The organism is Micromonospora sp. NPDC050695 (assembly GCF_040654415.1).
GTDB lineage: Bacteria > Actinomycetota > Actinomycetes > Mycobacteriales > Micromonosporaceae > Micromonospora.
In genome coordinates this window covers 1-49,388 of the sequence record NZ_JBFAHZ010000039.1, presented here as the reverse complement: position 1 = coordinate 49,388, position 49,388 = coordinate 1, and the positions used below count along the sequence as shown (strand labels likewise).

General features: G+C 72.8%; 46 protein-coding genes and 3 pseudogenes. 30 read left to right on the top strand and 19 right to left on the bottom strand.

Translation table 11 applies throughout. The features are described from left to right. Positions 1–303, bottom strand: a pseudogene (locus AB0H52_RS24045) (IS5/IS1182 family transposase); the annotation flags it as partial. 104 nt (positions 304–407) lie between these two features. Here AB0H52_RS24045 and AB0H52_RS24040 point away from each other — a divergent pair. From AB0H52_RS24040 to AB0H52_RS24030, 3 genes and pseudogenes are all read left to right on the top strand, one after another. Continuing rightward, positions 408–683: pseudogene (locus AB0H52_RS24040) on the top strand (transcriptional regulator); the annotation flags it as partial. Between the two features lie 138 nt (positions 684–821). Continuing rightward, complete coding sequence (locus tag AB0H52_RS24035; RefSeq protein WP_192580320.1) at positions 822–989, top strand: hypothetical protein; 168 nt, start codon at positions 822–824, stop codon at positions 987–989. After that, on the top strand, positions 979–2,160 hold the full coding sequence (locus tag AB0H52_RS24030) for a helix-turn-helix domain-containing protein (protein ID WP_225854584.1): 1,182 nt from the start codon (positions 979–981) through the stop codon (positions 2,158–2,160). The genes AB0H52_RS24035 and AB0H52_RS24030 overlap by 11 nt, the downstream gene beginning before the upstream one ends. 29 nt (positions 2,161–2,189) lie before the next feature. Here the strand turns inward: AB0H52_RS24030 and AB0H52_RS24025 are convergent, their stop codons facing one another. Then, entirely contained in the window at positions 2,190–2,573 is a 384-nt protein-coding gene (locus AB0H52_RS24025; RefSeq protein WP_151490737.1) for a PIN domain-containing protein, read from the bottom strand. Continuing rightward, positions 2,570–2,818, bottom strand: a complete 249-nt coding sequence (locus AB0H52_RS24020; protein ID WP_151490736.1) for a type II toxin-antitoxin system prevent-host-death family antitoxin — start codon at positions 2,816–2,818, stop codon at positions 2,570–2,572. Before AB0H52_RS24020 ends, AB0H52_RS24025 begins: the two co-directional genes overlap by 4 nt. A gap of 167 nt (positions 2,819–2,985) precedes the next feature. Between AB0H52_RS24020 and AB0H52_RS24015 the strand changes: the two are divergent. Both AB0H52_RS24015 and AB0H52_RS24010 read left to right on the top strand, forming a co-directional pair. Beyond that, positions 2,986–3,309, top strand: a pseudogene (locus tag AB0H52_RS24015) (uridylate kinase); the annotation flags it as partial. A gap of 175 nt (positions 3,310–3,484) precedes the next feature. After that, positions 3,485–3,859 (top strand): DUF805 domain-containing protein, encoded by a 375-nt coding sequence (locus AB0H52_RS24010; RefSeq protein WP_151490735.1) that lies wholly within the window; start codon positions 3,485–3,487, stop codon positions 3,857–3,859. 29 nt (positions 3,860–3,888) lie between these two features. On the opposite strand, the gene AB0H52_RS24005 is transcribed toward AB0H52_RS24010, so the two are convergent. Continuing rightward, positions 3,889–6,042, bottom strand: a complete 2,154-nt coding sequence (locus AB0H52_RS24005; protein ID WP_357950109.1) for a prolyl oligopeptidase family serine peptidase — start codon at positions 6,040–6,042, stop codon at positions 3,889–3,891. Between the two features lie 87 nt (positions 6,043–6,129). Here AB0H52_RS24005 and mshB point away from each other — a divergent pair, with 87 nt between their 5' ends. The 3 genes from mshB to AB0H52_RS23990 all read left to right on the top strand — a co-directional run bounded on the left by mshB (position 6,130) and on the right by AB0H52_RS23990 (position 8,072). Continuing rightward, on the top strand, positions 6,130–7,074 hold the full coding sequence (mshB, locus tag AB0H52_RS24000) for an N-acetyl-1-D-myo-inositol-2-amino-2-deoxy-alpha-D-glucopyranoside deacetylase (protein WP_192580319.1): 945 nt from the start codon (positions 6,130–6,132) through the stop codon (positions 7,072–7,074). Between the two features lie 17 nt (positions 7,075–7,091). Continuing rightward, positions 7,092–7,526: a hypothetical protein gene (locus AB0H52_RS23995; RefSeq protein WP_151490739.1), complete on the top strand. Its 435-nt coding sequence runs from the start codon at positions 7,092–7,094 to the stop codon at positions 7,524–7,526. Between the two features lie 81 nt (positions 7,527–7,607). Next, positions 7,608–8,072 carry a hypothetical protein gene (locus AB0H52_RS23990; RefSeq protein ID WP_357950105.1) on the top strand — a complete coding sequence of 155 codons (465 nt, stop codon included), beginning with the start codon at positions 7,608–7,610 and terminating at the stop codon, positions 8,070–8,072. A gap of 21 nt (positions 8,073–8,093) precedes the next feature. Here the strand turns inward: AB0H52_RS23990 and AB0H52_RS23985 are convergent, their stop codons facing one another. Next, on the bottom strand, positions 8,094–9,053 hold the full coding sequence (locus AB0H52_RS23985) for a GNAT family N-acetyltransferase (RefSeq protein WP_151490731.1): 960 nt from the start codon (positions 9,051–9,053) through the stop codon (positions 8,094–8,096). Between the two features lie 79 nt (positions 9,054–9,132). On the opposite strand from AB0H52_RS23985, the gene fdxA reads away from it, so the two are divergent. Genes fdxA through AB0H52_RS23960 form a run of 5 tightly spaced genes read left to right on the top strand, consistent with a single transcriptional unit; the run spans position 9,133 to position 12,917 of the window. Beyond that, positions 9,133–9,459, top strand: coding sequence for a ferredoxin (gene fdxA, locus AB0H52_RS23980; RefSeq protein ID WP_007464872.1), 327 nt, complete (start codon positions 9,133–9,135; stop codon positions 9,457–9,459). Continuing rightward, positions 9,456–10,562, top strand: a complete 1,107-nt coding sequence (gene dapC, locus AB0H52_RS23975; RefSeq protein ID WP_278127213.1) for a succinyldiaminopimelate transaminase — start codon at positions 9,456–9,458, stop codon at positions 10,560–10,562. Before fdxA ends, dapC begins: the two co-directional genes overlap by 4 nt. 16 nt (positions 10,563–10,578) lie before the next feature. Continuing rightward, positions 10,579–11,607: a prephenate dehydrogenase/arogenate dehydrogenase family protein gene (locus AB0H52_RS23970; RefSeq protein WP_151490729.1), complete on the top strand. Its 1,029-nt coding sequence runs from the start codon at positions 10,579–10,581 to the stop codon at positions 11,605–11,607. 9 nt (positions 11,608–11,616) lie between these two features. Next, complete coding sequence (locus tag AB0H52_RS23965) at positions 11,617–12,270, top strand: SIMPL domain-containing protein (protein ID WP_151490728.1); 654 nt, start codon at positions 11,617–11,619, stop codon at positions 12,268–12,270. Further along, positions 12,270–12,917, top strand: a complete 648-nt coding sequence (locus AB0H52_RS23960) for a nucleoside/nucleotide kinase family protein (protein ID WP_151490727.1) — start codon at positions 12,270–12,272, stop codon at positions 12,915–12,917. The genes AB0H52_RS23965 and AB0H52_RS23960 overlap by 1 nt, the downstream gene beginning before the upstream one ends. Positions 12,918–12,947: 30 nt before the next feature. Here the strand turns inward: AB0H52_RS23960 and AB0H52_RS23955 are convergent, their stop codons facing one another. Continuing rightward, the gene (locus tag AB0H52_RS23955; protein ID WP_151490726.1) at positions 12,948–13,586 is read right to left on the bottom strand and encodes a dihydrofolate reductase family protein; all 639 of its coding nucleotides are present in this window, start codon (positions 13,584–13,586) and stop codon (positions 12,948–12,950) included. A gap of 47 nt (positions 13,587–13,633) precedes the next feature. Next, complete coding sequence (locus tag AB0H52_RS23950) at positions 13,634–14,191, bottom strand: sugar O-acetyltransferase (protein ID WP_357950100.1); 558 nt, start codon at positions 14,189–14,191, stop codon at positions 13,634–13,636. A gap of 173 nt (positions 14,192–14,364) precedes the next feature. On the opposite strand from AB0H52_RS23950, the gene AB0H52_RS23945 reads away from it, so the two are divergent. Continuing rightward, positions 14,365–17,682, top strand: coding sequence for a S8 family serine peptidase (locus AB0H52_RS23945; RefSeq protein WP_357950113.1), 3,318 nt, complete (start codon positions 14,365–14,367; stop codon positions 17,680–17,682). Positions 17,683–17,733: 51 nt separating this feature from the next. Here the strand turns inward: AB0H52_RS23945 and dapD are convergent, their stop codons facing one another. After that, complete coding sequence (gene dapD, locus AB0H52_RS23940; RefSeq protein ID WP_151490724.1) at positions 17,734–18,693, bottom strand: 2,3,4,5-tetrahydropyridine-2,6-dicarboxylate N-succinyltransferase; 960 nt, start codon at positions 18,691–18,693, stop codon at positions 17,734–17,736. A 78-nt stretch (positions 18,694–18,771) separates the two neighbouring features. Here dapD and dapE point away from each other — a divergent pair, with 78 nt between their 5' ends. Continuing rightward, positions 18,772–19,845, top strand: a complete 1,074-nt coding sequence (dapE, locus tag AB0H52_RS23935) for a succinyl-diaminopimelate desuccinylase (protein ID WP_357950097.1) — start codon at positions 18,772–18,774, stop codon at positions 19,843–19,845. 44 nt (positions 19,846–19,889) lie between these two features. Here dapE and AB0H52_RS23930 read toward each other — a convergent pair whose 3' ends face one another. Beyond that, positions 19,890–20,057: a hypothetical protein gene (locus AB0H52_RS23930; protein ID WP_192580323.1), complete on the bottom strand. Its 168-nt coding sequence runs from the start codon at positions 20,055–20,057 to the stop codon at positions 19,890–19,892. A gap of 154 nt (positions 20,058–20,211) precedes the next feature. Between AB0H52_RS23930 and AB0H52_RS23925 the strand changes: the two genes are divergently transcribed. The 7 genes from AB0H52_RS23925 (at position 20,212) to AB0H52_RS23895 (ending at position 31,204) form a co-directional block, all read left to right on the top strand. Beyond that, complete coding sequence (locus AB0H52_RS23925; RefSeq protein ID WP_357950094.1) at positions 20,212–21,075, top strand: TIGR00730 family Rossman fold protein; 864 nt, start codon at positions 20,212–20,214, stop codon at positions 21,073–21,075. After that, complete coding sequence (locus AB0H52_RS23920) at positions 21,075–21,620, top strand: TIGR00730 family Rossman fold protein (protein ID WP_151490721.1); 546 nt, start codon at positions 21,075–21,077, stop codon at positions 21,618–21,620. Before AB0H52_RS23925 ends, AB0H52_RS23920 begins: the two co-directional genes overlap by 1 nt. A 143-nt stretch (positions 21,621–21,763) precedes the next feature. Next, entirely contained in the window at positions 21,764–25,330 is a 3,567-nt protein-coding gene (locus AB0H52_RS23915; protein ID WP_357950091.1) for an ATP-dependent DNA helicase, read from the top strand. A gap of 27 nt (positions 25,331–25,357) precedes the next feature. After that, positions 25,358–28,813 carry a UvrD-helicase domain-containing protein gene (locus tag AB0H52_RS23910; RefSeq protein ID WP_357950088.1) on the top strand — a complete coding sequence of 1,152 codons (3,456 nt, stop codon included), beginning with the start codon at positions 25,358–25,360 and terminating at the stop codon, positions 28,811–28,813. A gap of 226 nt (positions 28,814–29,039) precedes the next feature. Next, a complete protein-coding gene (locus tag AB0H52_RS23905) occupies positions 29,040–29,243 on the top strand; it encodes a cold-shock protein (RefSeq protein ID WP_007464836.1) in 204 nt (67 codons plus the stop codon). Positions 29,244–29,465: 222 nt separating this feature from the next. Continuing rightward, positions 29,466–30,779, top strand: coding sequence for a DEAD/DEAH box helicase (locus AB0H52_RS23900; protein ID WP_357950085.1), 1,314 nt, complete (start codon positions 29,466–29,468; stop codon positions 30,777–30,779). Between the two features lie 224 nt (positions 30,780–31,003). Next, a complete protein-coding gene (locus tag AB0H52_RS23895; RefSeq protein ID WP_278126531.1) occupies positions 31,004–31,204 on the top strand; it encodes a hypothetical protein in 201 nt (66 codons plus the stop codon). Between the two features lie 253 nt (positions 31,205–31,457). Here AB0H52_RS23895 and AB0H52_RS23890 read toward each other — a convergent pair whose 3' ends face one another. Genes AB0H52_RS23890 through AB0H52_RS23875 form a run of 4 tightly spaced genes read right to left on the bottom strand, consistent with a single transcriptional unit; the run spans position 31,458 to position 34,611 of the window. Continuing rightward, the gene (locus AB0H52_RS23890) at positions 31,458–31,895 is read right to left on the bottom strand and encodes an Rrf2 family transcriptional regulator (protein ID WP_151492542.1); all 438 of its coding nucleotides are present in this window, start codon (positions 31,893–31,895) and stop codon (positions 31,458–31,460) included. Between the two features lies 1 nt (position 31,896). After that, a complete protein-coding gene (locus AB0H52_RS23885; protein ID WP_151492541.1) occupies positions 31,897–32,781 on the bottom strand; it encodes an ABC transporter permease in 885 nt (294 codons plus the stop codon). Further along, positions 32,771–33,550 carry an ABC transporter ATP-binding protein gene (locus tag AB0H52_RS23880; RefSeq protein WP_151492540.1) on the bottom strand — a complete coding sequence of 260 codons (780 nt, stop codon included), beginning with the start codon at positions 33,548–33,550 and terminating at the stop codon, positions 32,771–32,773. Before AB0H52_RS23880 ends, AB0H52_RS23885 begins: the two co-directional genes overlap by 11 nt. Continuing rightward, the gene (locus AB0H52_RS23875; protein WP_357950080.1) at positions 33,547–34,611 is read right to left on the bottom strand and encodes an ABC transporter substrate-binding protein; all 1,065 of its coding nucleotides are present in this window, start codon (positions 34,609–34,611) and stop codon (positions 33,547–33,549) included. Before AB0H52_RS23875 ends, AB0H52_RS23880 begins: the two co-directional genes overlap by 4 nt. A 141-nt stretch (positions 34,612–34,752) precedes the next feature. Here AB0H52_RS23875 and AB0H52_RS23870 point away from each other — a divergent pair, with 141 nt between their 5' ends. From AB0H52_RS23870 to nudC, 4 genes are read left to right on the top strand one after another with little or no spacing between them, the layout of a single operon-like run. Next, a complete protein-coding gene (locus AB0H52_RS23870; protein ID WP_357950077.1) occupies positions 34,753–35,880 on the top strand; it encodes an LLM class flavin-dependent oxidoreductase in 1,128 nt (375 codons plus the stop codon). A gap of 10 nt (positions 35,881–35,890) precedes the next feature. Further along, positions 35,891–37,201, top strand: coding sequence for a pitrilysin family protein (locus AB0H52_RS23865; RefSeq protein WP_151492535.1), 1,311 nt, complete (start codon positions 35,891–35,893; stop codon positions 37,199–37,201). Continuing rightward, complete coding sequence (locus tag AB0H52_RS23860) at positions 37,198–38,520, top strand: pitrilysin family protein (protein ID WP_151492534.1); 1,323 nt, start codon at positions 37,198–37,200, stop codon at positions 38,518–38,520. The genes AB0H52_RS23865 and AB0H52_RS23860 overlap by 4 nt, the downstream gene beginning before the upstream one ends. Beyond that, the gene (gene nudC, locus AB0H52_RS23855) at positions 38,517–39,476 is read left to right on the top strand and encodes an NAD(+) diphosphatase (RefSeq protein ID WP_151492532.1); all 960 of its coding nucleotides are present in this window, start codon (positions 38,517–38,519) and stop codon (positions 39,474–39,476) included. Before AB0H52_RS23860 ends, nudC begins: the two co-directional genes overlap by 4 nt. A 123-nt stretch (positions 39,477–39,599) precedes the next feature. On the opposite strand, the gene AB0H52_RS23850 is transcribed toward nudC, so the two are convergent. The 3 genes from AB0H52_RS23850 to AB0H52_RS23840 all read right to left on the bottom strand — a co-directional run bounded on the left by AB0H52_RS23850 (position 39,600) and on the right by AB0H52_RS23840 (position 41,383). Next, complete coding sequence (locus AB0H52_RS23850) at positions 39,600–39,875, bottom strand: hypothetical protein (RefSeq protein WP_151492531.1); 276 nt, start codon at positions 39,873–39,875, stop codon at positions 39,600–39,602. Positions 39,876–40,088: 213 nt separating this feature from the next. Continuing rightward, entirely contained in the window at positions 40,089–40,328 is a 240-nt protein-coding gene (locus AB0H52_RS23845) for a DUF397 domain-containing protein (protein WP_278126538.1), read from the bottom strand. Positions 40,329–40,402: 74 nt separating this feature from the next. Next, the gene (locus AB0H52_RS23840; RefSeq protein WP_151492528.1) at positions 40,403–41,383 is read right to left on the bottom strand and encodes a helix-turn-helix transcriptional regulator; all 981 of its coding nucleotides are present in this window, start codon (positions 41,381–41,383) and stop codon (positions 40,403–40,405) included. 158 nt (positions 41,384–41,541) lie between these two features. Here AB0H52_RS23840 and AB0H52_RS23835 point away from each other — a divergent pair, with 158 nt between their 5' ends. Next, complete coding sequence (locus AB0H52_RS23835) at positions 41,542–42,894, top strand: MFS transporter (RefSeq protein ID WP_357950072.1); 1,353 nt, start codon at positions 41,542–41,544, stop codon at positions 42,892–42,894. Positions 42,895–42,961: 67 nt separating this feature from the next. Here AB0H52_RS23835 and AB0H52_RS23830 read toward each other — a convergent pair whose 3' ends face one another. Then, the gene (locus AB0H52_RS23830; protein WP_151492942.1) at positions 42,962–43,204 is read right to left on the bottom strand and encodes a mycoredoxin; all 243 of its coding nucleotides are present in this window, start codon (positions 43,202–43,204) and stop codon (positions 42,962–42,964) included. A 93-nt stretch (positions 43,205–43,297) separates the two neighbouring features. Here AB0H52_RS23830 and AB0H52_RS23825 point away from each other — a divergent pair, with 93 nt between their 5' ends. The 3 genes from AB0H52_RS23825 to AB0H52_RS23815 all read left to right on the top strand — a co-directional run bounded on the left by AB0H52_RS23825 (position 43,298) and on the right by AB0H52_RS23815 (position 46,332). Further along, positions 43,298–45,463, top strand: coding sequence for an ATP-dependent DNA helicase UvrD2 (locus AB0H52_RS23825; RefSeq protein WP_357950069.1), 2,166 nt, complete (start codon positions 43,298–43,300; stop codon positions 45,461–45,463). A 124-nt stretch (positions 45,464–45,587) separates the two neighbouring features. Then, positions 45,588–45,836 carry a hypothetical protein gene (locus AB0H52_RS23820; RefSeq protein WP_151492940.1) on the top strand — a complete coding sequence of 83 codons (249 nt, stop codon included), beginning with the start codon at positions 45,588–45,590 and terminating at the stop codon, positions 45,834–45,836. Positions 45,837–45,966: 130 nt separating this feature from the next. Beyond that, on the top strand, positions 45,967–46,332 hold the full coding sequence (locus AB0H52_RS23815) for a WhiB family transcriptional regulator (protein WP_151492939.1): 366 nt from the start codon (positions 45,967–45,969) through the stop codon (positions 46,330–46,332). Positions 46,333–46,640: 308 nt separating this feature from the next. On the opposite strand, the gene AB0H52_RS23810 is transcribed toward AB0H52_RS23815, so the two are convergent. Then, positions 46,641–47,987, bottom strand: coding sequence for an AarF/ABC1/UbiB kinase family protein (locus AB0H52_RS23810; RefSeq protein WP_151492938.1), 1,347 nt, complete (start codon positions 47,985–47,987; stop codon positions 46,641–46,643). Continuing rightward, positions 47,984–49,096, bottom strand: coding sequence for a TOMM precursor leader peptide-binding protein (locus tag AB0H52_RS23805; RefSeq protein WP_151492937.1), 1,113 nt, complete (start codon positions 49,094–49,096; stop codon positions 47,984–47,986). Before AB0H52_RS23805 ends, AB0H52_RS23810 begins: the two co-directional genes overlap by 4 nt. Positions 49,097–49,388: the final 292 nt, after the last annotated feature.

Genomic DNA, 49,388 nt, shown 5'->3' with positions numbered 1-49,388 from the left:
CAGGCCGATCATGCGGTCGTAGGCTTCGAGTGCCAGTTCGTGTAGTTGTTCGCCCAGGCCGGCCTCGGCCCACACGTGCAGGCGTCTGCGGATCGTTCGGTCCGAACACTGTGGGGTCGCTACCCGTTCGTAGCCCGATCCGTGGACCAGAGCGGCGATGAGCAGCTCGAACACGACCCGGTTCGGAATCTGGCGGCGGTGGCAGCCCAGCGGATGCGTCGGGTCGAACCCGGGCTGCTCGGGACACAACGCGGCGAACTGGACGAAGATCGGTTCGAGCAACGATGATGGGAGGGCAGGCACGGGACTCCATTGATCACTGAGCGTAGAGAACTCCGATGATCAACCTCCCGTGCCTGCTTGCTACCCCCGGGTATCCAACTGTCCGAATCTTGGATACCTATTGCCGGTCGCTCTTAGCGGAGTTGGACCCGCGCGGCGATGGTGGTGAGCGGCCGCGGCGCTCTGCTTCCGCCCGTCTTGATCTCGCGATGGCGCTGTTGGCCGCCGACCAGCCGGACGAGGCCAGCGTCGTCGCCGCCGATGCGGTCCGGTCGGGGCGAGTGGTGTCCTCGAACTGGTGGCGGGCGCGGGAGGTGCTCCGCAAGGTCGAGCACACCGGGGCTGCGGAAGCGGCAGCCCTCCGCGAGGTGTACGAGGCGTACCGGCCCGTGGCTCGATAGCGGACGGCACACGCGACCAGCGGACAATCGCTAGCTATCTGTCACCTCACGTTCACCAGATGCTGTGAGTGAGGGCGGGATCGGTGCGAACCAGGTCGTCAAAACGAGATCACCTGCCCCTGCCCAGCGGAGGTGGAAATGAGCGGTAAGGACGATACCGGTGCGCCCAACATGGGCGAGCAGATCGACGCCGCCGAACGGGAACAGGCCAAACGCCGGTTGCTCGCGCAGGCCGAGGCGGAGCGGATACCGGTGCAGGAGACGACTCGAGCGGTGCCGGATCGGCGGTGGCGTGGTGAGCCCTGAGTCGGTGCCGATCGGTCGACGGGTCGCCTACCTGCGGGTGCGGCGGAGGTTGTCGCAGCAGTCGTTCGCGGATCGGCTGGGGAAGTCGAAGAGCTGGGTGGACAAGGTCGAGCGTGGGGTCCGATCCCTGGAGCGGGTGTCGACCATCCGGGAGATTGCGGCGGTGCTGAGGGTTGACGCCGCAACACTGCTCGGTCGGGATGTCCAGCCCGCTGGGGTGGCTGAGCGGCGCCAAGGGGTCGCGCGGATTCGGGCGGCGTTGTCGGCGTACCCGATGGCTTTTGGTCGCCCGGCGGAGCGTGCGGGAATGTCGCCCGATCGGTTGGCGCGGGAGGTGCGGCATGCGTGGATGACCTACCAGCACGCGCGGTACGCGCGGCTGGTCGAGTTGCTGCCCGCGGTGGTGACCGAGGTGTACCGCGCCCAGGACCCGGAGGTTGGGCGCGCGGCGGCGGTGGATGCGTACCGGGTTACGGCGGCGCTCCTGGTCAAGCTGGGTGAGGGGAGTCTGGCGTGGTTGGCCGCTGACCGGGCCATGTCCGCCGCCGCCGGCGACCGGGTGTTGCTGGCCTGCGCGGCGGTGCAGCTCGGCCAGGTGCTGCGGGCGTCGGCGCGGGCGGGGGCGGTGATGCTCGCCGCCGCTCGCCAGATCGCCCCGTCCGATCGAAAGGCTGGCACGCCGGAGGAGTTGTCGCTGTGCGGATCGCTGCTCGTGCAGGCCGCTCTGATCGCGGCCAGGGCGGGGAACGACCGGGTGGTCGGTGACCTGCTGAGCGAGGCCGCCGAGCTGGCCGCTTACGTCGGCGACGGACAGGACCATTACCGGACGGCGTTCGGGCCGACGGCCGTCGAGCTGGCGCGAGTCACGGCGGCAATCGAGTTGGGCGACGGGCCGCAGGCGGTCGCCCGGCACGAGGAGGCGATCGGGCGGGACGGATGGCGGTGGCTGCCGGTCGAGCACCGTGCCGCGCACCTGATCGACGCGGCGCGCGCCTACTTCCTGACGGACGACCTGACCAACGCGGCCCGAGTCCTGTTGCGGGCGAACAGCGTCGCGCCCGCCGAGATCCGTCACCGGCCAGCCGCGCGGGACGTGGTCGCCCTGGTCGCCCGTGACCCGGACGCCCCACCGACTATCACCCAACTCGCCATCAGCCTCGGCGTGCTGTGAGTGATGACGGTCTCCCGTCGAGGTGGAGGTCAAATCGTGTGGATCGTGATGAGGTCTTCGAGACCTGCGAGATCGTCGGCGTTGCGGGTGTAGATGGCGGCGTCATGGGCGTGTGCGGTCGCGGCGATGAGCAGGTCCATCACTCTCGCTCGTGGCTGGCGGCCGATCTCGACGACGCGGGCTGCCAATCGCGCGTAGCTGTCGGTGATGGCTTCGTCGATGGGAAGCGGATCAAATCGGCGTTGGATTGCGCCCAACCGCGCTAGACGAAGGGCTCTCGCCTCGGCGGTCTTCGCGACCAGAACACCGAACTGGAGTTCGGCAAGGCTGGCGACGCTGATAGCCAGTTCGCCAGGAATCGGGGTTACGTCGGAGGCGATGAGGATGCTTGTGTCGAGGATGCCGCGGCTCACCGCTCAACCCACGGATCGGTGACAGTGTTGTCGAGGAGATCCCGATCGTCTGCCCAACCCGGGTCGGTGGGTTGGTCGAACACGCCGGCCAGGTCGCCCCATTCGCGCCAGCTCCGGGGACTGACCGGGCCGAGCACGGCTGCCGGGCGGCCGGCGACAGTGATTGTCACGCGTTCGCCAGCTTGTGCCCTGCGCACCAGGTCGCTGGCGTTCTGCCGCATCTCCCGCAGTCCAACTTCATGCATAAGCCCTACTGTAGCACTTGTGCTACCAGCGTGGAAGGTCGTTGGTGCTCGCTGTGGCCGAGGGTCTCGGGCGGCCCAAGTGCGTGCAGTTCACGCTCGAGCCTGGATCGAGCGCGATCTTGGGAGCGGGACGTGGCGGCCTTCACGAACACGGGATGGGGCGGGGCATGAACCAGGGCACGCGGAACGAGTTGATCGGTCACCTGGCTGAGGCGGTCGGGTCCGTCACCGTCGCGCATCCGACGCGGGTCGCCATCGACGGCCCGCCGGCCGCCGGCAAGACGACGCTCGCCGACGAGCTGGCCGTCGCCCTACGCGACCAGGGCCGCGACGTCATCCGCGCGACGATCGACGATTTCCTCTTCCCTCGCGCGCGGCGCTATTCGCGCGGCGAGTACTCGGCCGAGGGGTGTTGCTTCGACACCCACGACTACGACGCGCTGAACCGGGTCCTGCTCGATCCACTCGGCCCGGACGGAGATCGGCGCTTCCACCACTGTTACGCCGACATCGTCATGCACAACGACGACCCGCAGCGGCCGGTCTGGGAGTTCAGGCGTCGTGGCTACCGCACCTCGACCGCTTGAACCGTTGACCCCGCCGCGTCGGTCTGTTTGGCTGCCTCCGCGATGACCTTGAACACCCCTCGATGAACAGGAGATAGTCATGTCCTTCATTGCCGCAATCAAGTCCGTCTTCAGCCAGTACGTCGGCTTCAAGGGCCGGGCACGGCGGTCTGAGTACTGGTGGTTCGCCCTGTTCAGCGTCCTTGTCAGCATTGTCGCTGCCATTCTGGACAGCGCGCTGGGACTGACCTTCGGGGAGGGCTCCTCCACCGGTTTCATCGCCCTCATCGCCTACCTGGTGCTGCTGCTGCCGTCGTTGGCGGTCGCGGTGCGACGCCTGCACGACACCGACCGGACGGGGTGGTGGGTGCTGATCGGCGTGGTGCCGCTCGTGGGCGCCATCGTCCTGCTCGTGTTCTTCGTGCTGGACGGCACGCCCGGGGCGAACCGCTTCGGTGCCAGCCCCAAGGGCTGACCCGCTGTCCGTGCTCCAACGGGCACGGATCACACGCTGGGCACCAGGTGGGTGCGGAGGAAGTCCAGCTCCAGCGGGAGCAGACGTTCGGCGGTGCCGTTCGCGGCCATGTGGGTGGCGCCGGTCAGCGGCAGCACGGCGTGCGGGCGGCCGGTGCTCAGCAGCGCCGCCGAGAGCCGCAGCGTGTGCGCGGCCACCACGTTGTCGTCGGCCAGACCGTGCACCAGTAGCAACGGGCGGGCCTGGTCCGGCCCGGTGACCGGCTCGGCGGCCAACTCGATGAGCGAATGGTGCGCGTACACGTCCAGGCCGTCCTCCGGCAGCCCGAGATAACGCTCGGTGTACGCGGTGTCGTAGAGCGCCCAGTCGGTCACCGGAGCGCCCGCGATCCCGCACTTGAACAGCTCCGGGTGGCGCAGCACCGCCAGGCCGGCCAGCCAGCCACCGAACGACCAGCCGCGCACCGCCACCCGCTCGAGGTCCAGGTCCGGGTGCTTGCCGGCGAGGGCGGTCAATGCGTCGATCTGGTCGGTCAGGATCACGTCGGCGACCCGCCGGTGGATCGCCTTCTCGAACGACGGCGCCACGCCCGGCGTACCCCGGTTGTCGATGGTGACCACCGCGAATCCGGCGTCGGCCCACCACTGCCGTTCCAACCACGCGGCCCGCGCCGCCACCACCTCCTGGTGCCCCGGGCCGCCGTAGATGTCCAGCAGCACCGGCAGCCGCCGGCCCGTCACGTGGTTGTCCGGGTACAGCACCGCGGCCGGAAGCCGCCGGTCGGTCACCCGCTCCAGCAGCGGCAGCGGTGAGTACGGCGGGTTGGCGGCCAGCGACCGCAGCTCGGCCAGTTCCTGATCGCCGCGACGGACCGTCCAGCGCACCCCGGCGTGGTCCAGCGAGGCGACCCCGACGACCAGCACGTCCCCGCCCACGGCGGCCGTGTGCCAGCCGGAGTCGGTGGTGATCCGGCGCGCGTCCACCCCACCGCCGATCGTGGTGCGGACCCGGAACAGGTGCCGCTCGCTCGGCTCGCCGTCACTCGCCTCGACCAGCAGGTCCGCCGGGCCGGACACGGCCGGCAGCCGACCCACCACCCGCCGCACGTACAGCGACGGGGGAGTGAGCAGCGTGCCGTCGGCGAACAGGCACCGCGCGTCGTACCCGTCGTGGGCCAGCTCCCCACCGACCAGCACCCGGCCGTCCGGCAGGTGCGCCGGGGTGCCGGCGATCGGCTCCACCCAGCGCGGATCGGCCAGTTCGGCGTGCACCTGCGTCTCACCGGTGCGCGGGTCCACCGCGAGCACCAGCCCGTGCTGCTGCGAGCGGCGCAGCACGGTGATCAGCGGGCTGCCCTCACCCCAGCTGACCCCGGTCAGGTACGGGTAGGTCTCCCGGTCCCAGTGCACGTCGACCCAGCCGTCGTCCAGGTCCAGCAGGTGCAGGCTGACCTCCGCGTTCGGCCCACCCGCCCGGGGGTACGCGACCGCCGTCGGTGGGCTCGCCGGGTCGGCCGGGTCGTGCAGGTGCCACCGCTCCAGGCGGGACTCGTCGACCCGGGCGGCCAGTACCATGCGGCCGTCCGGCGCCCACCAGTAGCCCCGGAACCGGCCGAACTCCTCGGCCGCGATGTGCTCGGCCAACCCCCAGCTCACCCCGGCGTCCTCGCCGGCCAGCAGGGTGTCGGTGCCGTCGGCCTCGATCACCCGCAGCTCGCCCCGGCGGACACCCTCGGCGGCGTCGGTCACGTACGCCAGCCGCTGCCCGGTCGGATCCGGACGTGGGTCGAGCACCGGGCCGACGGCGGCCACCTCGACCACGTCGCCGTGCACCAGATCGGCCCGGAAGAGGCGCCCGGCCAGCGCGAACACGGCGACGCGGCCGGCGGCGTCCAGCGCGTACGAACCGATGCCGGCGGCGTTGAGCCGCAGCCGCTCGCGCAACGCGCGCTCGCCCGGGGAGAGTGACCGGGGGTCGCCGCCCTCACCCAGCAGGGTGGCCGGGTCGGCCACCAGATGCTCCTCGCCGGTGGCCACGTCGAGCTGCCACAGCGCGTCCGCCGGGTCCTCCGGACCGGCGGAGCGCAGGAAGATCACTCGGGAGCCGTCCTCGGCCACGGCGACGGCGCGCGGCGCGCCGTGGGTGAACCGGCGGGTGCGGGCGGCCAGCTCCGGAAAGTCCACAGGCCAAATCGTAGAGCGGTACCGGAGGTGATGTGGCCGACCTGGGCGGACGCGTCAGCGCCGGCCGGGGGAGAACCGCCGGTTAGAGTGACTGACGTGACGACGCTGCCCGACCGCCGCCTGCTGCTGGTCCACGCGCACCCGGACGACGAGTCCATCGGCACCGGTTCGACGATGGCCCACTACGCCGCCGCCGGCGCGCACGTGACGCTGGTGACCTGCACCCTCGGCGAGGAGGGTGAGATCCACGTACCGGCGTTGTCCCAGCTCGTCGCCGCCGAGGCCGACCAGCTCGGCGGGTACCGGATCGCTGAGCTGGCCGCCGCCTGCGCGGCGCTCGGCGTCAGCGACCACCGCTTCCTCGGCGGAGCGGGCCGCTACCGCGACTCCGGGATGATGGGGCTCGCGACCAACGAGCACCCCCGCGCCTTCTGGCAGGCCGACCTCGACGAGGCCGCCGGGCACCTGGTGGAGATCATGCGGGAGGTACGCCCGCAGGTGCTCGTCACGTACGACCCGAACGGCTTCTACGGCCACCCCGACCACATCCAGGCGCACCGGGTGGCGATGCGTGCCGTCGAGCTGGCCGCCGCCGAGGGTTGCGCCCCGGCCAAGGTCTACTGGACGGCGATGCCGCTCAGCGTGTTGGAGGCCGGCATGGCGCATTTCGCCGAATCCTCGGACAACCCGTTCGCCGGCATCCAGGACCTCGCCGAGCTGCCCTTCGGCACCCCGGACGGCCAGATCGCCGCCCGGATCGACGGCACCGACCAGCACACCGCGAAGGAGGCCGCGATGCGGGCGCACGCCACCCAGATTCCGGCCACCTCCTGGCTCTACTCGATCGCCGGCAACTTCGGCGGCGAGTTCATGGGCGTGGAGTTCTTCACCCTCGCGGTCGGCGAGAAGGGCCCCGGCTCCGGCCCGTACAGGTGGGAGGACGACCTGTTCGCCGGGCTGCCCGACGAGACCGGACTGCCCGACGGGGCCGGCGCCGATCGTCGCCCGGTCGCGGCGGCCGGTCTCCGGTGACCCTGCCCGCCGCGCCGATGTCGGTCGTGCACGATCAGGACACCCCGCCGCAGGCGGGGCCACCGCCGCGACTGCTGGACCTGGGCCTGCGGGTGGCCGGCGGGGTCGTGGTGGTGCTGGCCGGGGTGCTGACCGGGGTGCTGGAGTTGCTGCTCGCCACGGTCCGCGTCGGTGGCCAGTTGATCGGCGTGTCGGTGCTGGTCGCCGTCGGCGCCAACATCGCGCTGAGCTGGTTCGCGCACGAGGCGGTGGGCCGCCGGTGGGCGGTGGCACTGCCCGCGGTGCCGTGGTTCGCGCTGATGGCGGTGGCCGCCATCCGGACCTCCGAGGGCGACCTGCTGCTGGCCGCCGACAACTGGGTCGGCCTCGCCATGATCGTGGCCGGCGCGATGACCTTCGCGGTGATGGGCTTCCGGCAGATCCTCGCCCCGCCGCCCACCCTCCTCGGCTGATGACGCCACCCAGGTACGGGTGGTAGATATTCATGCCAGGGATGCGGCCCCGCGATGGGGCGTACGGCAGGAGGTCGCGCGATGGACAGACGGTGGCGGGATGTCGGAGTGCTCACGGGGGCCCTGTTCGCGGCGAACGTCGCCGCCCGGCTGATCATCCGGTTCGGCTTCGACGGTGACGACACCGCCGCCGATCGGATGTCGCTGGCGATGTTCGTGGTGATCGGGTTGATCCTGGCCGTGGTCGCCTTCCGCTGGGGCAGCGGGCGGCCACTGGGTGCCTGGGCGGGCGACGTGGCCGTCGTGGTGGGGGCCGCGATGGCGCTGACCGTGCTGGTCGGGCCGCTGCTGGTCGGCCACGACCCGTTCGCGGGTGGGGCGGGGACGTTCTTCGCCCAGATCTGGCTGTACCTGCTCGCCACCGGCGCCGGGGTGCTGATCGGGTACCTGGTGCTCACCGCGCTCGGTCGCGACTACCGCTCGCAGCAGCTCAAGCGGTACGCCGAGGTCAAGGCCGCCAAGCCGCGTCGGGTCGTCCGCCGCTGACCCGTCGGAGCGGTCGGATCGTCAGTGCGGGGCGACGCGGGTCAGGTAGGTGTGGTGGGTGGTGAAGCCGAGCTTCTGGTAGAGCGCCACCGCCGCGCTGTTGCGCTGCTCCACCTGGAGAAACGCACGCGTCGCGCCGGCTGACTCCGCCCAGGCGGCCAGTTCGTGGATCACCTGCCGGGCCAGCCCCCGGCGGCGGGCCGCCGGCAGCACCTCGATGAGGCTCAGGCCGAGCCAGCGTCCGCCGCCGGTCACCGTGCCCCGGCCGGTCGCCACCAGTTCGCCGTCGACGTACGCGTGGGCGAAGCGCACCTGGGCCACGGCGGTGAGTACGTGCCGTGCGGCGTCCGGCAGGCCACCCTTGCGGCCGGCGGCGACGGCCAACCATTTCTCGCTGGGTGCGGTGTTCAGCTCGACGTCCGCGCCGGCGGCGGCGTCGGCCGGGGTCGACGTGGGCAGGGGGAGCGGCGCGGTCTGCACCAGCGTGGGCGGGCGGCTGCCCCATCCTCGGGCGTCCAGCTCGGCGCCGACCGGCGCGGCGAGCGGCAGTGGTGTGTTGACCATCGCCGGTTGGCCCTGCTCGGCGTACCAGCGCTCCACCGCGTCCACGGCGGCCGGCAGCGGCCGGTCCGGGTCGCCGATCGGCAGCGCCGAGTTGGCCCGCCCGGTCCAGCCGTCGGCCGATCTGAGCAGCCAGTCTCCCAGGCGGCCACGGGTGGGCGCCGGCCAGGCCTCGTCGGCGGCCCGCTCCAGCGCCACGACTGCCGCGGCGGTCGGTCGACGCGTCGGCGGCACCCGCTTGGCCCGGTGGACCTGTGTCACCGGCACCCGCAGCCGACCCTGCGCGGTGGCCAGCGTGAGATGAGTCTCGCTCAGCTCCACCAGCTCGCCGAGAGCGTCGGAGAACAGCGGGCGGCCTTCGCGAATCCCCACAATCCGGCGAACCACGATCCGGTGTCCCACATCCTGCTGTCGGAGCACGATCGACCCCCTCCCCGGCGAGATACTAGGCTCTTACCGTCGCGGGAGATCGCGACGTGTCTTGCGGAGGAGAAGACCGGTGACCTACATCATCGCCGAGCCGTGCGTGGATGTGCTCGACAAGGCATGCATCGAGGAGTGCCCGGTCGACTGCATTTACGAGGGCAATCGGATGCTCTACATCCACCCCGACGAGTGCGTCGACTGTGGTGCCTGTGAGCCGGTCTGCCCGGTGGAGGCGATCTTCTACGAGGACGACGTCCCGGAGCAGTGGAAGGACTACACGGGCGCCAACTACGAGTTCTTCGAGGACCTGGGCTCGCCCGGGGGCGCCTCGAAGATCGGCAAGGTGGAGAAGGACGCGACCTTCGTCGCCGCGCAGCCGCCGCGCGGCGAGGGCCACTGAGCACGCCCGCGCCGGTCTCGTCGCGGCTGCCCGAGTTCACCTGGGACACCCTGGACGCCGCGGCCGCTCTGGCCGCGGCGCATCCGGAGGGCCTGATCAACCTCTCCATGGGTACGCCGGTCGACCCGGTGCCCGAGGTGATCCGCCAGGCGCTGGCCGACGCGTCCGACGCTCCCGGCTATCCGCTGACCGCCGGCACCCCGGCGCTGCGTGCCGCGATCGCCGCGTGGGTCGCCCGCGCCTGTGGCGCCGGGGTCGACGGTCTCGGTGTGCTGCCGACCATCGGCTCGAAGGAGTTGGTCGCCTGGCTGCCCACCCTGCTCGGCATCGGTCCGGGTGACGTCGTCGTCGTGCCGTCGGTCGCGTACCCCACCTACGAGGACGGGGCACGGCTGGCCGGCGCCACCGTGGTCCGTACCGACTCGCTCACGTCGGTCGGGCCGACCTCGCGGGTGCGGTTGGTCTGGGTCAACTCGCCCGGCAACCCGACCGGCCGGGTGCTGCCCGCGGCGCACCTGCGCAAGGTGGTCGACTGGGCCCGGGAGCGCGGCGCGGTGGTCGCCAGCGACGAGTGCTACCTGCCGCTCGGCTGGTCGGCCGAGCCGGTGTCGGTGCTGTCTCCGCAGGTCTGCGGTGGCACCTACGACGGTGTGCTGGCTCTGCACTCGCTCTCCAAGCGTTCCAACCTCGCCGGCTACCGGGCCGGTTTCGTGGCTGGCGATCCGGCGCTCGTCGCCGAGTTGCTGAAGGTCCGCAAGCACGCCGGCATGATCGTGCCCGCGCCGGTGCAGGCGGCGATGGTGGCCGCCCTGCAGGACGAGCGACACGCCGACGAGCAGCGGGAGCGCTACCGCGCTCGTCGTGAGGTGTTGAGGGCCGCGTTCACCGGTGCCGGCTTCACGGTCGAGCACTCGGAGGCCGGTCTCTACCTCTGGCTCACCCGTGGTGAGGACTGCTGGGAGACGGTCGACTGGCTGGCCCGACGCGGCATCCTGGTCGCCGCGGGCGTCTTCTACGGCCCCACGGCCGCTCAGCACGTCCGGGTCGCGCTGACCGAGTCCGACGAGCACGTCGCGGCGGTCGCCGGCCGGCTGCGGGCCTGACACCGGCGGGCCGGCGATGACCGACGGCACGTCCGGGCGGTACGCCAGGGTGCGGGCGGCCGTCGTCGGCACCGGGCTGATCGGCGGTTCGGTGCTGCTGCGCCTCGCCGACGCCGGCCTGGACGTGGCCGGGTGGGATCCCGACCCGGCCACCCGCGAGCGGGCACGTGCCAGCGGAGTCGCCGCGCCGGACACGATCGAGCAGGCCGTGGCCGACCGGGACGTGGTCTTCCTCTGCGGCCCCCTGCCCACGCTGCCCCGGACGCTGGCCCGGGTGGCCGCCGCCACGGCACCGGGCTGTGTGCTCACCGACGTCGGCAGCACCAAGTCAGAGGTGACCGAGGTGGCGGCCCGGCTCGGGCTCCTCGACCGCTTCGTCCCCGGGCACCCGATGGCCGGCGCGGAGTCGACCGGCCTGTCCGCCGCCTCCCCGAGGCTGCTGGCCGGTGCCGCCTGGGTGCTGTGCCCGGCGCCGGGCGCCGCGACAAACGCCTTCCGTTGGCTGACCGGGCTGCTGGTGGAGGTGTTCGACGCCCGGGTGGTGCCGATGTCCGCGCCGACGCACGACTCGGCGGCCGCCCTCGCCTCACACGTGCCGCACCTGCTGGCCGGCGCGTTGGCCGGTGCGGCCGAGCGAGCGCCGCTGCGTGACGCGGTGTTGGCACTGGCGGCCGGGAGCTTCCGCGACGGCACCCGGGTGGCCGGCACCCCCGCCGAGCGGACCGCGAATATGCTGCTCGGCAACCGGGAGCGGGTGCTGCACGAGCTGACCGAGGTCACCGCCTTCCTGGACGCGCTGGGCGCCGCGCTCCGGGCCGGTGACGCGGCGGCTCTCACCGCCCGGTACGCCGAGGCCGCCGCCGTGCGGTCCGCGCTGCTGGGTCGGCGGTTCGCCGAACGGGACCGGGAGTTCCCGGTCGGTGGCGACCACGCCGCCGAGGTGACCTGGCTACGCGGGTTGGGCGACGTCGGTGGACACCTGACCGGGTGTCGGGTCGGCTCGGAGGCCGTCTCCTACACCGCGTGGACGCCGGCGGCTGACTAGGCTGAGCACATGGCAGTGGATGGCCCGGTGGTGCAGGTGCGCGGCGAGGCGTACCGGGAGGTGCCACCCGAGCTGGCCCGCTTCGCGGTCACCGCGACGGCTCGGGACCGGGACCGGGAGGCCACGTTGACCCGGCTGGCCGAGCGGGCCGCCGCCGTACGGGTGCTGCTGGACGGCTCCGGCCCGGTGGTGGCCCGGCGGGAGACCGGCGACCTGCGGGTGCGGCCGGAGACCCGACGCTCGGGCGAGCGGGTGGTGGCCTGGCACGGCAGCGTCACCACCACCGTCACCGTCACCGTCACCGACTTCACGGCGCTCGGCGAGCTGATGCTCAGGTTGGCCGACCAGGATCAGGTCGAGGTGGCCGGTCCCTGGTGGGAGCTTCGTCCGGACAGCCCGGCGCATCGCGAGGCACGACACGCCGCGATCGGTGACGCCCTGCTGCGCGCCCGGGAGTACGCCGAAGCGCTCGGCGCGCGGGTCACCGCGTTGATCGAGCTGGCCGACGCCGGCCCGGCCGAGCGTCCGATGTTCGCCCGCGCCGCGTTCGGCGGGGCTGGCGGGGGCGGCGGCGCACCGGAGCTGGAGTTGGACCCGCAGCCGCAGACCGTGCAGGCCGCCGTGCAGGCGCGCTTCACCATCAGCGACCCGGTCCTGGGCTGATGCCACCGGCTCAGGTGCTGTCCGCCGACGAGCTGGTGGCGCGGGCGTTGGCGTTGGCCGAGGCCGGCCCGCGACAGCTGCTCGGCATCGCCGGTGCGCCGGGCGCCGGGAAGTCCACCCTCGCCGAGCGGATCGTGGCCGAGGTCGGGCCGACCGCCCGGCTGGTGCCGATGGACGGTTTCCACCTCGCGCAGTCGCAGCTGGTCCGGTTGGGCCGCGCGGACCGCAAGGGCGCGGCCGACACCTTCGACGCCAACGGGTACGCCTCGCTGCTGCGCCGGCTACGCCGGCTGGAACCGACCTCGGTGTACGCGCCGGAGTTCCGGCGGGAGCTGGAGGAGCCGGTGGCCGGGGCGATCGAGGTGCCGCCCTCGGTCCGGCTGGTGGTGACCGAGGGCAACTACCTGCTGCTGCCGGACTTTCCGTGGCAGGAGATCCGGCCGCTGCTGCACGAGGCGTGGTTTCTCGACCTGGACGCCGAGGTGCGCCAGCGCCGGCTGACCGCCCGGCACGAGGCGTTCGGCCGGTCACCGGAGCAGGCCCGGGCCTGGGCGTTGGGCACTGACGAGGCGAACGCGGCCCTCATCACCCCCACCGCCGAGCGCGCCGACCTGGTGGTCCGCCTCAGCGAGCCGCCGGCGGTCTGAACGGGACCGCCGGGGCACGCCGGGTCTGCCTCAGTCCGTGACGCCGCGGTCCTCGCGGGACATGTCGCCGGTGGCGGGCGTACCCGCTCCGAGGCGGTAGCGCAGGAGCACCGCGCCCTTGTCCGTGGTGACGGGCGGCTCGACGAGGGTCAGGTTGGCGGGGACGGCACCGCCGTCGAACACCGTCTTGCCGACGCCCAGCACGATGGGGAAGATCCACAGGTTGAGCTGGTCGAAGAGGCGTTCGCGCAGGAGGGTCTGCACCAGGTTCAGGCTGCCGATCACGTGGACCTTCTCGTGCTTGTCCCGCACCTCCCGCACGGCACTCGCCAGGTCGGGGCCCAACTGCGTCGAGCCCGCCCAGTCCAGGTCGGGGGTGCCGCGCGAGGCCACGTACTTCGGGATGCTGTTGAAGAGGGTGGCGATCCCGCCGTCGACGCCGTCGGTCTGGTGCGGCCAGTACCCGGCGAAGATGTCGTAGGTCCGGCGGCCCAGCAGCAGCGCGTCCATGCCCCGCATGCCGTCCACGACCTGTCGGCCGCCGGTCTCGTCGAACAGGGGCGCCTGCCATCCCCCGTACGGGAAGCCGTCGGGGTCCTCGTCCGGACCGCCCGGTGCCTGGCCGACCAGGTCGAGCGTCGCGAACAGATCAATGTGGATCACGCCCATGCTGTCCTCCGTGTACTCCGACTCGAACAAGGCCCTGCGGCCGCACCCTAGTCGAGTTCGCGGACCGGCCGGGCCGGGTTGCCGACCGACACCACGTTGGACGGCAGGTCACGGGTCACCACCGCGCCGGCGCCGACGACCGTGTTGGCGCCGATCGTCACACCCGCCAGCACGATCGCGCCGCCGCCGAGCCACACGTTGTCGCCGATGGTGATCGGCTTGGCCGCCTCCCACTTGTCCCGCCGTGGCCCGGGCTCCACCGGATGCGTCGGGGTGAGCAGCTGTACGTTCGGGCCGACCTGGACGTCCGCGCCGAGGGTGATGGGGGCGACGTCGAGGAAGACGGCGTTGTAGTTGACGAAGCCGCGTGGGCCGATCCGGATCCGTGAGCCGTAGTCGCAGTAGAACGGTGGGCGGATCCAGGTGTCCGTGCCCAGGTCGCCGAGGAGTTCGCGCAGCACCGCGAGTCCAGCCCGCGGATCGGCCGCCGGGCTGGTGTTGAAGCGTTCCATCAGCCGGGCGGCCCGGTCCAGGTCGGCGATGATCTCGGGATCGTCGGCGATGTACGGCTCACCGGCGAGCATCCTGTCCTTCATGGAGGTCACCGCCCGATCATGCCGGCCCGGTTGGTCGGCTCGTGGCGGGTCCGTCATCTTCCGGCCTTAATTTTGCATACTCGGTATGCAATTGTAGGAGGTCAATGTGACTCCCGTACATCAAGACGCTTGACGAGGAGGATCCGTTGCACCAGGGAAGAAGATTGGCCGCCCTCGGCCTCGTGTTCGCACTGGCGCTCTCCGCGCCGGTTCCGGCGGCAGCCGCCGCGCCCACCCCGCCGGACGGCACCGGCCGACCGGCCGCTCCGGGTGGACCCACCGCCAACCGTTCGACCACCGTCACGCTGATCAGCGGTGACCGGGTCACCGTCACCGCTTCCGGTGCCGCGGTCCGACCCGGCGCCGGTCGCGAGGACGTGCGGTTCCTGATCCGGCGCGAGCGCGGACGCCTCTCGGTGACGCCGACGGACGCGCTGCCACTGCTGCGCTCGGGCCGGGTCGACCGGCGGCTCTTCGACGTCACCGGGCTGGTCGAGGCGGGCTACGACGACGCCCACCGGAACACCCTGCCGCTGCTGGTGGCGTACCGCTCGACGGGCACCGCCCGGCGTGCCCCGGCCGCGCTGCCGGGCTCGCGGGTGACCCGCGACCTGCCGGCGATCCGCGGCGCGGCCCTGACCACCGGCAAGTCCTCCCTCGGCGCGGTCTGGACGACGGTCACCACCGGCCCCGCCGGTGCCCGCCTCGACGCGGCGGGGGACGTCGAGCGGATCTGGCTGGACGGCCGCCGCACGGTGACCCTCGACCACAGCGTGCCGCAGATCGGCGCGCCCGCCGCCTGGGCGGCCGGGTTCACCGGCAAGGGGGTGTCCGTCGCGGTGCTGGACACCGGCGTCGACGCGACCCACCCGGACCTGGCCGGCAAGGTGGCCGAGGCGCGCAACTTCACCGAGGTGCCCGACGCTCGGGACACGGTCGGCCACGGCACCCACGTGGCCTCGACCATCGCCGGCACCGGCGCCGCCTCCGGCGGAAAGTACCGGGGCGTGGCGCCGGACGCGACGTTGCTGGACGGCAAGGTCTGTGAGGGCGCCGGGTGCACCGACTCGGCGATCCTCGCCGGCATGCAGTGGGCCGCGGTGGAGAAGAAGGCCGCCGTGGTCAACATGAGCCTCAGCGGCTGGGACACCCCGGAGGTCGACCCGCTGGAGGAGGCGGTGCAGACCCTGACCGCGCAGACCGGCACGCTGTTCGTCCTCGCCGCCGGCAACGACGGCTCGGACGGCTCGGTCGGCTCCCCGGCCACCGCCGACGCCGCGCTCGCCGTGGGCGCGGTCGACCGCGACGACGAGTTGGCCGACTTCTCCAGCCGGGGCCCGCGGGTCGGCGACGAAGCGCTGAAGCCGGACATCACCGCGCCCGGCGTCGACATCGTCGCCGCCCGGTCCGCCAACGGCGTCATCGGCGATCCGGTGGGAGACCGCTACGTCACCCTCTCCGGCACCTCGATGGCCACCCCGCACGTGGCCGGGTCGGCGGCGCTGCTCGCCCAGCAGCACCCGGGATGGCGGGCCGACCGGCTGAAGGCCACCCTGATGGCCGCCGCCAAGCCGCACCCGGACCAGACCGCCTACCAGCAGGGCGCCGGGCGGGTCGACGTCGCACACGCCATCACCCAGCAGGTCACCAGCGACCCGGTGAGCGTCTCGTTCGGGCGTACGCTCTGGCCGCACGGCGACGACGAGCCGATCACCCGCACGGTCACCTGGCGAAACGACGGTCCGGCACCGGTCAGCGTCGACCTGAGCGTCGAGGGCGCCGGCCCCGGCGGTCGGGCGCTGCCGGCCGGCCTGTTCCAGTTGGGCGCCAACCAGCTCACCGTGCCGGCGGGCGGCACCGCCGCCACGACCATCACCGCGAACACCCGGATCGGCGACGCCGACGGCTACTGGACCGGGCGGATCGTGGCCCGATCCGGTGCGGCGGTCGCGGTCACCCCGCTGGCCGTGCACCGGGAAGTGGAGAGCTACACGCTGACCGTGGAGCACCTGAACCGGGCCGGCGAGCGCACCGCCGACCACTGGAGCACCCTGGTCGGGATGGACACCTTCAGCTACTGGGACCTCGTCAGCACCGACGGCGTGGCGACCGTGCGGGTGCCCAAGGGGCACTACGGCCTGAGCGCTCTCGTGCTCGAGCCCGCACCGGAGGGTGAGCAGGGCGGGATGTCCCTGTTGGCGCAGCCCGACGTGGCCATCGAGCAGGACACCCGGATCGTCGTGGACGCCCGCTCGGCCAAGCCGGTACGGACGACCATTCCGGACCGGAACGCCGTCCCACAGCTGATCGACCTCAGCGGCAACTTCACGGCCGAGGACGGCAGCGCGTACGGCATCGGGCTCTGGGCCGAGACGTTCACCGGCCTGACCAGCGGTCAGCTCGGCAAGCCGGTCGCCGCCGACCGGTTCGTCGCCACGGTCAGCAGCCAGTGGACCACGCCGGACACGGCCAACAGCCCCTACCTGTACGCACTGGCCGAGGCGATTCCTGGCCGGATGCCGACGGGGTTCGTCCGCGACTACGCCCGACGGGACCTGGCCACCGTCGTGCACCGGTTCCACGATGGCTACCCGGGCACGGAGGCCGAGCGGATCGTGTACCCCGTGCTGGAGTACAACGTCGGCGGCTCGGCCCTGATCCTGCCCACCGCGGTGCCCGGCCAGCGGGTCGAGTACTACAACACCAGGGGTGTGCGGTGGGAGTCCGAGCTCGACTTCGGAACGCGGGACGAGGAAGGCTGGCTGAACGCGCAGGCCGCGCTCTTCTCCACGGCGACCGCGTACCGGGTCGGGCGGACGGTGCAGGAGGTCTGGAGTCAGGCCCCGTACGGACCGTCGTTCCCGACCCCGCGCTGGCCCGAGGAGAGCGTCACCCGGGTCGGTGACACCGTCTGGGTCGGGCTGCCGATGTTCAGCGACGCCGCCGGGCACCCGGGCGGGTCACTCGCCGACAGCGAGCGGACCGAACTCTGGCGCGACGGCAAGCTGGTCGGCGAGAGCGAGTACGCCGGCTACGGCGAGTTCGCCGTGCCACCGGGTGCGGCGGACTACCGGCTCGTCACGTCGGCGAAGCGCAGCTTCACCGACCTGAGCACCGAGGTGGAGTCCAGCTGGACCTTCCGGTCCCGGCACGTCGCCGGTGACACGCCGGCCCGGCTGCCCCTGTCGGCGATCCGCTTCGCGCCGCCGTTGCGGGTCGACAACAGCGCTCCGGCCGGTCGGAGCTTCGTCGTCCCGGTGCGGGTGCAGCGGCAGCCCGGCGCGGCGGCCGCCCGGGTGGAGAAGCTCACCGTCGACGTCTCGTACGACGGCGGGAAGACCTGGCGCGCGGCGAAGCTGGTCCGCACCTCCGGCGACGGCTGGTCGGCCCTGGTGCAGCATCCGACCGGCACCGGGCACGTGTCGCTGCGGGCCACCGCGCGGGACGCCGCCGGTAACACGGCGACGCAACGGATCATCCAGGCGTACCGGTTGCGCTGAGGCGTACCCCGTCCGGGTCCGCGGCGCGGTGCCGCGGACCCGGCGGGTGCGTCAGTCGTTGGCGTGCAGGGCGGCGTTCAGTTCGATGCCCCGGCCGGTTCGCGGACGGGCTTCCAGCGTGCCGGTCACCGAGTTGCGCCAGAACAGCAGGCCGTCGATGCCGGACAGCTCTCGGGCCTTGACGACCCGGCCGTCCGGGAGGGTGACCTTCGAGGCTGCCGTGATGTAGCAGCCGGCCTCCACCACGCAGTCGTCGCCGAGCGAGATCCCGACCCCGGCGTTCGCGCCGACCAGGCTCCGCTCCCCGATGCTGATCTTCTCGGTGCCGCCGCCGGAGAGGGTGCCCATGATGGAGGCCCCGCCGCCGATGTCGGAGCCGTCGCCGACCAGCACGCCCTGCACGATCCGCCCCTCGACCATCGAGGTGCCGACGGTGCCGGCGTTGAAGTTCACGAAGCCTTCCTGCATCACGGTCGTGCCGGCGGCCAGGTGGGCGCCGAGGCGGACCCGGTCCGCGTCGGCGATCCGCACGCCGGACGGCACCACGTAGTCGGTCATCCGGGGGAACTTGTCCACCCCGTAGACGGCGAGGTGGCGGCCGGCGGCCCGCTCGATCACCCGCAGCTCGTCGACCCGCTCCGGCGGGCACGGCCCGGCGGAGGTCCACGCCACGTTGGCCAGCTTGCCGAAGATGCCGTCCAGGTTGAGCTGGTTGGGTCGCACCAGGCGGTGCGAGAGCAGGTGCAACCGGAGGTACGCGTCCGGGGCGTCCTTGATCGGGTCGTCCAGCGAGCCGACCACGGTGACCACCTGCACGGTACGCAGACCGGGCAGGGCCCGGTCGCCGAGCGCACCCGGCGGCAGATCGAGCACGTCCGACTCGCCCTCGCCGGCGACCAACGGCAGCTCACCCAGGCCCAGCTTGCCGGTCGGGTACCAGGTGTCGAGCACCTGCCCGTCGGCGGTGACGGTGGCCAGGCCGATGCCCCAGGCGGAATCTGCGGACGTCACTGTTACACCTCTCGGTCTGGGCCGCGTCGGCCTCAGCTCACTCCTCGCGCTGACAGACCTGAAGGTACCGTGCGAACCATGGAGAACCCGCTGACCCCCGAGGTCCTCGCCGATCCGGTGGCGCTGACCCGCGCTCTCGTCGACATCGAGTCCGTGTCCCTCAACGAGAAGGCGATCGCCGACTGTGTCGAGGAGGTCCTGCGCGGTGTGCCACACCTGAGCACCCAGCGGCACGGCAACACCGTGATGGCGCGCACCGACCTCGGTCGGTCGCAGCGCGTCGTGCTGGCCGGGCACCTGGACACCGTGCCACTGAACAACAACTTTCCGTCGACGATGCGCGGCGACCTGATGTACGGCTGCGGCACCTCGGACATGAAGTCCGGCACCGCGTACGCGCTGCACCTGGCGGTGACCCTGCCCGACCCGCGCTACGACGTGACGTACTTGTTCTACGAGGCGGAGGAGATCGAGTCGCGGTACAACGGGCTGAACCTGGTCGCCCAGGCGTTCCCGGAGTGGCTGGAGGCGGACTTCGCGGTGCTGCTGGAGCCCACCTACGGCATCGTCGAGGCGGGTTGCCAGGGCACCATGCGGTCGGTGGTCACCACGACCGGGGTACGGGCGCACTCGGCGCGTTCCTGGCACGGCGTGAACGCCATCCACGGTGCCGGTGAGGTGCTGCGGCGCCTCCAGACGTACGAGGCCCGGCGGGTCACCATCGACGGCTGCGACTACCGCGAGGGCATGAACGCGGTGCGGATCAACGGCGGGGTCGCCGGCAACGTGATCCCCGACCACTGTGAGATCGAGGTCAACTACCGGTTCGCGCCGGACCGCACCCCGGCCGAGGCGGAGGCGCATCTGCGCGAGGTCTTCGCCGGCTTCGACCTGGTCGTGACGGACTCGGCGGCCGGCGCCCCGCCCGGGCTGGAGGCGGCCCCGGCGAAGGAGTTCCTGGCGGCGGTCGGCGCGGCCCCGATCGGCAAGCTGGGCTGGACGGACGTGGCCCGGTTCGCGGCCATGGGCATCCCCGCGCTGAACTTCGGGCCGGGCGACCCCAACCTGGCGCACCACCCGGACGAGCACGTCGAGATCAGCAAGATCCGTGACGGCGCGGCAACCCTGCACCGCTGGCTGGCCCCGGCCTGACCGGCGCACCGGGCGTGTCGCGCCCGGTGATCAAGAGGTTTGCGTCAGCCGGGCCCGTTGTCGGCGACGCGAACCTCTTGATCAGCTCCGGAGGTGGCGGGGGCCGTGGGGGAGGGGGTCAGGTCCCGGATGTGGCGGCGCTCGGCCACCACGTCTCTGATCCGTCGCTGCATCTGGCGACGGATCCGGATCATCTCGCTGTTACTGATCACGCTGTCTCCTCCCCCGAAGGCGCGCGCCGGGGCATACCCGGTATGTGAATAGTAAGACGTACGGGCGAGCCGAATAGTTGCCCTTGATCGCGAACTATTTCTTGGCGTCCGCGCCCCGCACACCCGGTGGGTGCCGCTCCACTACGGTTGCTCCATGAGCGACAGCAACGGGCGGGAGGCCAGCCGCGGTCCAGCGCAGGAGCGGCACCGGGGTGCGGTCACGCTGCGCCGGGGGGCGATCCCGAGCAGCACCGCCGACCAGCGACTGCTGGACTCGCGCGGGCGCGGCGACTGGAAGACCAGGGACGCGTGGCGGGCGCTGCGCATCCTCAGTGAGTTCGTCGAGGGTTTCGACACCCTCGCCGACCTGCCGCCGGCGGTCAGTGTCTTCGGTTCGGCGCGCAGCGGTCCGGCCACCGCCGAGTGCAAGCTGGCCGAAGAGGTCGGCGGGGCACTGGCCCGGGCCGGTTACGCCGTGATCACCGGTGGTGGGCCGGGAGTGATGGAGGCCGCCAACCGGGGTGCCACCGAGGCCGGCGGTCTGTCCGTCGGGCTCGGCATCGAGCTGCCGTTCGAGCAGGGCATCAACGACTGGGTCGACCTGGCCATCGACTTCCGCTACTTCTTCGCCCGCAAGACGATGTTCGTGAAGTACGCGCAGGCGTTCGTGGTGCTGCCCGGCGGCTTCGGCACCATGGACGAGCTGTTCGAGGCGCTCACGCTGGTGCAGACCGGCAAGGTGACCCGGTTCCCGGTCGTGCTGATGGGCGTCGCGTACTGGCAGGGGCTGCTCGACTGGCTGCGCGACACGATGGCCGCCGGCGGCAAGATCGGCCCGGTCGACCTGGACCTGATCTGCCTCACCGACGACGTCAACACGGCGGTCCGGCACATCGTCGAGTCCGAGGCGGCGCTCTCCGTCGAGCAGGACGCGGTCCGCGACGAGGCCGTCGCGCGTACCGGCGCCGACCGGCAGGCCGCCGCCGACCAGGCCGCCGACCAGCCACGGGACAACTGATGGCGGCGATCTGCGTCTTCTGCGCGTCCTCCCGTACCCTCGACCAGCGTTTCCTTGACCTGGCCGCGGAGACCGGCGCGGAGCTGGCCCGGCGTGGGCACACGCTGGTGAGCGGCGGTGGCTGCGTCGGCATGATGGGTGCGCTGGCCGATGGTGCCCGCGCCGCCGGCGGGCGCACCGTGGGTGTGATCCCGCAGGCGTTGGTCGACCTGGAGGTCGCCGACCTGGCATCGGACGAACTGCTGGTCACCGACTCGATGGCCAGTCGCAAGACGCTGATGATCGAGAAGTCGGACGCCTTTCTCACCCTGCCCGGTGGGCTGGGCACGCTCGACGAGCTGTTCGAGGTCTGGACCACGGCCACCCTCGCCCTACACGGCAAGCCGATGGTGCTGATCGACACCGACGGCTTCTACCGCCCCCTGCTGGACTGGCTCGACACCCTCACCGACCAGCACTTCCTCAAACCCGCCGGCCGCGACCTGCTGACGGTGACCACCACCGTCCCGGACGCCCTGGACGCCCTGGAGTCCGCCCTGACCTGACGCGGGCTCCCAGCCTCCCCGGTCGATCATGAGGTTGGCGGCGAGGCCGTCGGCGTGTCGCGCCGCTAACCTCATGATCGACGGAGCGTGATGGGGTGGGGTGGGGCTCGGTGGGTGTCGTACTCCTCTGATGGGATGAGCTGATGCAGGCGTACCGGTTGGTGCGGCGGTCCGAGGGGCCGGCGCGGGGGGACGGGGCGGCGCCGGCCGACAGTTCCGTGCCCGCCGCCGGCGGTGCGTCCGCCGACACCGAGCCGGGGCCCGCCGGGTGGCGCGTCGACCGCTCGCAGGCCGAGGTGGCGGCGCACACCGACGGGCCGCTGCTGGTGCTCGGCGGTCCGGGCACCGGCAAGACCAGCACCCTGGTCGAGGCGGTCGCCGCCCGGGTGCGCGAGGGCGTCGACCCCGAACGGGTCCTGGTGCTGACCTTCGGCCGTCGGGGCGCCACCGCACTGCGTCAGCGCATCGAGGCCCGGGTGGCGCAGGACGGCCACCGGGTGCTGCGCGAGCCGCTGGTGCGCACCTTCCCCGCGTACGCCTTCGGGCTGCTGCGCCGGGCCGCCGCCGAACGGGGCGAGCCGTCACCGCGCCTGCTCACCGGCCCCGAGCAGGATCTGATCATCCGCGAGCTGCTCGACGTGGTGGGCGAGGAGCCCGACGACGACCCGGTCGGCTGGCCGACCGACCTGCGCCCGGCCCTGCGGACCAGGGCCTTCGCCGGTCAGCTGCGCGACCTGCTGATGCGCGCCGCCGAACGCGGGGTGGGCCCGATCGACCTGGCCCGGCTGGGTGACAAGCTCGGCCGCGCCGACTGGCCGGCGGCCGCCCGCTTCCTGCGGGAGTACGTGTCGGTGCTCGCACTGCGCGACGTCAGCAACCGGGGCTCGATCGCGTACGACCCGGCCGAACTGGTCCGCGCCGCCACCGGGTTGTTGCGCGACGACGAGGAGTTGCTGACCGCCGAGCGTCGCCGGCTCGCCCACGTGTACGTCGACGAGCTGGCCGACACGGACCCCGCCCAACTCGACCTGCTCTCGGTGATCGCCGGTGGGGGCAAGTCCCTTGTCGCGTTCGCCGACCCGGATTCGTCCACCTACGCGTTCCGGGGCGCCGACCCGGCCGGGGTGAGCACCTTCGCGCACCGATTCCGGACCGCGTCCGGGGCGCCCGCGGCGCAGGTGCTGCTCACCACGTCGTACCGGGCCGGGCCGGGCCTGCTCGCCGCGATCGCCCGGCTGGGTCGTCGGCTGCGTGGCCCGTCGGCGCACCGCCGGCTGCACCCACTGCCGGACGCGCCGCCCGGTGTGGTCGAGGTGCACACGTTCCGCTCGGCGACCAGCGAGGCCGCCTGGCTGGCCCACGCGCTGCGCTCGGCCCACCTGCTCGACGGTGTGCCCTGGTCGCGGATGGCGGTGCTGGTGCGGTCCACCGCGTTGCAGCTGCCCACCCTGCAACGGGCGCTGCACGCTGCCGGCGTACCCACCGTGGTGCACGGCGAGGACCTGCCGCTGCACCTGCAACCGGCGGTGGCACCGTTGCTGCTCCTGCTGCGCTGCGCCCTGGAACCGGAGCACCTGGACGAGGAGGCGGCGGTCGCGTTGCTGCACTCGCCGCTCGGTGGTGCGGATCCGCTGGCCGAACGGCGGCTGCGGCAGGGCCTGCGGGCGTTGGCGCTGTCCGGCGGCGACCGGCGACCGTCCGGTGAGCTGATCGTCGAGGCGTTGCGCGACCCGACCGAGCTGGCCGGCATCGACCGGCGGTGGGCGGAGCCGGCGCAGGCGGTGGCTGCTCTGCTCGCCACCGCCCGGGACGCGGCCGCCCAACCCGGTGCGACCGCCGAGACCGTGCTCTGGGAAGTCTGGGACGCCAGCGGCCTCGCCGAACGGTGGGCCGGAGCGATCGGCCAGGGCCGGCCCGCCCCCGGCGAGGGGGACCTGGCCCGACGGCGGCGCGCCGAGGCCGCCGACCGCGACCTGGACGCCGTGCTGGTGCTCTTCGACGCGGCGGCCCGCTTCACCGACCGGCTGCCCGGTGCCCGTACCGAGGTCTTCCTCGACCACGTTCTCGCCCAGGACCTGCCGGCCGACACCATCGCGCCGACCGCCGACCGGGGCGCGGCGGTGCGGCTGCTCACCGCCCACGCGGCGAAGGGTCTGGAATGGGACCTGGTCGCGGTGGCCGGTGTGCAGGAGGGCATCTGGCCCGACCTGCGGCTGCGTGGCAGCCTGCTCGGCTCGGAGCGGCTGGTCGACGTGCTGGCCGGCCGGTCCGTCGGCGGCGCGACCGCGGCGAACGTGGTGGGTCAGACCTCGGCGCTGCTGGACGAGGAACGCCGCCTCTTCCACGTCGCCATCAGTCGTGCCCGGCACCGCCTGCTGGTGAGCGCCGTGGCGTCGGCCGCCGTCGGCGGTGACGACCACGAGGAGCAGCCGAGCCGTTTCCTGCACGAGCTGGGCCCGAGCGCGCCACCGCCCACCCCGCCGCCCGCACCGCCCGTCCCGCGCAACGGCCCGCCACCCGACGACGGCGGTCCGCCGCCCACCTCGTCCACGGCCGCCAGCGCACCCGGCGACGGTGGCGCGGCATCCGGCAACGGTGGCGCGGCAGGCCGCGACGGCGGCGCATCCGGCGACGGTGGTGCGGCGGGGGAGGACGGTGACGGGGAGTCGGACGGCCCCGGCGCGCTGCCGGTGACCCGGCCACCCCGGGCGCTCACCCTGCCGGCGTTGGTCGCCGAGCTGCGTACCGCCATCACCGACCCGGCCGCGCCGGCGGCCCGGCGGCGCGCGGCGGCGGCCGAGCTGGCCCGCCTCGCCGCCGCCGGAGTGCCCGGCGCGCACCCGGACGACTGGTGGGGCCTGCGGGCGCTCTCCGACGACCGGCCCCTGGTCGATGACGGCAAGCCGGTGCGGGTCACGCCGTCGGCGATGGAGAGCGCGCTGCGGTGCAGCCTGCGCTGGCTGCTGGAACGGCACGGCGGCAGCGGCCCGACCAGCACCGCGCAGGGCGTGGGCAACCTGGTGCACGCCGCCGCGATGCTCGCCGAGGACGCCAGCGCCGACCGGGGTGCCCTGCTGGACTACGTGGCGGCCCGGTTCGACGCGATCGAGCTGGCCGCCCGGTGGATGGCCGGGCCGGAACGGGAACGCGCCGAGGCGATGGTCGACAAGCTGCTGCGCTGGCTGGCCACCAACCCGCGCCGGCTGCTCGCCATCGAGCACGAGTTCGCGGTCCGGCTGGACGACCCGCATCGGCCGGTCGACCTGACCGGGCGGGTCGACCGGCTGGAGGTCGACGAGGCCGGCCGGCTGGTGGTGATCGACCTGAAGACCGGCAAGTCCACCGCGGTCACCGGCAGCGAACTGGCCGAGCACCCGCAGCTCGGCGCCTACCAGGCGGCGGTGGAGGCGGGGGCGTTCGCCGAGTTCGGCGACGAGTCCGGGGGCGCGGCGCTGGTGCAGCTCGGCACCTCCGCCAAGGACGCCCGGGAGCAGAACCAGCCGGCGGCGGGTGAGGGCCCGGCGGCCGGCTGGGCGACCGCGCTGGTCCGGCGGACCGCCGATACGATGGCCGCTGCCACGTTCGCCGCGGTGGCCAATTCGAAGTGCCGGGTCTGCCCGGTGCGCACCAGCTGCCCGGTCTCCGGGCAGGGGCGCCAGGTCGTCGAGCCGCCGACCACCCGGGGCGCCACCCATGAGGGCGAGGAGTGAGCCGGTGCTGGGAGCCGAGGCGACACCGTGACCCAGCCAACCCTGTTCGGCGCCGGCCCGGCGCCGACGCCCCGGCTCGCCGACTCCGGCCCCCGGTACACCCCGGTGGAGCTGGCGAAGCTCCTGCGGCTGCCGGCACCCACCCGGGAACAGGCCGCGATCATCGCCGCCCCGGTGGAGCCACTGCTGGTGGTCGCCGGGGCCGGTTCCGGCAAGACCGAGACGATGGCCGCTCGGGTGGTCTGGCTGGTGGCCAACTCGTACGTGCGCCCGGAGCAGATCCTCGGGCTGACGTTCACCCGTAAGGCCGCCGGCGAACTGGCCCACCGGGTCCGTACCCGTCTCGACCAGTTGATCCGCCGTCTCGGCCGGCAGGGTCGGGACCCGCTGGACGACCCGCTGGCCGGTGAACCGACCGTCTCGACGTACCACTCGTACGCCGGGCGGATCGTCACCGAGCACGGGCTGCGGGCCGGCTACGAGCCGTCCACCCGGCTACTCACCGAGGCGTCCCGCTGGCAGTTGGTCGACCTGCTGGTCCGCAACTACGACGGCGACATGTCCGAGGTGGACCGGATGCCGAGCACCATCACCGACGCGGTGCTGGCGCTCGCCGGGGAGCTGGACGAGCACCTGGTCGCCCCGGACGAGTTGGCGGCCTGGACGGGTCGGTTCTTCGCCGAGGTGCAGTCGCGGCCGGGGCGGGTGTACGCCGACGTGCGCAAGGCGCTCGCCCTGCAGCAGACCCGGCTGCGTCTGCTGCCGCTGGTGCGGGCGTACGCCCGGCGCAAGGAGGACTTCGAGGCGATGGACTTCGCCGACCAGCTCGCCCGGGCGGCCCGGGTGGCCCGGGATCACCCGGCGGTCGGCGAGATCGAGCGGGGCCGTTTCCGGGCGGTGCTGCTCGACGAGTACCAGGACACCAGCCATGCCCAGGTGGTGCTGCTCAACGCGCTGTTCGGTGGCGGGCATCCGGTGACGGCGGTGGGTGACCCGTGTCAGTCCATCTACGGCTGGCGGGGGGCCAGCGCCGGCACCCTGGACCGGTTCCCCACCGAGTTCGCGCGCGCCGACGGTCAGCCCGCGCAGGCGCTGGGGCTCACCACGAGCTGGCGCAATCGCCCGGAGATCCTGCGGGTGGCGAACGCGCTGTCCACCCCGCTGCGCGCGGCGGGTGCCCGGGTGCCGGAGCTGCGCTCGGCGCTGACCGTCCTGGAGCCGATCCCGCACCGCAGCCCCGGCGGGGCGGCCGGTGGCACGGTGCACTGCGCGCTGCTGCCCACGTACGCCGACGAGGCGGCCTGGATCGCCGACAGTGTGCTCGCCGCCTGGCGCGGCGCGGCCCGGATGCCGGGCGTGGCACCGGAGCACATCCCGGTGGCGCAGCGCCCGACGACGGCCGTGCTGGTCCGGGTCCGCAGCCAGATCCCGGCGATCGAGTCGGCGCTGCGCGAGCGTGGCCTGCCGGTGGAGGTCGTCGGGCTGGGTGGTCTGCTGGACACTCCCGAGGTTCGCGACGTGGTCTGCACGCTGCGGGTGTTGGCCGACCCGACCGACGGGGCGGCGCTGCTGCGGTTGCTCACCGGTGCCCGCTGGCGGATCGGGCCGCGTGACCTGGTGGCGCTGCACCGCCGGGCTCGGGCCATCGCGAACGCCCGGCGGCAGGTGGCCGCCGACGAGAATGCGGAGATCAGCCCCGATCTGCTCGACGAGGCGACCCTGGTGGAGGCGCTGGCCGACCTCGGTCCCGCGCAGGCGTACTCGGCGGAGGGTTTCGCGCGGTTGCGCGCGTACGGCACGGAGTTGGCGCTGCTGCGCTACCGGCTGGACCAGGCGTTGCCGGATCTGATCGCGGACATCGAACGGACCATCGGCCTGGACGTGGAGGTGGCGGTGCGCGCCGGCCGGGACGGCGCCGGTGACGCCGGTCTGGCCCGGGGTCACCTGGACGCCCTGGGTGACGTCGCGGCCCGCTTCAGCGGGGAGACCCCGGGTGCGACCCTGTCCGGCTTCCTGTCCTACCTGGCTGCCGCCGAGGACGAGGAGCGGGGCCTGGCCCCCGGCGAGGTCGAGGTGGTGGAGGGCGCCGTCCAGGTGGTCACCGCGCACGCCGCGAAGGGTCTGGAGTGGGACGTGGTGGCGGTGGCCGGCCTGTGCCGTGGGTCGTGGCCGGGGCCGGTGCGCAACTCCGACCACTGGCTGGGCGGGCTGGGTGTGCTGCCGTTCCCGCTGCGGGGCGACGTCGACGGGTTGCCGGAGCTGGCGCTCGACGAGGCGGGGGACCAGCGGGCGGTGGCCCGGGCGGTGGCCGACTTCACCGATGCCTGGCGGGCGCACGACGAGCGGGAGGAACGCCGGCTGACGTACGTGGCGGTGACCCGACCGCGCCGGTTGCTGCTGTGCTCCGGCTACTGGTGGGGGGAGGGCACGAAGCGGCCGCGCGGCCCGTCGGTCTTCCTGCGCGAGGTGTACGACGCCTGCCTGGACGGCGGCCCGGGGCACCTGGTCGACGCGTGGGCGCCGGAGCCCACCCCGGATGCCACGAACCCGACGGCCGAGGTGGTGCTCCGCGCGGAGTGGCCGGCCGACCCGTTGGGTGGCCGGCGTCCGGCGCTGGCCGAGGCGGCCGGGCTGGTCCGCCGCCTGATGACCGACGGCCCGGCTTCGGTCGCTGTCGGGCCGGTCGCTGTCGGGCCGGTGGCTTCCGCGCCGGTGGCTGTCGCGCCGGTGGCTTCCGCGCCGGTGGCTGTCGGGCCGGTGGCTTCCGCGCCGGTGGAGGCGGATCCGGAGGTGGCGCGCTGGCGGCGTGAGGCGGACTTGCTGTTGGCCGAGCGGGCCGAGCTGACCCGGCTCTCCGGCGCGGTCGAGGTGGCCCTGCCGGGGCAGTTGAGCGTCACCCAGCTCGTCGCGTTGCGCAACGATCCGGCGGCGCTGGCCCGTACGCTGCGCCGGCCGGTGCCCGCCGAACCAAATCCGTACGCCCGCCGCGGCACCGCCTTCCACGCCTGGCTGGAGCAGCGCTTCGGCGCCGACCGGCTGCTCGACCTGGACGAGCTGCCCGGCGCGGCGGACGCGGACGCCGCGCCGGACGAGGCGCTGGCCGAGCTCCAGGAGCGGTTCCTGGCCAGCGAGTGGGCCGACCGGGCGCCGGTGGAGGTGGAGGTGCCGTTCGCCACGGTGATCGCCGGTGTGGTGGTCCGGGGGCGGATGGACGCCGTCTTCGCCCGACCGGGGGGCCGGTTCGACGTGGTCGACTGGAAGACGGGCCGGCAGTTGACCGGGCCGGCGGCGGAGGTGGCGGCGGTGCAGTTGGCCGTCTACCGGCTGGCCTGGGCGGAGCTGGTCGGGGTGCCGGTCGACCGGGTGGGTGCGGCGTTCCACTACGTCCGGGACGGGGTGACGGTGCGCCCCGCGGACCTGCTGGACGTGACCGGGCTCACCGCCATGATCGCCCAGTTGCCCGAAGATTCCGCCCAAGCTTGACCGCTGCGGGCAAAACCGTGGTAGGTTGATCGGGTTGCAGTTTTGGTTACCAGAGACTCTGTGTGCGCCTGGCGGGATTGTGGCCCCAGGCGCTCTTTGTTGTGTCCGGAGTTCTCCGGGCGGGGCGACCAGAAGCGACAGGCGATTCGCGCATTCCCGCGCGGAGCGCTCCTCTTCGGGCGCGCAACACGTGCGTGTCCGACGTTCCGTCAAGGAGACGAAACACATGGCTATTGGCACCGTGAAGTGGTTCAACGCTGACAAGGGCTTCGGCTTCATCACCCCGGACGGCGGCGGCGCCGACGTCTTCGCCCACTTCTCGGCGATCCAGTCCTCCGGCTACCGGAGCCTGGACGAGAACCAGCGGGTCGAGTTCGAGGTGACCCAGGGTCAGAAGGGCCCGCAGGCGGAGAACATCCGCCCGCTCTGATCTTCGGATCGGTCAGCATTACCTGTCGCGCCCTCCGGGTGTGACGGTGACGGGACCGGCCCGCCCCGCCGCCGCCTGCCTCCGCAGGCGGCGGCCTGGCGGCGGGCCGGCCTGTACTCCAATCGGTTCGTGCTTGTGAGTCCCGGCTGCCTGTGGCCGCCGGTGACAGCGCCGACATCGGCGCCCTCCCTCGACACGTGCCGCGTCGAGGAAGGCTTCTGCATGACCACGGTTATTCCGTCGTTCGCTCATACCGGTCTGGCACCGGCGTTGCTCACCGCGCTGACCGCGCAGGGCATCACCGAGCCGTTCCCGATCCAGTCGGCGACGCTGCCCGACTCGCTCGCCGGCCGCGACGTGCTCGGCCGGGGCCGCACCGGCTCCGGCAAGACCCTCGCCTTCGGGCTTCCGCTGCTCTCCCGCACCGCCGGCCGCAAGGCCCGCCCGGGTCGTCCGCTGACCCTGGTGCTGGTGCCGACCCGCGAGCTGGCCCAGCAGGTCACCGCCGCGCTGGCCCCGTACGCCCGCGCTGTCGGGTTGCGCTGCGCCACCGTCGTCGGCGGGCTGTCGTTGCAGCGCCAGGCGGACGCGCTGCGTGCCGGCGCCGAGGTGGTCGTGGCGACCCCCGGCCGGCTGCACGACCTGATCAACCGCGGTGACGCCCGGCTCGACCAGGTCGAGATCACCGTGCTGGACGAGGCCGACCAGATGGCCGACATGGGCTTCCTGCCGCAGGTGACGAAGCTGCTGGAGCAGGTCGCGCCGCAGGGGCAGCGGATGCTCTTCTCCGCCACCCTGGACGGTGGCGTGGACCGGCTGGTCCGCCGCTTCCTGAGCAACCCGGTGACCCACTCGGTCGACCCGGGCACCGCCACGGTCACCGCGATGACCCACCACGTGCTGCACGTCGACGCGGTGGACAAGCCCGACGCGCTGACCCGGATCGCCGCCCGCGACGGCCGCACCATCCTGTTCATGGGCACCAAGCACCGCGCCGACCGGCTCGCCCGCCAGTTGCTCTCCAAGGGTGTACGCGCGGCCGCGCTGCACGGCGGCAAGTCCCAGCCGCAGCGCACCCGGATCCTGGAGCAGTTCCGCAACGGTCAGGTGACCGCCCTGGTCGCCACCGACGTGGCGGCCCGGGGCATCCACGTCGACGGCCTGGACATGGTGGTCAACGTGGACCCGCCGACCGAGGCGAAGGACTACCTGCACCGGGGTGGCCGTACCGCCCGGGCGGGCGAGTCCGGCACCGTGGTCACCCTGGTCCTGCCGGAGCAGCGTCGGGACGTGTCCCGTCTGATGGCCACCGCCGGCATCCGACCGCAGTCGGTCCAGGTGCGCCCGGGTGACGAGGCGCTGGTCCGGGTGACCGGTGCCCGTGAGCCGTCCGGCGTGCCGGTGACCATCGCCGCGCCGCCGGCGTCGCCCGGTCGGGTACGCGCCTCCGGTGGCTCGGCCACCGACGGTGGCGCCCGGCCGGCGCATCGCGCGTCGGGCCGGTCCCGCCGTCCGCGTCGGCCCCGTACCGTCTGATCTTCTGCGCACCGAGACCGACCCGTCCCGCTTCGGCTGGGCGGGTCGGTCTCGTCTGTCCGCGGCAACGATCCGATGGCCGGTCGGTCACGCCGCCCGCCTGAATATCTGAGTCGGCAATCAGCCCTGGCTCGGTCGGTTGGCCGACTGCGCCCCGCCCCGGCCTGGTCGAAGCTGGCCAACGGGGGAGGCCGGGCGGGGGGCCCGGCACGGGAGGGGTGACCATGGCGGGCGAGGCCGGCTCGGGGGCGCTGCGCGAACTGATCCTGGTGGTCGCTGTCGCGCTCGCCGGTCTGTTGCTCGCCATGGTTGCGGCCTTCGCACCCTGGCATGCCACCCCGGCGGGCAACGCTCCGGCCGGTCTGGTGGAGCTGCGCAGCCCCGGCGGCCCGGGTCCCGGCCCGACGGTCGCGCACGTGGGCTGAGCAGCGACCGGCCGACCGGAGCCGGCGAGGGGCAGGCCCGGTCAGGATCGGTACGAGGTGTGGTCGGGTCGGCGGGGCACCGACCCGACCACACCGCCCCGGTGCCTGATCGCGCCTGGTCGCACTCACCCGCGTCATGATCGCGCTCGATCCAGGAAACAGGCCCCTTCCAGCATGGACGAGGGCACTACATCCATGATCGAGCACGATCATCCAGGGGAGATCGCGGAGCAGGGGCGGACCGGGACCGCGCTCAGGAGGCGCTGCGGGCGTGGCCGGTCGGGTCGCGGGCCAGCAGGTCGGCCAGGCTCGTGCTGTCGACGACGGTGGCGATGGCCCCGTGCACCGCCAGCCAGACGTCGGTGAGCCCGGCGGCGACCCCGTGGTAGCCGGCCCGCTCGGCCGGCAGGCCGCGCACGGTGGTGAGCGAGCCGCCGACCGCGCGCAGCACGTCCCCGACCGTGATCTCCGCGGCTGGCCGGGTCAACGCGTACCCGCCCTCGGCGCCGCGGTGGCTGTGCAGCAGGCCGGCCCGGCGCAGGTCGAGCAGAATGCCCTGGAGGAAGCTCAGCGGGATGTCCTGCACCTCGGCCAGGCTGGCCGCCTTCACCAACTCGCCGGCACCGTCACTGGCGGCGGCGACGGCGAGCATGGCCCGGAGCGCGTAGTCGCTGCGCGCGGAGACGTACACGTCACTGACCAGCCTGGTCCAGTACGCCCCAGCGGCGCCGGATCGCCTTGTCCGCCGCGCCGAACGCGGCGTCGACGACCAGGCCGACGACCAGGATAACGATCATGGTGGAGAGCAGCCAGGGCGCGTCGGACAGCTCGCGGGAGTAGGTGAGCTGCGCGCCGAGCGAGGTCTGCGAGATGCCGACCACGATCAGCTCACCGGCCATCAGGCTGCGCCAGGAGAACGCCCAGCCCTGCTTGAGGCCGGCGACGATGGCCGGAAGGGCGGCCGGTGCGATGACGTACCGGTAGAGGTTGAGCCCTCGGGCGCCCAGGTTGCGCCCGGCGCGCTTCAGCAGTGGTGGCACGTAGTCCACACCGGAGATCACCCCGTTGGCGATGGACGGTGCCGCGCCGAGCACCACCACGAAGAAGATCGCCTTCTCGCTCAGCTCGAACAGCAGGATGGCCAGCGGGAACCAGGCGATCGACGGCATGGTCTGCAGCGCGGTGATCATCGAGCCGATGGCGGCCCGGAGCACCGTGGACCGGGCCACCGCGAGGCCCAGCAGCAGGCCGACCGCGACCGAGAAGACATAGCCGACGGCGGCGCGGCGCAGCGTGGTGAGCAGGCCCTCCCAGAGCTGCGGGCCCTGGGCCTGGGCCAGCAGCTCGCGGCCGACGACCAGCGGGCCCGGCAGCGAGTACGGCGGCTTCCAACCCGACCAGACCACCAGCTGCCAGGCCAGGATGGCGATGGCCAGCGCGGCGAGTTTGGGCCACGTGCCGGCCCAGATCCGGGCGCCCCGGGAGACCTCCTTGTCCCGGCCGGCGATCTCCAGCGCGTCGAGGCCGGAGATCTGCGCGTCGGTACGCGCCGAGCTGGTGAGGGTGTCACTGGCCATGGCGGCCCACCTCCGTACGGAGCCGTTCGGTGACCTCGGCGGCGATGGCGGCGACCTCGGGGGAGTCGATCCGTCGCGGGCGTGGGATGTCCACCTCGGTGGAGTAGATGATCCGGCCGGGTCGGCTGGAGAGCAGGATGATCCGGTCGGCCAGCCGGGCGGCCTCGCGGACGTTGTGTGTCACGAAGAGCACCGAGAGTTTGCGCTCGGACCAGATCCGTTCCAGCTCGTCGTGCAGGATGTCGCGGGTCATCGCGTCCAGCGCGCCGAACGGCTCGTCCATCAGCAGCACCGGGGTGTCCAGCGCCAGGGTGCGGGCGAGCGCGACCCGCTGCCGCATCCCGCCGGACAGCTCGTGCGGGCGTTTGCGGCCGAACTCGCCCAGGTGCACGGTGCGCAGCAATTCGGCGACCCGTTCCCGCCGCTCGGCCCGGGGCAGTCCGCGCAGCTTGAGCGGCACCTCGACGTTCGCCTCGACGGTCAGCCAGGGAAACAGCGCCGGCTCCTGGAACATCAGCCCGGGGTTGACGCCGCCGGCCAGGCCGATCTCTCCGCCGCTGGGCCGATCCAACCCGGCGACCAGGTTGAGCAGGGTGCTCTTGCCGCAGCCGGAGGCGCCGACCAGGCAGACGAACTCGCCCGGCGCGACGTCCAGGGACACGCCGTCCAGGGCCAGTACGGCGTTCGCCCCGCGTCCGTACACCTTGGTCACGCCGGAGAGCGCGACCGCGGTGGTCGCGCTCTGCGGCGTCGTCGTGGTCGACGTCATGGCTGGGTGACCTCGGGCTTGCCGGCGGCCTTGAGCGCGGTGTTGAGGTACGTGAGGTCGTACAGGCCCTTGAGGTCGACCGGCTCGGTCAGCCCCACCTCGACGGCGTGGTCGAGGCCGGCCTTGAGCGAGGCGGGGATCGGGTCGTTGGTGAACTCCAACGTCGGCCACGCCTGCTTGATCAGCTTCGGGTCCAACGGCTTACCGGTGATCTTGCCGATCGCGTCGGAGATCGCCTGCTGGGCCTCCTCGGGCTTGCTGTTGACGAACTCGTTCGCGGCCACCTGGCCGTCGACCAGCTTCTGCACCACGTCCGGGTGCGCCTTGAGGAACTTGGTGCTGACCAGCAGGTTGGTGATGACGAACTTCTTGTCCGGCCACAGGTCACGCTCGTCGACGAGCACCTTGCCGCCGGCGTTGACGAGGCGGGACACGAACGGCTCGGGCACCCACGCGCCGTCGATCGCGCCGCTGTTGAACGTCTCCACCGTCTGGGCGTTCTCCTGCGGCACGATCTTGACGTCGCCGCCGCCCTCCTTGGTGGTGGTGAGCCCCTGCTGCTTGAGCCAGTAGCGGATCGCCACGTCCTGGGTGTTGCCCAGCTGCGGGGTGGCGACCTTCTTGCCCTTCAGGTCCTGCGGGCCGTTGATGCCGGGCTTGACCACCAGCGCCACGCCACCGGACGCCGCGCCGGAGACGACCCGGACCGCCTCGCCCTTCGACTTGGAGAACGCGTTCACGGTCGGGTTCGGACCGATGTAGGTGGCGTCCAGCGCACCGGAGAAGACGGCCTCGATGGCGGCCGGGCCGGCGTTGAAGGTCTTCGGGTCCAGCTGGACGTCGGCGCCGAGCTTCTCGGCGAAGATGCCCTTCTCGACGCCGACGACCGCCGGCGCGTGGGTGATGTTGGGGAAGTAGCCGAGGCGCAGCGTCACCGGGCCGGAGCTGCCGCCCGCGCCCTCGCTGTCGTCGCCGCACGCGGCGGTGCTGCCCAGGGTCGCCGCGCCGAGGGCGGCGAGAGTGGCCAGGGTGACCAAGCGGCGCAAGGGAAGCCGTCTCATCGTCCATCCAATCCGCAGTATTCCTACTTAGTTGGTAGGAAGAGTGGGCCAGGGCGTGGTCAGCGTCAAGAGGCATCCACATGCCGGGACGCGGGGTCTCAGATATGTCGGTATTTCCTACTAGCTTGCTAGGGTAATCCGGTGACTGGATCACGGACCTTCCACTGGTTCCTGCCCACCTCCGGCGACGGCGACCAGGTCGGCGCGGCCACCGTCACGGCGGGCGCCGCCCGCCACGACCGGGCCGCCACCGTGGCGTACCTGGCCGAGGTCGGCCGCGCCGCCGAGGCGGGCGGCTTCAGCGCCGTCCTGACCCCGGTCGGTGCCGGCTGCCCCGACCCGTGGATCGTCTGCGCGGCCGTCGCCCAGCACACCGAGCGGCTCGGCATGCTGGTCGCCGTCCGCGCCGGCTTCGCGCTGCCCACCCTGATCGCCCAGCAGGCCGAGGCGTTCCAGGCCGTCTCCGGCGGTCGGCTGTCGCTCAACATCGTCACCGGCGGCGACCCGGCCGAGCAGCGCGCGTACGGCGACTTTCTCGGCCACGACGACCGCTACGCACGCACCGGCGAGTTCATCGAGGTGCTCCGCCGCGCCTGGGCCGGCCGGCCGTTCGACCACTCCGGCGTGCACTACCGGGTGGAGGGCGGTGGCCTGGCCACCCCCCTGTCCGAGCCGCCGCCGGTCTACTTCGGCGGCGCGTCCCCCGCCGCCGAGGCGGTCGCGGCCCAGCAGGCCGACACGTACCTCATGTGGGGTGAGCCACCCACGGCCATCGCGGCCCGCGTCACCCGTGTCCGGGCGCTCGCCGCCGAGCACGGCCGCACCCTGCGCACGGGCCTCCGCCTGCACGTCATCGCCCGGCCCACCAGCGCCGAGGCGTGGGCGGAGGCCGACCGCCTGCTGGCCGGGATGAGCCCGGAACGGATCGCCGCCGCCCAGGCCAGGTTCCGCCGGATGGACTCCGTCGGGCAGGCCCGGATGGCCGCGCTGAACGCCGGCCGCACCGACGGGCTCACCGTCGCACCCAACCTCTGGGCCGGGGTCGGCCTGGTCCGCGAGGGCGCCGGCACCGCGCTCGTCGGCAGCTACGCCGAGGTCGCGGCCCGCATCGACGAGTACGCCGACCTCGGCGTCGACGAGTTCGTCCTCTCCGGCTGGCCGCACCGAGAGGAGGCCGAGCGGGTCGGCGCGGAGGTGCTGCCGCTGGTCACCAAACCGGTGGTGCCGGCTCCGCGGAGGACGCCGGTGGGGCGGGTGTCGACGCGCTAGGGTCAGTCCCGTGGCGGCGCGGAGATCCAGAATTCCAGCGACCAAGTACCCGGTCGAGCGGTTCACCCTCGACAACGGCCTGCGGGTGGTGCTCACCCCCGATCGCAGCGCCCCGGTGATCGGGGTGGCGGTGGTCTACGACGTCGGCATCCGCTCCGAACCGGAGGGACGCACCGGCTTCGCCCACCTCTTCGAGCACCTGATGTTCCAGGGCTCGGAAAATCTGGAGAAGCTGGCCCACTTCCGGCACGTGCAGGGCGCCGGCGGCACCTTCAACGGCTCCACCCACCTGGACTACACCGACTACTTCGAGACGCTGCCGAGCAACGCGCTGGAACGCGCGCTGTTCCTGGAGGCGGACCGGATGCGCGGCCCCCGACTGACCGAGGAGACCCTGCGCAACCAGGTCGACGTGGTCAAGGAGGAGATCCGGGTCAACGTGCTCAACCGGCCGTACGGCGGTTTCCCCTGGCTCACCCTGCCGCCGGTCATGTTCGACACCTTCCCCAACGCGCACGACGGCTACGGCTCGTTCGACGACCTGGAGTCGGCGACCGTCGCCGACGCCGCCGACTTCTTCCGCCGCTACTACGCCAGCGGCAACGCGGTCCTCGCCGTCAGCGGCGACATCGACGTGGCCGAGGCGACCGAGCTGGTCCACCGGCACTTCGGCGACGTGCCGGCCCGCCCCGCGCCGAAGCGACCCGACTTCACCGAGCCCGACCTGGCCGCCGAGCGGCGCACCACGTACACCGACCGGCTGGCGCCGCTGCCGGCGGTGGCCGGGGCCTGGCGGGTGCCCGACCCGGTCACCGACTTCGCCGGCTACCTGCCGTACGTGGTGCTGGCCGAGGTGCTCACCGACGGCGACGCGTCGCGGCTCGTCGAGCGGCTCGTCCAGCGCGACCGCTCGGTGACCAGCCTCGGCGGCTACCTCGGTTTCATGGGTGACCCGTTCGACGTGCGGGATCCCACCGCGCTGCTGCTGCAGGCGCACCTGCCGCCGGGCGGCGACGTGGACAAGGTGCTGCGCACCGTCGACGAGGAACTCGATCGGCTGGCCACCGACGGCCTGACCGACGGCGAACTGGCCCGCACCCAGGCCCGGATGGCGACCCACCTGCTGCGCGACACCGACGCGGTGCTCGGCCGGGCGCTGCGGATGGCCGTCCTGGAACAGCAACGCGGTGAGCCGGGGCTGCTCAACGACCTGCCGAGGCTGATCGGCGAGGTCACCGAGGAGCAGGTCCAGACCGCCGCCGCCACCCTCCGACCGGAACGCCGCGCCACCATCGAGGTCATCGCCGGAGGTGCCCGATGAGCGTACGCACGCTGCCCCCGCTCGGACCCACCCGCAAGCTCAAGGTGCCCCGGCAGGCCGAACGCACGCTCCGCAACGGTCTGACCGTGATCGCGGTACGCCGGCCCTCCGTACCCCTGGTCGAGCTGCGCCTCTGGATCCCGTTCGGCCGGGCGCACCTGGCCCGCGGGGCGATGCTCTCGCAGACCATGCTCTCCGGCACCGAGTCGATGACCAGCGTGCAGATCGCCGCCGAGCTGCAGAAGGTGGGCGGTGGGCTGGCCGCCGGTGTCGACCCGGACCGGCTGATGCTCTCCGGCGCCGGCCTGGTCACCGGCCTGGACCGGATGCTGGAGCTGCTCGCCGAGGTGCTGACCGGCGCCAGCTACCCGACCGACGAGGTGACCACCGAACGGGACCGGCTGGTCGACCGGATCGAGGTGGCGCAGAGCCAGCCGGCGCACCTGGCCCGCGAGGCGCTGTTGAAGCGGATCTACGGCCGGCACCCGTACGCGACGCAGACCCCGGAGCCCGACCAGATCCGCGCGGTCCGGCCGGCGACGCTGCGCACCCTGCACGCCGAGCGGGTGCATCCGGCCGGTGCGCAGTTGGTGCTGGTCGGCGACGTGCAGCCGGAGAAGGCGCTGGACGCGGCCGAGCGGGCGCTCGGCGGGTGGTCCGGCGCGGGTCGCACCGCCGAACTGCCGCGGACACCCCCGCTGGAGCCGGGGCCGCTGCTGCTGGTCGACCGGCCCGGGTCGGTGCAGTCCTCGCTGCGGATCGCGCTGCCGGCCGTGTCCCGCACCGACCCCGACCACGCTCCGCTGCAACTGGCCAACCTGATCTTCGGCGGCTACTTCTCCTCCCGCTGGGTGGAGAACATCCGCGAGGACAAGGGCTACACGTACGGGCCGCACTCGGTGATCGAGCACTCGGTGGCCGGGTCGGTGCTGGTCGCCGCCGCCGAGGTGGCCACCGAGGTCACCGGTCCGGCGTTGCTCGAGACGACGTACGAGCTGGGCCGGTTGGCGTCGCTGCCGCCGAAGCCGGAGGAGTTGGAGCAGGCCCGCCAGTACGCCCTCGGCACCCTTCAGCTCGGCATGTCCACCCAGGCCGGGCTGGCCGCGTTGACCAGCGCGTACGCCGGCAACGGGCTACGTCTGGACTTCCTCGCCGAGTACGCGGCGAGGTTGGCCAAGGCGAGCATCGACGACGTCGCGGAGGTGGCGGCCCGCTACCTGGCGCCGGCCCGGGCCGCGGTCGTCGTGCTCGGCGACGCCGAACTGGTCACCCCGGGTCTGGCCGCGCTGACCACGATCCGTACCGAGTCCCTGCGGTGAGCGGCGAGACGGCGCCACCGTTGGCCCGGTCGACACTGGACCGGGCCGCGCACCGGCGGGGTGACTCGCAGTGGCTGACCGAGGCGTGGTTGCGCGCCCGGGTGCTGCTGCTCGACTCGACCGACGACGGGCGGACGCTGGCCCGTACCGACGTGTCGCCTCCGGCGCTGGTGCTGTTCGGCGCGGCGGACCTGCCGGCCGGGTCCGAGTCGATGGCGATGTTCCTCGGTGTCGAGCCGGACGGGGTGCCGGTCTTCGCGGTCGACGCGCCGCTGCCGGCGTTGTCGGGCACCCGGGCGGTCAACCTGCGCGAGGTCGGGCATCTGCTCGCCGACCGGGAGGCCGGCATCTTCACTACCGCGTTGGCGCTGGTCAACTGGCACACCCGGCACGGCTACTCGGCGAGCACCGGTGCGCCGACGGCGATGGACGAGGCCGGTTGGTCCCGGGTGGACCGAAACGGCGGCCGGATCTGGCCGCGCACCGACCCGGCGATGATCGTCCTGGTGCACGACGGGGTCGACGGGCCGGACGGGCGCTGCCTGCTCGGCAACAACGCCGGCTGGCCCGGCACCCCGGGTGGTCGGCGCTACTCGTGCCTGGCCGGCTACGTCGAGCCGGGGGAGTCGGCCGAGGCCGCCGTACTGCGCGAGGTCCGTGAGGAGGTGGGCATCGGAGTCGAGCGGATCGGGTACGTGGGCAGCCAGGCGTGGCCGTTCCCCGGCTCGCTGATGTTGGGTTTCCTGGCCACGGCCGACCCGTCGGATCCGGTGCGGGTCGATCCGTCGGAGATCGCGTACGCCCGGTGGTTCTCCCGGCAGGAGATCGGGGCGGCGCTGGCCGGGCGGACCGTGGACGTGGGCGACGGTGCCCGGCTGATCCTGCCGCCGCCGTCGTCGATCGCGTTGTTCCTCATCCACCGCTGGCTGGACGGTTGGGTGGACGGCGACCGCTGAGCACGGTCCCGGCCCGTGGCCGACGTTGCCGCGGCGGTCACGGGCCGGGAACACGGGCCGTCATGGTCGGAGGCAAGGAACACGGCGGGGGAGCCGATCCGACCACGACGGACGTCTGGTGGGTCAGGGGCCGGTGCGGCCCGGTTTGTGTCGGAACGCGGGTCGGGGCTCGGTGAGCGGCAGGACCTTGACCCGTTGCTTGCCGGCGCGTACGGCGCCGACCGTGGCGAGCGCCCGGGCCAGCAACAGCGCGGCGTCCCGGTCCTCGGCGTGCACGATCTGCCGGCGCGGCTCAGGCTGGGTCGGCTCGTCGCGAAGTCGGTGGCCGTCCGCCCAGGCGGCGGCGATGTCCCCGTCGGCGACGGCGCGGATGTCGGTGCGAACGATCAGGAACCGCATGAGGGTCTCCGGATGAACCGCGACGGATGAGCCAGTGTGGAAGTTCCACGTACTCGAGGTCATGCTACGCCGCGTACTCGTCCCAGCAACTGAAACGCGCCTATCGGTTTCCAGCCTCGTCCGATCAACCGATGGGCTGGTCAGCGGGGTTGGCGGCGCACACGACGACGGGGCCGCCGGCGATACGCCGACGGCCCCGTCCCGGTCACCGGATCAGTTCAGATCGAACTGGCCCTCCTTGGCACCGGTGATGAAGCCGAGCCAGCCCGCGCGGTTGAACAGCAGCACCGGGCCACCCCGGTCCTTGCTGTCGCGCAGCGCGACCGCCGAGGGACCGGTGCCCAGGGGGGCGACCTCGACGCAGTTGGAGGTCTGGCTGCGTGTGCTCGTACGCCACGGGGCGTCTACCAGCGACTGCGCGGAGACGGACGGCGTGTTGCGGATGTCGTTCATGGTTCTGCTCCTGATGTGCAGCGATCCGATGGGACGAGTGGTGCCGCACGCCCCGACGGATGGTCCCCCGTGGATCACCGGTCCGTCAGTCGCCCCGCAGCCCGGCGGCGTTGGGTCGGCGCCGTTGCCGGCCCGAACGCCACTGTGGATGGGGGCACCGCCTCGGTCAGCCGTCCCGTCGCCTCGATCAGCCAGGAGAGGGTGTCCGAGGCGTTCAGTGCCGCCGTGCATAGCCACTCGAACACCACTTTATAGCGATTTAGTGCAATAGCGTCGGACGACATGACGTCCGTGAAGCCCCCTTCGATAGCCAACGTCTCCGGATCGAGGGGATCGGCGAACCGATAGAGGGAGAACGCGGTCGGCGGAAGGTACCAATCTCCGATCTGCGTGTCGCGCAGGAGCACGTGCAGCGTCACGTTCGGTAGCAGAGCCAGCTCGCAAAGTTGGACCAACTGCTCGTGCAGCACCTCGGGCGGCCCGGCGCGGCGACCGAGGGCCGCCTCCTCCAGGACGGCGGTGTAGCGCGGCGCGTCGGTCTCCCGGGTCAGCAACGACTGGCGGGCCAACCGCGCCTGTACCTCGGTCTCGGGCTCGTCGCCGGGCTCCGGTTCGCCCGCGCCGGCACCCACCTGGCGGGCCGAGACGATCCGGACCTGGGCGTACCCGGGAGTCTGCAACAGCCCGGGGACCAGCACCGGGTTGTACTCGGAGATCTCCGCGCAGCCCGCCTCCAGTTCCGCCCAGCTGCGCTGTTGCAGCGTCATCACCGGGAAGTTCTTCAGCCAGGTCCGCATGTCGCCAGCCTCACCGGCGAACCCGAGCAACTCCTCGCGCTGCGCCGCGTCGGCGCCGTAGAGGTCGAGGAGGACCGCGACGTCCTGCGGGTCCGGACGGCTGCGACCGTTCTCCAGTCGGGACAGTTTGGACGCGGACGCCCAACCGATACGCTCGATGACCTGGTCCCCGGTCAGGCTCGCGGCCTCGCGAAGGCGGCGCAGCTCGACGCCCAACCGGCGACGACGCAGGATCGGGCTGGGTGCGGCAGGAGGCACGGTGTCCTCTTTCCCGTCGACCGACGCAGACGCGACGGTAACTGTATGAAATTCGCCCCCCACGGTCAGTATGGACGGCGCGACCGGCGTCGGAGGTTCCGGCGGGGGCGTGTCTTGCGAAAAATGGACCACGGGTACGCCGGAGCACGACGGACCCGTTGTCGGCCCCGTCGACCCCGCCCACCCCGGGCACACCATCCCGCCGGAGGGATCCCATGCGCACCGTCCTGCGCCGACCCGACTTCCGTCTGCTCTTCGGCGGCCTCCTGGCCAGCATGACCGCCGAGTCGATCCTGCTGCTCGCGCTCGCCATCTGGGTCAAGGACCTCACCGGCTCCGACGGGCTCGCCGGTGCCACGATCTTCGCCGTCATCGCACCGATGACGCTGGCGCCCCTGGTCGGCTGGTTCGTCGACCGCTACCCGCGTCGCCCCTTCTTCGTGGCCGCGAACCTGGTCACCGCGGTGCTGCTCATCCCGCTGTTCACCGTCCGGGACGCCGGCGACGTCTGGCTCGTGTACCTGGTGGCCGCCCTGTACGGCCTGTCGTACATCACGCTCAGCGCGGCGCTCAGTGGGCTGATCCGGCAGCTGGTGCCGGTGGAGCTGCTGGCTGAGGCGAACGGCGTCCTGCAGACCGTCCGCCAGGGGCTGCGGCTGATCGGCCCGCTGGCCGGGGCGGCGCTCTACGCGGCGATCGGCGGCTGGGCGCTGGCCGGTATCGGCATGGTCGGCTTCCTGACCGCGGCGGCGGTGGTGAGCGCGCTGCCCACCCCGCAGCCCGCACCACCGATGGTGCGGCTGCGCTGGCCGGCCGAGCTGGGTGCCGGACTGCGCCACCTGGCCGGTGAGCCGGCCCTGCGCCGGGCCCTGCTCGGGTACGGGCTCGGGTCGCTGGTGATGGGCTTCAGCGAGTCGCTGATCTTCGCCTACGTCGACCAGGGACTGGACCGGGACGCCGCCTTCGTGGGCGTGCTGGTCACCGTGCAGGGGGTGGGTGGGCTGCTGGGCGGGCTCTGCTCACCGGCGCTGGTCCGCCGCCTCGGTGAGGTCGGCACACTGGCCACCGGGGTCGCCCTGTTCGGGCCGGCGGCGCTCGCGCTCGCGTACCCCGACCTGCGGCTCGGGTTCGCGGCGGTGTTGCTGGCCGGCGTGTCGCTCCCGCTGACCATGGTGGGCCTGCACACGCTGATCCAGCGACGTACCCCACCCGGGCTGGTCGGCCGCGTCGCCGCGGCCACCGAGGCGGTCATCAGCGGACCGCAGGCGTTCTCCATCGGCGCGGGTGCCCTGCTCGTCGGCTTCCTGGACTACCGGGTGCTGTTCGCGCTGGTCGGGGTGGCCACCATCGCCGCCGGCGGCTACCTGTGGCGGGGCCGGCACCTCAGCGCGCCGGCCGGTGCCCGCCCACCCACGCCGCCGACCCGCCCGAGGTTGCCCGCGCCCCGACGCCCGGCCGACGACGCCGACGAGCCGGTGGTCACCGGCATCCACCGGCCACCCCGGAACTGACGGATACCGGACACGACGAGCGGCCGCCCCGGGTGGGACGGCCGCTCGTCGCGGATGACACCGGCGGTCAGGCGGTGAGAGTCGCCAGGTGCTGCTTGACCTGGGTGATCGAGGGATTGGTGAGGGCGCTGCCGTCGGCGAAGCGCAACGTCGGCACCGTCTGGTTGCCGCCGTTGACACTCATCACGAACTCCGCGGCCTTCGGGTCCTGCTCGATGTCGACCACCTCGTACCCGATGCCCTCCCGGTCGAGTTGCGACTTCAGCCGGTGGCAGTAGCCGCACCAGGGGGTGGAATACATCGTCAGCATGGTCGGATCCTCCAACTCCTCCGGCCGCCGGCTTGCGGATCAAGCCGAGGCTGTTCGCTGCAACGTTCGGAGGAGCTGAGATGATTCCTGGTTGTGGTGGTTCACTCAGCGTCGGAACAGGTGCTCGCCGGGCTGGACCCGGAGCAGCGCGCCGCGGTGACCGCACCCGCCGGCCCGGTCTGCATCCTGGCCGGCGCCGGCACCGGCAAGACCCGCGCGATCACCACCCGGATCGCCCACCGGGCGCTTTCCGGTGAGATCTCCCCGCGGCACGTGCTCGCGGTCACCTTCACCGCCCGGGCCGCCGCCGAGATGCGGCACCGGATCTCGCTGCTCGGCGTGCGGGGCGTGCAGGCGCGCACCTTCCACGCGGCCGCGCTGCGCCAGGTCCGCTACTTCGCCCCCCGGCTGCTGGCCGGCCGGGCCATGCCCGAGCTGCTGGACAGCAAGGTGCGGCTGGTCACCCTCGCCGCCGCCCGGGTCGGCCTGCGCACCGACCGGGCCGCCGCCCGGGACCTGGCCGGTGAGATCGAGTGGGCCAAGTCGTCGCTGGTCGAGCCGGGGGACTACGTGGTGGCGGCGGCCCGGGCACTGCGGGACACGCCGCACGAGCCGGCGAAGGTGGCCGACGTGTTCACCGCGTACGAGCAGCTCAAGCGCTCCAACGGCGTGATCGACTTCGAGGACATGCTGCGTGCCGCGGTGTGGGGCATCGAGGAACACCCGGACGTCGCCGAGCAGGTCCGTGGCCAGTACCGGCACTTCGTGGTCGACGAGTACCAGGACGTCAACCCGCTCCAGCAGCGGCTGCTGGACGCCTGGCTGGCCGGCCGCAACGACCTCACCGTGGTCGGCGACGCCAGCCAGACGATCTACTCGTTCACCGGGGCGACCTCGTCGTACCTGGTCGACTTCCCGCGCCGGCACCGCAACGCCACCGTGGTCCGGCTGGTCCGCGACTACCGCTCCACCCCGCAGGTGGTCGGGCTGGCCAACGCGGTGATCTCCCAGGCCCGGGGCACCGAGGCGCGGCTGCGGCTGGAGCTGAGCGGTCAACGCCCCCCGGGACCGGTACCGGACCTGCGGATCTTCACCGACGAGCCGGCCGAGGCGAACGCCGTGGCCGCCCGCTGCCGGTCGCTCATCGACGCGGGCACACCGGCGAAGGAGATCGCCGTGCTGTTCCGCACCAACGCGCAGTCCGAGGCGTACGAGAAGGCGCTCACCGAGACCGCCGTGCCGTACGTGGTGCAGGGCGCGGAGCGCTTCTTCGAGCGGACCGAGGTGCGCCAGGCGATGATCGCCCTGCGCTCCGCCACCCGCTCGATCCCCGGGGAGACGCCGCTACCGGCCGCCGTCGTCGAGGCGCTCACCGCGGTCGGGTGGGCACCCGACACGCCCCCGGCCGGCGGCGCCGCCCGCGAGCGCTGGGAGGCACTCGCCGCGCTGGTCCAGCTCGCCGAGGAGTACGCGGCCACCCCCGAGGTCGTGCCGATCGGGGAGGCCGCCTCGGTGGAGCGCCCGGTCACCCTGACCGACTTCACCGAGGAGCTGGCCAACCGTGCCGCCCAGCAGCACGTGCCGACCGTGGACGGGGTGACGCTGGCCTCCCTGCACTCGGCCAAGGGGCTGGAGTGGGACGCGGTCTTCCTGGTCGGCCTCGCCGAGGGCACCCTGCCCACCACGTACGCCAAGACCGTCGAGCAGGTCGAGGAGGAACGACGGCTGCTCTACGTCGGGATCACCCGGGCCCGGCAGTGGCTCTGGCTGTCGTACGCCTCGGCGCGCTCGCCGGGCGGGCGGGCCCGGCGGCCGTCGCGGTTCCTGCCCCAGCTGGACCGCTCGGGCGGGACCGAACGGGCGGCCGGCGGCACCGGTCCGGCCCGCCGCCCGGAGCGTCGACGGACCCAGATCGTGTCCTGCCGGATCTGCGGTGCCACCCTGCTCGCCGGTCCCGACCGCAAGCTGGGCCGCTGCCCCACCTGCCCGTCCGACATCGACGATGAGCTGCACGAACGACTGCGGGAGTGGCGGCAGCGGGTGGCCGGCGCGCAGAAGGTCCCGGCGTACGTGGTCTTCACCGACGCCACGTTGACCGCGCTGGCCGAGCGGCGTCCCGGCCGGCCGGAGGAGCTGATCGCCATCGCCGGCATCGGCCCCCGCAAGTTGGGCCTGTACGGGGAGTCGGTGTTGGCGCTCGTGGGGGGCGCGGGGGTGGACGACGTCTGCCCGGAGAAAACTTTCGAAATCCAGTCGTAAATTCGTTTGCCCTCGCCCCGGCGCGAGGAATAGCCTCAGGACACACCACGCGAGCGGCGCCATTCCGGCTGCTCACGGGGGTTGGTCCAGTCGATTTTCGAGGAACGTGAGGGAGGTGGCACCCGTGAAGATCTTCACCTATGAGCGTCTGGCGGCGATGCCGTCTGTCCACGCTCCGTTGTCGGCTGTCCGGGTGGCCCTTGCGGCCGCACGACCGTCGGTTCCGCAGGTGCACCAGGTTCAGGCCGAGCTGACCCTGGCCGTCGCGCCCACCGGAGTCGATGGGACCAGTGGCATCACGGGCATGGGCATCGATGGCGCCAAGAAGCGCACGAATGTCCGCGGCGTTCCACCTCGAGGTAGACCGGTCTGACTCTCAGACACCGGCTCACCTCGAGGCCGCGGAACCCGCTACCGGGATCCGCGGCCTCAGTTTTTTGCCCCGCCGAAGTTACGTCGGAATGCGATCCACGAGATCGAAGTGAGAGAGAGGTGACCGGGAGATGAGTCTGGCGTTGGCCCCCCTCGATGTGAGCGTCGAGATGGAGGCGAACCTGCCCTGCCGGAAGTTCGACCCCGACCTGTGGTTCTCTGACTCGCCCGCCCAGCTCGAGCTGGCCAAGTCGCTCTGCGGGGACTGCCCGCTGCGCGTCGAGTGCCTGGCCGGGGCGGTGGAGCGAGCGGAGCCGTGGGGCGTCTGGGGCGGCGAGATCTTCGAGCGTGGCGCGGTCGTCCCGCGCAAGCGGCCCCGTGGCCGTCCGCGCAAGGACGACGTCGCCCGTGACGCCGAGCTCCGGGTCGAGGCCGAGGCGCGCCTGGCGGCCAGTGGGCTGTCCGAGGTGCGTGGCGCGGTCCGGCTGGCAGCCTGACATGTTCCCGATCCGTACCAGCTACGCCGGTGTCACGCCGGCAGCGAGTGAGAAGACGATGTTCAACGTCCCGACTGGAGCCTTCGAGATGCAACTACTCCACGAAGCGTTGTCCCGGGCTCGAATGCGCCGGCCTCAGGCCGGTCGTACCACCACGAGCACTGAGGCAACCCGATCCGCCCGTACCGTCGCCATGAACAGCCGTAACCAGTCGGCGCGCGACCTGGGCGTTCTCTAGTACCAACCCCACTCAGAAGGGCGGGTGCCGACCGGCACCCGCCCTTCGTGACGTTCTCAGCCCGGTGTGCTCACGCCACGGGAGCGAAGCCGGGGAGCCAGCGTTCCAGGATGCTCCGGTACGGGGCCTTCGCCTCCAACTGGCAGAGCACCCCGATCGATCCGAGTGTCACCCGGTGGATGAGCAGGTACGACGGCGGCAGGTTGAGCTGCCGGCTCAGCTGGTAGGTGGGGGACCGGGGGCTGGCCAGTCGCGCCGCCTCGCCGCGCAGCCACGCCCGGGTGAAGCGAAACCCGTCGGTGGCGATGGGCTCCAGCATCGGCCGGATGAAGTCGAGCACACCCTCGGCGTCGATATCGTCGGCGGCGCCGATGAAGCCCTCGGACCGCAGCCCCTCCACCACCCCGGCGGCGTCGTTGCGCAGGGCCAACGCGGCGATACGACCGATCGGCTCCGGCGTGCCCTCCGGCATCCGCGCCACCGCGCCGAAGTCGATCACCCCGAGCCGGCCGTCGGCCAGCAGCCGGAAATTGCCCGGATGCGGGTCGGCGTGCAGCAGCCCGGCCCGCTGCGGCGCCGAGAGGTGCAGGGTGGCCATCAGCCGGCCGGCCTCGTCCCGCTGCTCCTCGGTGCCCTCCCGGATGATGTCCGCCAGCGGCGTGCCCGTCACCCACTCGGTCACCAGCACCCGGGGCGCCGCGTTGATCACCGCCGGGATGTAGATCTCCGGGTCGTCGGCGTACGCGGCGGCGAAGGTGCGCTGCGACTCGGCCTCCAGCTCGTAGTCCAACTCCTCGGTGATCCGCTCACGCAGCTCCACCAGGAGCGGCTTGACGTCCAGGCCGGGCTGGATGGCCCGGAACATCCCGCCCAGCCGGGAAAGCTGCTTGAGGTCGGCGAGCAGCGCGTCACCGGCGCCCGGATACTGGATCTTCACGGCCACGTCGCGGGCGTTCGGCGCACCCGAGGCGTCGTACCCCGGTTCCCGCCACCGGGCCCGGTGCACCTGGCCGATGCTGGCCGCGGCGGCCGGGGTGTCGTCGAACTCGACGAACCGGTCCCGCCAGTTCGGGCCGAGCTGCTCGGCCAGCACCTTGTGCACGCTGGCGGCCGGCAGCGGCGGCGCCGCCTCCTGGAGCTTGGTCAACGCCTGCCGGTAGGGGGCGGCGATCTCCTCCGGAAGGGCCGCCTCGAAGACCGACAGCGCCTGGCCGAACTTCATCGCACCGCCCTTGAGCTGGCCCAGGACGCTGAACAGCTGCTCGGCGGTGCGTTGCTGGATCTCCGCGGAGATCACGTCGGAGGCGAGCCCGGTGACACGCTTTCCCATGCCGAGGACGGTCCGGCCGGCGAAGCCGAGCGGCAGAGCGGCGAGCTTGGCGGTCCGGGACACGGCCCGGCGCGGGATGTCGGTCACCCGGTCATTGTTACCGACCGGAGGGCCCCGCTGCTGCCGTGCGGCCGGGCTGGTGCGTACGCCCGGCTCTCCGAGCACCCGCACGCCGGATGGGGTGGCCAGCCCCGGCGGCGGAACCGGCCGGCGCCGACGATCTCCAGCGCGGCACCGAGCGTCTCCGGACTGCCGCCGTCGAGCTGCGTCAGCGCCTCGACGAGCGCGTACCCGATCGCCGCGAGCAGCGTGCCGGTCGTACCGGCCGGGGTCGGCGCGGTGGCCGCGAGTTGGGCGGCGAGCCGCGGCCAGGCCGGGTCGCGGTCGGCCCGGTGCAGCTCGACGCAGTGCAGGCACGGCCCGGCGGGCGGCCGGACCAGCGGCCCGACGACCGGTACGCCCTCGCGCAGGGTGATCAGAAGGTGCGGCTGGCGGCGCTGGGCGAGACCGGCCGCGAGCAGCGCCGGAGGACGGTCGGTGCCCAACTGGATCACCAGGTCGACGCGGACGGCACGGCCCGGGTGGGTGCCGGTGCCCGGTGCGATCCGGTCGATCGCGGCCCGTACCGCCGGGGCCAGCGGATGGCCCAACTCGGCGGCCGTGATGCCGGTGCCGACCAGGTCGACGGCGCGTACCGGACCGGTGAGGTGGGGGATCACCTGCCCGACGCCGGACTGGGCCAGCGCCACGGCCAGCGGTGCACCGAGTGCGCCGGTGCCGGTGAGCAGCACCCGGGCGGTTCGTCGGCGACGCAGCACCTGCGCGGGGGTGCCGGGCAGCCGGGCCGCGGCCAGGGCCAGCGCGCCCGCCTCCGCGGCGAGCCGCGCCCGGAGCGGGCCGGCCAGCTCGCGGGGGAGCAGGCTGTGCGCGGGCACCAGCAGGCCCGCCGTGCGCAGGGCGGCGAGCAGGGTACGAGCATCGTCGGTGGTGACCCGCGCGGCGGGCGCGTACGCCAGCACCTGCCGTTCGCTACGGGTGCCGTCGAGCAGGTCGAGCAGGTAAGCGGCGCGAGGGTTGGCCAGCTCCAGCAGCACGGCAGGGCCGGGGCCGACGCCGAGTTGAAGGGTGTGGCGGTCGCGCCACAGCCGATTGAGGCCGGGCAGCAGGGTGGGCCGGGGCAGCATGGGACGACTCATGGTGACGAATCGTGACCGCTTCCCTGCTCTCGGTCGATCGTTGTCCACAGGTGGCCGGGCCGCTGTCCAGCGCTGTCCACAGGATTCGCCGAGTTATCCACAACCGGCGAGTAGGGGTGTCGGTCACCCGACAGTGGGTCGGCGCGGCGCGGCGCGGCGGGACGGCAACGGGGGCGGGGGGGGGGGGGGGCCCCCCCCCCCCCCCCCCCCCCACCCGGGCGACCGAGGGCGAGCCCCGCCGTGGGGTGGAGGGTTTTTGGCCAAACACACCCCAGACCCAAACCAAAATAAA

Excerpts from the sequence above, each read along its gene's own strand:
- AB0H52_RS24035 (WP_192580320.1), top strand. The coding sequence starts at position 822 with ATGAGCGGTAAGGACGATACCGGTGCGCCCAACATGGGCGAGCAGATC.
- AB0H52_RS24020 (WP_151490736.1), bottom strand. The coding sequence starts at position 2,818 with ATGCATGAAGTTGGACTGCGGGAGATGCGGCAGAACGCCAGCGACCTG.
- AB0H52_RS24010 (WP_151490735.1), top strand. The coding sequence starts at position 3,485 with ATGTCCTTCATTGCCGCAATCAAGTCCGTCTTCAGCCAGTACGTCGGC.
- AB0H52_RS23995 (WP_151490739.1), top strand. The coding sequence starts at position 7,092 with ATGTCGGTCGTGCACGATCAGGACACCCCGCCGCAGGCGGGGCCACCG.
- AB0H52_RS23990 (WP_357950105.1), top strand. The coding sequence starts at position 7,608 with ATGGACAGACGGTGGCGGGATGTCGGAGTGCTCACGGGGGCCCTGTTC.
- AB0H52_RS23970 (WP_151490729.1), top strand. The coding sequence starts at position 10,579 with ATGACCGACGGCACGTCCGGGCGGTACGCCAGGGTGCGGGCGGCCGTC.
- AB0H52_RS23965 (WP_151490728.1), top strand. The coding sequence starts at position 11,617 with ATGGCAGTGGATGGCCCGGTGGTGCAGGTGCGCGGCGAGGCGTACCGG.
- AB0H52_RS23960 (WP_151490727.1), top strand. The coding sequence starts at position 12,270 with ATGCCACCGGCTCAGGTGCTGTCCGCCGACGAGCTGGTGGCGCGGGCG.
- AB0H52_RS23955 (WP_151490726.1), bottom strand. The coding sequence starts at position 13,586 with ATGGGCGTGATCCACATTGATCTGTTCGCGACGCTCGACCTGGTCGGC.
- dapE (WP_357950097.1), top strand. The coding sequence starts at position 18,772 with ATGGAGAACCCGCTGACCCCCGAGGTCCTCGCCGATCCGGTGGCGCTG.
- AB0H52_RS23925 (WP_357950094.1), top strand. The coding sequence starts at position 20,212 with ATGAGCGACAGCAACGGGCGGGAGGCCAGCCGCGGTCCAGCGCAGGAG.
- AB0H52_RS23920 (WP_151490721.1), top strand. The coding sequence starts at position 21,075 with ATGGCGGCGATCTGCGTCTTCTGCGCGTCCTCCCGTACCCTCGACCAG.
- AB0H52_RS23915 (WP_357950091.1), top strand. The coding sequence starts at position 21,764 with ATGCAGGCGTACCGGTTGGTGCGGCGGTCCGAGGGGCCGGCGCGGGGG.
- AB0H52_RS23905 (WP_007464836.1), top strand. The coding sequence starts at position 29,040 with ATGGCTATTGGCACCGTGAAGTGGTTCAACGCTGACAAGGGCTTCGGC.
- AB0H52_RS23900 (WP_357950085.1), top strand. The coding sequence starts at position 29,466 with ATGACCACGGTTATTCCGTCGTTCGCTCATACCGGTCTGGCACCGGCG.
- AB0H52_RS23895 (WP_278126531.1), top strand. The coding sequence starts at position 31,004 with ATGGCGGGCGAGGCCGGCTCGGGGGCGCTGCGCGAACTGATCCTGGTG.
- AB0H52_RS23885 (WP_151492541.1), bottom strand. The coding sequence starts at position 32,781 with ATGGCCAGTGACACCCTCACCAGCTCGGCGCGTACCGACGCGCAGATC.
- AB0H52_RS23880 (WP_151492540.1), bottom strand. The coding sequence starts at position 33,550 with ATGACGTCGACCACGACGACGCCGCAGAGCGCGACCACCGCGGTCGCG.
- AB0H52_RS23875 (WP_357950080.1), bottom strand. The coding sequence starts at position 34,611 with ATGAGACGGCTTCCCTTGCGCCGCTTGGTCACCCTGGCCACTCTCGCC.
- AB0H52_RS23860 (WP_151492534.1), top strand. The coding sequence starts at position 37,198 with ATGAGCGTACGCACGCTGCCCCCGCTCGGACCCACCCGCAAGCTCAAG.
- AB0H52_RS23850 (WP_151492531.1), bottom strand. The coding sequence starts at position 39,875 with ATGCGGTTCCTGATCGTTCGCACCGACATCCGCGCCGTCGCCGACGGG.
- AB0H52_RS23845 (WP_278126538.1), bottom strand. The coding sequence starts at position 40,328 with ATGAACGACATCCGCAACACGCCGTCCGTCTCCGCGCAGTCGCTGGTA.
- AB0H52_RS23830 (WP_151492942.1), bottom strand. The coding sequence starts at position 43,204 with ATGCTGACGATGTATTCCACCCCCTGGTGCGGCTACTGCCACCGGCTG.
- AB0H52_RS23815 (WP_151492939.1), top strand. The coding sequence starts at position 45,967 with ATGAGTCTGGCGTTGGCCCCCCTCGATGTGAGCGTCGAGATGGAGGCG.
- AB0H52_RS23805 (WP_151492937.1), bottom strand. The coding sequence starts at position 49,096 with ATGAGTCGTCCCATGCTGCCCCGGCCCACCCTGCTGCCCGGCCTCAAT.